At 66.3% G+C, this 56592-nt stretch carries 47 protein-coding genes and 5 pseudogenes (1 of these 52 only partly in view); 17 read left to right on the top strand and 35 right to left on the bottom strand.

The features are described from left to right. Nucleotides 1-1346, top strand: the 3' portion of a protein-coding gene (locus ACZYZ4_RS11410) for a catalase (RefSeq protein WP_463860925.1). 142 nt of this gene lie to the left of the window's left edge; the window shows 1346 of its 1488 coding nt (coding positions 143-1488); its start codon lies beyond the left edge, outside the window; the stop codon is at nucleotides 1344-1346. Nucleotides 1347-1466: 120 nt separating this feature from the next. Beyond that, a pseudogene (locus ACZYZ4_RS11405) lies at nucleotides 1467-2100 on the top strand (DUF2461 domain-containing protein). Nucleotides 2101-2578: 478 nt separating this feature from the next. Here the strand turns inward: ACZYZ4_RS11405 and ACZYZ4_RS11400 are convergent. The 7 genes and pseudogenes from ACZYZ4_RS11400 to ACZYZ4_RS11370 form a co-directional block, all read right to left on the bottom strand. Beyond that, nucleotides 2579-4159: an amino acid permease gene (locus tag ACZYZ4_RS11400; protein ID WP_463860923.1), complete on the bottom strand. Its 1581-nt coding sequence runs from the start codon at nucleotides 4157-4159 to the stop codon at nucleotides 2579-2581. A gap of 226 nt (nucleotides 4160-4385) precedes the next feature. Next, nucleotides 4386-4793 carry a DUF779 domain-containing protein gene (locus ACZYZ4_RS11395; RefSeq protein WP_463860921.1) on the bottom strand — a complete coding sequence of 136 codons (408 nt, stop codon included), beginning with the start codon at nucleotides 4791-4793 and terminating at the stop codon, nucleotides 4386-4388. Next, a pseudogene (gene adhP / locus ACZYZ4_RS11390) lies at nucleotides 4793-5813 on the bottom strand (alcohol dehydrogenase AdhP). The gene ACZYZ4_RS11395 and the pseudogene adhP overlap by 1 nt, the downstream one beginning before the upstream one ends. A 58-nt stretch (nucleotides 5814-5871) precedes the next feature. Continuing rightward, a complete protein-coding gene (exaC, locus tag ACZYZ4_RS11385; RefSeq protein ID WP_463860919.1) occupies nucleotides 5872-7395 on the bottom strand; it encodes an acetaldehyde dehydrogenase ExaC in 1524 nt (507 codons plus the stop codon). Nucleotides 7396-7622: 227 nt separating this feature from the next. After that, nucleotides 7623-9007, bottom strand: a pseudogene (locus tag ACZYZ4_RS11380) (helix-turn-helix domain-containing protein). 71 nt (nucleotides 9008-9078) lie between these two features. Next, complete coding sequence (locus ACZYZ4_RS11375) at nucleotides 9079-10533, bottom strand: FAD-dependent oxidoreductase (RefSeq protein WP_463860918.1); 1455 nt, start codon at nucleotides 10531-10533, stop codon at nucleotides 9079-9081. A 69-nt stretch (nucleotides 10534-10602) separates the two neighbouring features. Beyond that, nucleotides 10603-11238 (bottom strand): annotated as a pseudogene (locus ACZYZ4_RS11370) (DNA topoisomerase IB-related protein). Between the two features lie 138 nt (nucleotides 11239-11376). Between ACZYZ4_RS11370 and rarD the strand changes: the two are divergent. Beyond that, on the top strand, nucleotides 11377-12363 hold the full coding sequence (gene rarD, locus ACZYZ4_RS11365) for an EamA family transporter RarD (RefSeq protein WP_463860916.1): 987 nt from the start codon (nucleotides 11377-11379) through the stop codon (nucleotides 12361-12363). 107 nt (nucleotides 12364-12470) lie between these two features. On the opposite strand, the gene gabT is transcribed toward rarD, so the two are convergent. Both gabT and ACZYZ4_RS11355 read right to left on the bottom strand, forming a co-directional pair. Then, nucleotides 12471-13841, bottom strand: a complete 1371-nt coding sequence (gene gabT / locus ACZYZ4_RS11360; protein ID WP_463860915.1) for a 4-aminobutyrate--2-oxoglutarate transaminase — start codon at nucleotides 13839-13841, stop codon at nucleotides 12471-12473. Between the two features lie 106 nt (nucleotides 13842-13947). After that, nucleotides 13948-15378, bottom strand: coding sequence for a gamma-aminobutyraldehyde dehydrogenase (locus ACZYZ4_RS11355; RefSeq protein WP_463860913.1), 1431 nt, complete (start codon nucleotides 15376-15378; stop codon nucleotides 13948-13950). Between the two features lie 156 nt (nucleotides 15379-15534). On the opposite strand from ACZYZ4_RS11355, the gene ACZYZ4_RS11350 reads away from it, so the two are divergent. Beyond that, nucleotides 15535-16971 (top strand): PucR family transcriptional regulator, encoded by a 1437-nt coding sequence (locus tag ACZYZ4_RS11350; protein ID WP_463860911.1) that lies wholly within the window; start codon nucleotides 15535-15537, stop codon nucleotides 16969-16971. An 11-nt stretch (nucleotides 16972-16982) separates the two neighbouring features. Here the strand turns inward: ACZYZ4_RS11350 and ACZYZ4_RS11345 are convergent, their stop codons facing one another. Further along, a complete protein-coding gene (locus tag ACZYZ4_RS11345; protein ID WP_463860909.1) occupies nucleotides 16983-18614 on the bottom strand; it encodes a CYTH and CHAD domain-containing protein in 1632 nt (543 codons plus the stop codon). Nucleotides 18615-18780: 166 nt separating this feature from the next. Here ACZYZ4_RS11345 and ACZYZ4_RS11340 point away from each other — a divergent pair, with 166 nt between their 5' ends. From ACZYZ4_RS11340 to ACZYZ4_RS11330, 3 genes are all read left to right on the top strand, one after another. Beyond that, a complete protein-coding gene (locus ACZYZ4_RS11340; RefSeq protein WP_463860907.1) occupies nucleotides 18781-20004 on the top strand; it encodes an MFS transporter in 1224 nt (407 codons plus the stop codon). A gap of 6 nt (nucleotides 20005-20010) precedes the next feature. After that, the gene (locus tag ACZYZ4_RS11335; RefSeq protein WP_463860905.1) at nucleotides 20011-20691 is read left to right on the top strand and encodes a FadR/GntR family transcriptional regulator; all 681 of its coding nucleotides are present in this window, start codon (nucleotides 20011-20013) and stop codon (nucleotides 20689-20691) included. Between the two features lie 178 nt (nucleotides 20692-20869). After that, on the top strand, nucleotides 20870-22069 hold the full coding sequence (locus tag ACZYZ4_RS11330) for an AI-2E family transporter (RefSeq protein WP_463860903.1): 1200 nt from the start codon (nucleotides 20870-20872) through the stop codon (nucleotides 22067-22069). Between the two features lie 195 nt (nucleotides 22070-22264). Here ACZYZ4_RS11330 and ACZYZ4_RS11325 read toward each other — a convergent pair whose 3' ends face one another. Further along, a complete protein-coding gene (locus ACZYZ4_RS11325) occupies nucleotides 22265-22801 on the bottom strand; it encodes a hypothetical protein (RefSeq protein ID WP_463860901.1) in 537 nt (178 codons plus the stop codon). A gap of 155 nt (nucleotides 22802-22956) precedes the next feature. Here ACZYZ4_RS11325 and ACZYZ4_RS11320 point away from each other — a divergent pair, with 155 nt between their 5' ends. From ACZYZ4_RS11320 to ACZYZ4_RS11310, 3 genes are read left to right on the top strand one after another with little or no spacing between them, the layout of a single operon-like run. Then, nucleotides 22957-23244, top strand: a complete 288-nt coding sequence (locus ACZYZ4_RS11320; RefSeq protein WP_463860899.1) for a hypothetical protein — start codon at nucleotides 22957-22959, stop codon at nucleotides 23242-23244. Nucleotides 23245-23247: 3 nt separating this feature from the next. Beyond that, entirely contained in the window at nucleotides 23248-24075 is an 828-nt protein-coding gene (locus ACZYZ4_RS11315; RefSeq protein WP_463860898.1) for a DUF1206 domain-containing protein, read from the top strand. A 19-nt stretch (nucleotides 24076-24094) separates the two neighbouring features. Beyond that, nucleotides 24095-24535: an SRPBCC family protein gene (locus ACZYZ4_RS11310; RefSeq protein WP_463860896.1), complete on the top strand. Its 441-nt coding sequence runs from the start codon at nucleotides 24095-24097 to the stop codon at nucleotides 24533-24535. 108 nt (nucleotides 24536-24643) lie between these two features. Here the strand turns inward: ACZYZ4_RS11310 and ACZYZ4_RS11305 are convergent, their stop codons facing one another. The 6 genes and pseudogenes from ACZYZ4_RS11305 to ACZYZ4_RS11280 form a co-directional block, all read right to left on the bottom strand. Next, nucleotides 24644-26110: an FAD-dependent oxidoreductase gene (locus ACZYZ4_RS11305; RefSeq protein ID WP_463860894.1), complete on the bottom strand. Its 1467-nt coding sequence runs from the start codon at nucleotides 26108-26110 to the stop codon at nucleotides 24644-24646. A 114-nt stretch (nucleotides 26111-26224) separates the two neighbouring features. Further along, complete coding sequence (gene cobA / locus ACZYZ4_RS11300) at nucleotides 26225-27493, bottom strand: uroporphyrinogen-III C-methyltransferase (RefSeq protein WP_463860892.1); 1269 nt, start codon at nucleotides 27491-27493, stop codon at nucleotides 26225-26227. A gap of 102 nt (nucleotides 27494-27595) precedes the next feature. Further along, on the bottom strand, nucleotides 27596-27892 hold the full coding sequence (locus tag ACZYZ4_RS11295; RefSeq protein ID WP_463860890.1) for a putative quinol monooxygenase: 297 nt from the start codon (nucleotides 27890-27892) through the stop codon (nucleotides 27596-27598). 137 nt (nucleotides 27893-28029) lie between these two features. After that, nucleotides 28030-28704, bottom strand: coding sequence for a PLP-dependent cysteine synthase family protein (locus ACZYZ4_RS11290; protein WP_463861023.1), 675 nt, complete (start codon nucleotides 28702-28704; stop codon nucleotides 28030-28032). Beyond that, nucleotides 28689-28829: pseudogene (locus tag ACZYZ4_RS11285) on the bottom strand (pyridoxal-phosphate dependent enzyme); the annotation flags it as partial. The pseudogene ACZYZ4_RS11285 and the gene ACZYZ4_RS11290, both read right to left, overlap by 16 nt. Nucleotides 28830-28964: 135 nt before the next feature. Then, nucleotides 28965-29579 carry a TetR/AcrR family transcriptional regulator gene (locus ACZYZ4_RS11280; RefSeq protein ID WP_463860888.1) on the bottom strand — a complete coding sequence of 205 codons (615 nt, stop codon included), beginning with the start codon at nucleotides 29577-29579 and terminating at the stop codon, nucleotides 28965-28967. Between the two features lie 75 nt (nucleotides 29580-29654). Between ACZYZ4_RS11280 and ACZYZ4_RS11275 the strand changes: the two genes are divergently transcribed. Next, on the top strand, nucleotides 29655-30149 hold the full coding sequence (locus ACZYZ4_RS11275; protein WP_463860886.1) for a cupin domain-containing protein: 495 nt from the start codon (nucleotides 29655-29657) through the stop codon (nucleotides 30147-30149). Nucleotides 30150-30160: 11 nt separating this feature from the next. Here the strand turns inward: ACZYZ4_RS11275 and ACZYZ4_RS11270 are convergent, their stop codons facing one another. From ACZYZ4_RS11270 to ACZYZ4_RS11225, 10 genes are all read right to left on the bottom strand, one after another. Then, nucleotides 30161-30610 carry an SRPBCC family protein gene (locus ACZYZ4_RS11270; protein ID WP_463860884.1) on the bottom strand — a complete coding sequence of 150 codons (450 nt, stop codon included), beginning with the start codon at nucleotides 30608-30610 and terminating at the stop codon, nucleotides 30161-30163. Nucleotides 30611-30749: 139 nt separating this feature from the next. After that, on the bottom strand, nucleotides 30750-31748 hold the full coding sequence (locus tag ACZYZ4_RS11265; RefSeq protein WP_463860883.1) for an ABC transporter permease: 999 nt from the start codon (nucleotides 31746-31748) through the stop codon (nucleotides 30750-30752). Further along, a complete protein-coding gene (locus ACZYZ4_RS11260; protein WP_463860882.1) occupies nucleotides 31738-32463 on the bottom strand; it encodes an ABC transporter ATP-binding protein in 726 nt (241 codons plus the stop codon). The genes ACZYZ4_RS11265 and ACZYZ4_RS11260 overlap by 11 nt, the downstream gene beginning before the upstream one ends. A gap of 38 nt (nucleotides 32464-32501) precedes the next feature. Next, nucleotides 32502-33638 (bottom strand): ABC transporter substrate-binding protein, encoded by a 1137-nt coding sequence (locus ACZYZ4_RS11255; RefSeq protein ID WP_463861021.1) that lies wholly within the window; start codon nucleotides 33636-33638, stop codon nucleotides 32502-32504. 112 nt (nucleotides 33639-33750) lie between these two features. Further along, the gene (locus ACZYZ4_RS11250; RefSeq protein WP_463860880.1) at nucleotides 33751-34917 is read right to left on the bottom strand and encodes an RtcB family protein; all 1167 of its coding nucleotides are present in this window, start codon (nucleotides 34915-34917) and stop codon (nucleotides 33751-33753) included. A 159-nt stretch (nucleotides 34918-35076) separates the two neighbouring features. Further along, the gene (locus tag ACZYZ4_RS11245) at nucleotides 35077-36522 is read right to left on the bottom strand and encodes a sulfate adenylyltransferase subunit 1 (RefSeq protein WP_463860878.1); all 1446 of its coding nucleotides are present in this window, start codon (nucleotides 36520-36522) and stop codon (nucleotides 35077-35079) included. Further along, a complete protein-coding gene (gene cysD, locus ACZYZ4_RS11240; protein WP_463860876.1) occupies nucleotides 36523-37470 on the bottom strand; it encodes a sulfate adenylyltransferase subunit CysD in 948 nt (315 codons plus the stop codon). It lies immediately after the preceding gene. After that, nucleotides 37467-38216, bottom strand: coding sequence for a phosphoadenylyl-sulfate reductase (locus ACZYZ4_RS11235; RefSeq protein ID WP_463860874.1), 750 nt, complete (start codon nucleotides 38214-38216; stop codon nucleotides 37467-37469). Before ACZYZ4_RS11235 ends, cysD begins: the two co-directional genes overlap by 4 nt. Next, a complete protein-coding gene (locus ACZYZ4_RS11230; protein ID WP_463860872.1) occupies nucleotides 38213-39958 on the bottom strand; it encodes a nitrite/sulfite reductase in 1746 nt (581 codons plus the stop codon). Before ACZYZ4_RS11230 ends, ACZYZ4_RS11235 begins: the two co-directional genes overlap by 4 nt. Before the next feature lie 141 nt (nucleotides 39959-40099). Then, nucleotides 40100-40834 (bottom strand): sirohydrochlorin chelatase, encoded by a 735-nt coding sequence (locus ACZYZ4_RS11225; protein ID WP_463860870.1) that lies wholly within the window; start codon nucleotides 40832-40834, stop codon nucleotides 40100-40102. A gap of 61 nt (nucleotides 40835-40895) precedes the next feature. On the opposite strand from ACZYZ4_RS11225, the gene ACZYZ4_RS11220 reads away from it, so the two are divergent. Then, nucleotides 40896-41648: a trimeric intracellular cation channel family protein gene (locus tag ACZYZ4_RS11220; protein WP_463860868.1), complete on the top strand. Its 753-nt coding sequence runs from the start codon at nucleotides 40896-40898 to the stop codon at nucleotides 41646-41648. Between the two features lie 13 nt (nucleotides 41649-41661). Beyond that, the gene (locus tag ACZYZ4_RS11215; protein WP_463860866.1) at nucleotides 41662-42090 is read left to right on the top strand and encodes a hypothetical protein; all 429 of its coding nucleotides are present in this window, start codon (nucleotides 41662-41664) and stop codon (nucleotides 42088-42090) included. A gap of 125 nt (nucleotides 42091-42215) precedes the next feature. Here ACZYZ4_RS11215 and ACZYZ4_RS11210 read toward each other — a convergent pair whose 3' ends face one another. From ACZYZ4_RS11210 to ACZYZ4_RS11195, 4 genes are all read right to left on the bottom strand, one after another. Next, nucleotides 42216-43037, bottom strand: a complete 822-nt coding sequence (locus ACZYZ4_RS11210; RefSeq protein ID WP_463860865.1) for a DUF559 domain-containing protein — start codon at nucleotides 43035-43037, stop codon at nucleotides 42216-42218. 414 nt (nucleotides 43038-43451) lie between these two features. Continuing rightward, a complete protein-coding gene (locus ACZYZ4_RS11205) occupies nucleotides 43452-44552 on the bottom strand; it encodes a polyprenyl synthetase family protein (protein WP_463860863.1) in 1101 nt (366 codons plus the stop codon). Further along, nucleotides 44549-45877, bottom strand: coding sequence for a geranylgeranyl reductase family protein (locus ACZYZ4_RS11200; protein ID WP_463860861.1), 1329 nt, complete (start codon nucleotides 45875-45877; stop codon nucleotides 44549-44551). The genes ACZYZ4_RS11205 and ACZYZ4_RS11200 overlap by 4 nt, the downstream gene beginning before the upstream one ends. A gap of 3 nt (nucleotides 45878-45880) precedes the next feature. After that, complete coding sequence (locus ACZYZ4_RS11195; RefSeq protein WP_463860859.1) at nucleotides 45881-46657, bottom strand: demethylmenaquinone methyltransferase; 777 nt, start codon at nucleotides 46655-46657, stop codon at nucleotides 45881-45883. A gap of 441 nt (nucleotides 46658-47098) precedes the next feature. Between ACZYZ4_RS11195 and ACZYZ4_RS11190 the strand changes: the two genes are divergently transcribed. The 4 genes from ACZYZ4_RS11190 to ACZYZ4_RS11175 all read left to right on the top strand — a co-directional run bounded on the left by ACZYZ4_RS11190 (nucleotide 47099) and on the right by ACZYZ4_RS11175 (nucleotide 51267). Continuing rightward, nucleotides 47099-48490 carry an isochorismate synthase gene (locus ACZYZ4_RS11190; protein WP_463860857.1) on the top strand — a complete coding sequence of 464 codons (1392 nt, stop codon included), beginning with the start codon at nucleotides 47099-47101 and terminating at the stop codon, nucleotides 48488-48490. Between the two features lie 252 nt (nucleotides 48491-48742). Then, complete coding sequence (locus ACZYZ4_RS11185) at nucleotides 48743-49543, top strand: ABC transporter substrate-binding protein (protein ID WP_463860855.1); 801 nt, start codon at nucleotides 48743-48745, stop codon at nucleotides 49541-49543. 117 nt (nucleotides 49544-49660) lie between these two features. Beyond that, nucleotides 49661-50452: an amino acid ABC transporter permease gene (locus ACZYZ4_RS11180; protein WP_463860853.1), complete on the top strand. Its 792-nt coding sequence runs from the start codon at nucleotides 49661-49663 to the stop codon at nucleotides 50450-50452. 11 nt (nucleotides 50453-50463) lie between these two features. After that, on the top strand, nucleotides 50464-51267 hold the full coding sequence (locus ACZYZ4_RS11175) for an amino acid ABC transporter ATP-binding protein (protein ID WP_463860851.1): 804 nt from the start codon (nucleotides 50464-50466) through the stop codon (nucleotides 51265-51267). A gap of 195 nt (nucleotides 51268-51462) precedes the next feature. On the opposite strand, the gene ACZYZ4_RS11170 is transcribed toward ACZYZ4_RS11175, so the two are convergent. The 4 genes from ACZYZ4_RS11170 to ACZYZ4_RS11155 form a co-directional block, all read right to left on the bottom strand. Then, nucleotides 51463-51951 carry a hypothetical protein gene (locus ACZYZ4_RS11170; RefSeq protein ID WP_463860849.1) on the bottom strand — a complete coding sequence of 163 codons (489 nt, stop codon included), beginning with the start codon at nucleotides 51949-51951 and terminating at the stop codon, nucleotides 51463-51465. Nucleotides 51952-51953: 2 nt separating this feature from the next. Continuing rightward, nucleotides 51954-52214 carry a type IV toxin-antitoxin system AbiEi family antitoxin domain-containing protein gene (locus tag ACZYZ4_RS11165; protein WP_463860848.1) on the bottom strand — a complete coding sequence of 87 codons (261 nt, stop codon included), beginning with the start codon at nucleotides 52212-52214 and terminating at the stop codon, nucleotides 51954-51956. A gap of 206 nt (nucleotides 52215-52420) precedes the next feature. Further along, a complete protein-coding gene (gene menD, locus ACZYZ4_RS11160; protein WP_463860846.1) occupies nucleotides 52421-54118 on the bottom strand; it encodes a 2-succinyl-5-enolpyruvyl-6-hydroxy-3-cyclohexene-1-carboxylic-acid synthase in 1698 nt (565 codons plus the stop codon). Between the two features lie 156 nt (nucleotides 54119-54274). Beyond that, the gene (locus tag ACZYZ4_RS11155; RefSeq protein WP_463860844.1) at nucleotides 54275-56350 is read right to left on the bottom strand and encodes a PhoX family protein; all 2076 of its coding nucleotides are present in this window, start codon (nucleotides 56348-56350) and stop codon (nucleotides 54275-54277) included. Between the last annotated feature and the right edge of the window lie 242 nt (nucleotides 56351-56592).

Raw genomic sequence — 56592 nt, 5'->3', positions numbered from 1 at the left:
TGCCGGAGCGCGTAGTGCACGCCAAGGGCGGCGGCGCGTTCGGTACGTTCAAGGCCACCTCGGACATCTCCAAGTACACCAAAGCCGCGTTCCTGCAGCCGGGCGTTGAGACCGAGATGCTGATCCGTTTCTCCTCCGTCGCCGGCGAGAACGGCTCCCCGGACACCTGGCGCGACCCCCGCGGTTTCGCCGTCAAGTTCTACACCTCCGAGGGCAACTACGACCTCGTGGGCAACAACACCCCCGTCTTCTTCATCCGCGACGGCATCAAGTTCCCGGACTTCATCCACTCCCAGAAGCGCCTCCCGGGCACCCACCTGCGCGACGCCGACATGCAGTGGGACTTCTGGACCCTGTCCCCCGAGTCCGCACACCAGGTCACCTGGCTCATGGGCGACCGTGGCCTGCCGGCATCCTGGCGTGAAATGCAGGGCTACGGCTCGCACACGTACCAGTGGATCAACGCCGAGGGCGAGCGCTTCTGGGTCAAGTACCACTTCAAGTCCAACCAAGGCGTCAAGACCATCTCCGGTGACCAGGCCGAAGAGCTGGCCGGCTCGGACGCGGACTTCTACATCCGCGACCTGCAGGACAACATCGCCGAGGGCAACTTCCCGTCCTGGGAACTGCACGTCCAGGTCATGCCGTACGCAGACGCCAAGACCTACCGCTTCAACCCGTTCGACCTCACCAAGGTGTGGCCGCACTCGGACTACCCGCTGATCCACGTGGGCACCATGGAGCTGAACAAGAACCCGGAGAACTACTTCGCGCAGATCGAGCAGGCCACCTTTGCGCCGTCGAACTTCGTGCCGGGCATCGCCGCTTCGCCGGACAAGATGCTGCAGGCCCGCATCTTCTCCTACGCCGACGCACACCGTTACCGCGTGGGCACCAACCACGCGCAGATCCCGGTGAACCAGCCGAAGAACCAGGTCAACAACTACAGCCAGGACGGCGCCGGTCGTTACCACTTCAACGCTCCCTCCGTTCCGGTCTACGCCCCCAACTCCGTGGGCGGCCCGGCAGCCATCGAGCCGCAGAACCCGGCCGGCGGCTGGGAGAACGACGGCGAGCTGACGCTCTCCGCACACTCCCTGCACGCCGAGGACGGCGACTTCGGCCAGGCCGGCACGCTGTACCGCGAAGTGTTCGACGACGGCGCCAAGGCCCGTCTGCTGGACACCATCACCGGTGCCGTGGGCGGCGTGAAGAGCCCGGGAATCAAGGAACGCGCCATCCAGTACTGGACGAATGTTGACGCCGAACTCGGCGCCAAGCTGCGCGCCAACCTGGGTGCGGGCTCCACTGATTCCGACGCCGAGGCTGCCAACAAGATCGGCTAGTCCTTCTGCCCCTGTGGTGCAACGTCCGCCCCGTCACGGTTTCCGTGGCGGGGCGGCCTTGTTTCCACATAGGGGGCGTTCCCTCTGGCTGGAGCTGTTGGCTGTCCCTAGGATCACTGCATGAGCACATTCCAGGGCATCCCTGCAGGGGCATTCGCGTTCTATGCCGAACTTGAGCACAACAACAACCGGGAGTGGTGGCTGGAGCACAAGGACAGTTACAACACCCTGGTGCGCGATCCGGTCACCGCGTTGCTGGCGGAGCTGGAGCCGCGGTTCGGTCCGGGGAAGATCTTCCGGCAACCGGGATATCAGGTTCCCCCAGGACAAATCGCCCGACAAGACTGCCCAGGGAGCCTTCGCGTCGGCCCAGGAAGGCGTGGGGTATTACCTTCAGGTGAGCGCCGACGGACTATTGGTGGGCGGCGGCTACCATTCCCATACGCCGGCGCAGCTGACCCGCTTCCGGAACTCTGTGGATGCGTCCGGGACCGGCGAATCGTTGCGGCACATCGTGGACGCCGTGGCTGCTGCGGGCTTTGCGGTGGAGGGCGAAAAGCTCAAAACAGTGCCTCGCGGTTTCGACAAGGACCATCCCCGGGCGGAGCCGCTCAAACACAAGTCGTTGTCCGCCGGCATGGAACTGGGCCAGCCGGACTGGGTGGACTCACCGGCTGCGGCGCAGGAAATCGGGGCGCTGTGGGACCAGCTGCGTCCCTTGGTGGACTGGGTGGGCCGTCACGCGGCGCCCTGACGCCGGACTTCCTGTAGATGGGATATCTCTACCTATACCACCGGGGCACCGGCCAGCAGGTCCGAAATGTAGCCTGCCACAAAAGCGTCGCCGGCCCCCCACGTCTGCCTGGGCGATGAAGTTCCGGAAAACGTCACCGGCTTCGTCGGCGGACCACAGCGCGGCGCAGTAGCTGAGGTCGAACGAGACCAGGATGCCGGCCTCTCGGGCAACCTCCAGCGTATATTGCGCCGATTGGGCTGCCTCCGGCGAAAGCGCGGAAGTGATGCCCGTGAGGTGCAGCAGCCGGGCAAAGTTGCTCCGAGCCGCCCATGCCAAGGCTGAGCGAGGACACCTGGGCCAGCGGACCAGGTTCAAGCACAATGGCTTATCGGCAAGATCACAACAGAGCAATATCGCGGACGCACGAAAGAGGCACCCGGCCACCAAAGGGTGCCCGGGTGCCTCCGTCTTGTGCGCAATTTTGCAGCCGCCCAGCCTAGGTGCGGGTGAGTGCCTCGTCGTCGGCTGCGGCATCACTGCCGGCAAGGCCGGCGTCCGCGCTGGAATCTGCGCTTGAATCCGTGGCGTCCACGGCGGACTTTGCTTCGGCGAACTTTTCGTTCAGGCGGGAATGCCGCTGGCCGTAGGCGAAGTAGATCACGATGCCGATGACCAGCCAGCCGGCGAAGAAGATCCACGTCTCCACGGCGAGGTTCGTCATCAGGTACAGGCACAGGACGGCGGAAACCACCGGGAGAACCTTGCCGAACGGGACGCGGAACGACGGTTTCAGGTCCGGGCGCTTCTTGCGCAGCACCAGGATGCCCAGGCTCACCACGACAAACGCCGACAATGTGCCGATGTTGATCATTTCTTCCAGCAGGTCAACTTTGGTCAGGCCGGCCACAAGTGCTACTGCGGCCCCGCAGATAATCTGGAGGCGGACCGGCGTCGAACGTTTTTCGCTGGTCTTGGACAGCGCACGCGGCAGCAAACCGTCGCGGCTCATGGCCAGCACCACGCGGGACAGTCCCATCAGCAGCACCATGATGACCGTGGTGAGGCCGATCAGGGAGCCGAAGGCGATGACCTTGGCCGCGGTGGTGTTGCCGACGGCCTCGAACGCGGTGGTGAGGGTGGGCGTTTCTGCTGCCGCGAGGTCCGTGTAGGACACCATGCCGGTGAGCGCGAGGGACACCAGGATGTAGAGCAGCGTCACCACGGCCAGGCCGCCGAAGATGCCGCGCGGCAGGGTCTTCTGCGGGTTCTTGACTTCCTCCGCGGACGTGGCCACGACGTCAAAGCCGATGAAGGCGAAGAACACCAGGGCCGCACCGGCGAAGATACCCAGCGTGCCGTACTGGGCGGGCGCGGCGCCGGTGAGGAAGCCGAAGAATGACTGCTTCAGGACGTCCGCGGTGCCCCCGGCGGTGGGTTCCGCGGCGGGCACGAACGGCGTGTAGTTCTCGAACTTCACATACGTGAAGCCCACTACGATCACAAACAGCACAACGGCGATCTTAATCAGGGTGAAGACGTTGCCCACACGGGCGGAGAGCTTGGTGCCCAGCACCAGGAGCACGGTGAAGACGGCAACGATCAGGAAGGCGCCCCAGTAGAGGTCCACGCCGCCGAGCGACAGCGCGGGCGGAACGTCGGCCCCCATCAGCGCAAACACCTTGCTGAGGTAGATGCCCCAGTACTTGGCGATCACTGCCGCGGCGGTGAACAGTTCCAGGATCAGGTTCCAGCCGATGATCCACGCAAGCAGTTCGCCCATGGTGGCGTATGTAAAGACGTAGGCCGACCCGGCGACCGGAATGGCGGTGGCGAACTCGGCGTAGCACATGATGGCCAGGGCACATGTCACGGCGGCAATGGCGAAGGACAACGTCACAGCCGGGCCGGAGAAGTTGGCCGCGGCCTTGGCGCCCACCGAGAAAATGCCGGCGCCGACAGCGACGGCGATACCCATGATCATCAGGTCCCAGCTGCTGAGCGACCGCTTGAGCTTGCGTCCGGGTTCATCGGCGTCGGCGATGGACTGCTCGATGGATTTGGTCCGGAGAAGGTTCATAAGGAGTTCCACAATCTTGATTTGTGTTGGAAACAGACCCAACAACGATACTTGTCCAGACACTGGACGTTCACACCTGTCCCGCATGGTGAGACTCCCTGCCCGCCCCGGTTAAGCGCGAAGGGCCACTTGAGGCCCTCGCCGGGAGGGCCTCAGGTGTCCGTTCGCGCTGGTGTTTGGTGCTGGTGTTTGGTGCTGGCTGATGGCGCCTGTTGGACGGGCCTGCCTAGTCGGGCCAGTCCATCAGCTTTGACCGGATCAGGAACCGCTTGCCTTCGGGCGACTCGACCGAGAACCCGCTCCCCCGGCCCTGGACCACGTCCACGGTCAGATGGGTGTGGCTCCAGTAGTTGAACTGCTCCCTGGACATCCAGAACTCGAGGGGCTGCGGCTGCTTGCCGTCGGCGATGTCGAACAGCCCCAGGAGGACGTCCGCTTCCGCGGTGATGAACTCCCCGGCCGGATAACACATAGGCGAGGAGCCGTCGCAGCAGCCGCCGGACTGGTGGAACATGAGGGGTCCGTGCTGGCCCCACAGCTTCCTGAGCAGTTCCACGGCCTCGGCCGTGAGCGCCACGCGGGAGATGTCCTCCCCGGGCAGCGTTACTGCGGCGTCAAGCCTCGCCTCCATCATCAGTACTTGATGACGACGCGGCCGTCGATCTTGGCGTGTTTCATCTCGTCAAGAACGGCGTTGACCTCGGAGAGCTCCCGGGTGGACACCGTGGGGTGGATCTTGCCCTCGGCGTAGAACTCGAGGGCTTCCTCCAGGTCCTGCCGGGTACCCACGATCGAGCCGCGGACTGTCAGGCCCTTAAGCACAATCTCGAAGATCGGTGCCGGGAAGTCGCCCGGCGGCAGGCCGTTGAACACAATCGTCCCGCCCCGGCGGGCCATGCCGATCGCCTGGCCGAAAGCAGACGGGTGTACTGCGGTGACCAGGACTCCATGACAACCTCCGGTTTCACGTTGGATGACTTCGGCGGGATCTTCGTGCAGCGCATTGACGGTAAGCTCCGCACCGTGCTTCTTGGCCAGGGCGAGTTTGTCGTCCGCGATATCCACGGCGGCTACCCGCAGGCCCATCGCCACGGCGTACTGGACGGCAATGTGCCCGAGTCCGCCGATGCCGGAAATGGTGACCCACTGTCCGGGCTTGGCTTCGGTCATTTTCAGGCCCTTGTAGACCGTGACGCCGGCGCAAAGCACCGGGGCGACTTCAACGGGGTCCGAGCCCGCCGGGATGCGTGCGGCAAAGCGCGTGTCCACAAGCATGTACTGCCCGAAGGAACCGTCCACACTGTAGCCGGCGTTCTTCTGTGCTTCACACAGTGTCTCAGCCGGTGCGGCAGTACTGGCAGTCGCCGCAGGCGGACCAGAGCCAGGCGTTGCCGACGAAGTCTCCGATAGCCAGGTCAGTTACACCCTCACCCAAGGCAACCACTTCGCCTACGCCTTCGTGGCCGGGGATGAACGGCGGTGTCGGCTTGACCGGCCAGTCGCCCTCCGCCGCGTGGAGGTCTGTGTGGCAGACGCCGGTGGTGATGACCTTGACGAGCGCCTCGCCCCGGCCCGGGGTGGGAATGGGGAGGGTCTGGATCTGAAGATCCTTGCCGAACTCGGTTACTACTGCTGCTTGCATCGTCGTCGTCATTGGCGAAATCCCTTGCGTAGTTTGGAGCGGTTGTTATGCGGTGGGACGTAAACCAGGCTTAGAAGAAGCCGAGCTTGTTCTCGTTGTAGCTGACCAGGAGGTTCTTGGTCTGCTGGTAGTGGTCCAGCATCATGGAGTGGTTTTCACGTCCGATGCCGGAGGACTTGTACCCGCCGAACGCGGCGCCGGCAGGGTAGGCGTGGTAGTTGTTGACCCAGACGCGGCCGGCCTGGATTTCACGGCCCGCACGGTAAGCGACGTTGCCGTTCCGCGACCAGACGCCGGCGCCGAGCCCGTAGAGGGTGTCGTTGGCGATTTCCATCGCGTCGTTGTAGTCACTGAACCGGGAGACAGACACGACAGGTCCGAAGATCTCCTCCTGGAAGATCCGCATCTTGTTGTGGCCCTCGAAGACGGTGGGCTGGACGTAATAGCCGCCGGCCAGATCGCCTTCCAGCTGGGCGCGGGCGCCGCCGGTGAGCACCTTGGCGCCTTCCTGCTTGCCGATGTCGATGTAGGAAAGAATCTTTTCCAGCTGGTCGTTGGAGGCCTGTGCACCGAGCTGGGTGTTGGTGTCCAGCGGGTTGCCCTGGATGATCTTCTCCACCCGGGCCACGGCGTCTGCCATGAAGGAATCGTAGATGTCCTCCTGGACCAGGGCGCGGGACGGGCAGGTGCAGACCTCGCCCTGGTTGAAGGCAAAGAGCGTGAAGCCCTCCTGCGCCTTGTCATAGAACGCGTCGTTGGACTCGGCAACGTCGTTGAAGAAGATGTTCGGGCTCTTGCCGCCGAGCTCCAGGGTGACGGGGATCAGGTTCTGGCTCGCGTACTGGCTGATCAGGCGCCCGGTGGAAGTCTCGCCGGTGAAGGCGATCTTGCGGATCCGCGGGCTGGACGCGAGCGGTTTGCCGGCCTCGACGCCGAAGCCGTTGACCACGTTGAGCACACCGGCCGGTAACAGGTCACCGATGAGTTCCATCAGGACCAGAATGGACGACGGCGTTTGCTCGGCGGGCTTGAGGACCACGGCGTTGCCTGCGGCGAGAGCCGGGGCGAGCTTCCAGACGGCCATCAGGATGGGGAAGTTCCACGGGATGATCTGGCCGACGACGCCGAGGGGCTCGTGGTAGTGGTAGGCGGTCGTGTCGTCGTCGAGCTGGGAGAGCCGGCCTTCCTGGGCGCGGACGGCCGAGGCGAAGTAGCGGAAGTGGTCCGCCGCGAGCGGGATGTCCGCGTTGAGGGTTTCACGGATGGGCTTTCCGTTGTCCCAGGATTCGGCGACGGCCAGCATTTCAAGGTTTTCGTCGATGCGGTCGGCGATCTTGTTCAGGATGGCGGCACGTTCCGCGACGGAGGTCTTGCCCCAGGAGGGTGCAATCTTGTGGGCGGCGTCCAGGGCGAGTTCAATATCCTCGGCGGTTCCGCGGGCCACTTCGCAGAAGACCTTGCCGGTGACGGGTGTGATGTTCTCGAAGTACTGGCCCTTGACGGGGGCAACCCACTCGCCGCCGATCCAGTTCTCGTAGCGCTCCTTGAAGGTGACCTTCGAACCCTCGGTACCGGGCTGTGCGTAAACAGTCATTGCTAGCTCCTTTGCTGTGCATGAAGGCGGCGCCTGATGCTGGCGGCCGCCGTTGGTTTCAGCGTAGGAGGGTGAGAGTTGCAGTCAGGTTGCGCGGGTGTGAGCCAGCTCACGACCAGGGATTGAGTCTGGGGCCACGACTGCCGGGTTCCCTGGCCGTAGAGCCGCGCCGGCGAGGGCCCCGGCCCGAGCTTGCGAGGGCAGGGAGCCGGGACGGACTTGCGAGGTTAGGGGGCAGGTGGGGAGGCGCTCAGTTCAGCTTCCAGCCGCTCAAGGTCCGCGACGACAGCGGCCCGCTTGGGCGAGCGCGGCGGCAGCAGCTTCAGGGCGGCAGTCCGGACGTCGACGTCGTCCCGCGCCTCCGGAAGTGCCGCGTACTTGAGCAGCGTCTCGGCACTGCCGTCCGTCAGCACCGCTTCGCGCATGAGTGAGGAGACCCTGTCGCGGAGGTCGATGATGCCCGGCGCTTCGGAGCGCGGGAGCATCGCGCCACGGTAGATTTCCAGCGCAATGCGGTGGGCGCCGCGCTGCAGGCAGTTCAGCACCTGCCCGCTGTCCGGGACCAGATCCATGGTGAGTTTGTACGGCCGGGATTCCGGAACGGCGGCCGGGTTGAGCTGCTGGAGGATCTTGCGCAGCCGGACCATTTCCGCACGGAGAGTCATGGTTGGGCCGTCGCCTGGGTAGAGCAGGACACTGAGCTCCTCGGCGCTCAGCCCGTCCGGGTGGGTGCTGAGCAAGGCGAGGATTTCACTGTGCCGGGCAGACAGCGCCACCGTTCTGCCTTCGATGCTGAGCAACGCCTGGTCGCGGCCCAGAAGCTGGAGGCTGTTGCGGTACAGGCTGCCTTCCTTCACGCCGCCGGCTCCCCCGGCCCGCGCCGAATCCGACCTGGCCGCCGAACTGGCGTTCCGCCGTCGGGCCGGCCGGCTGGCAAGGGTCGCCGCCAGCTGCAGCCGCTCAACACGAAGCTGCGCCTGAGCGGCAGCGACGGTCGCCTCGACGAGCGACAGGGTGTGGGGCGCCACCGCGGTGGCCTTGCCCGTGATGTCCACAACGCCCAGCAGCGCGCCGGAATCCGGATCATGGAACGGGACGGCCGTGCAGCTCCACGCGTGCACGGACCGCTGGTAATGCTCCGCCCCGGAAATCTGGATCCCGCGGCCCAGGGCCAGGGCAGTTCCCGGCGCGCTGACCAGTCGGCACCCGGGACGAACATCATGCCTTCGGCACGGCGTTGCAGGGCGGGATCCCCTTCCACCCAGAGCAGCCGGCCCACCTCATCACCCACGGCAACGAGCAGGCCGCTGTCGTGGCTGGGCTGGACCAGGAGTTTGTGGATCACGGGCATGATGCTGGCCAGCGGGTGCTGCCGCCGGTATTCCTCGAGCTCGTCAGTGTCCAGGGCAAGGGGCGCTTCGGGGTTGTCAGGGTTGGCTTTCAAGCGGGCGGACCGCTGCCAGGATTCCCGAATCAGCCGGCGCAGCCCGGGGATTTCCTGGGTGCCCAGAAACGCTTGGGCGTCGAGCTGCTCGTGGGCTGCCAGGGCATGACGCTGGGCCAGCGCAGTCGCTTCGCCGCCGGACGCCGGCGGCAGGATCAGGTTCCTCATCGAACTCCCCTCGGTCCTGCAAAGTCTAATGGCCGCTGTCGCTAACCCTCCAGCGGCAACCCTCTTGCGCGTCAGGCGCGGGAGATGCTGATCATTTCCTCGCGCGGGACCACTTTGATGCGTTCACGCACGACGGCGGCGGTCCCATCGGCGCCGTCCTCGCCTTCCGTCCACGCGGCGCCGAGGGCTGCTTCGTGCGCGTCCAGCTTGATCCAGCCCTCCCACGTGGTGAACTCGATGCCGCGCTCCTGCAGGAGATCGATGATGGCCTGCGGGTCCGGGTTCTGCGCCGGAGGAAGCGTCAGCCGGTCCTCCAGCAGGAAGCCGATGGTCTCCAGGGCGTCACCCTTGGTGTGCCCGATCAGGCCAACCGGTCCACGCTTGATCCAGCCGGTGGCGTAGATTCCGGGGACGGGGTTGCCGGCGGCGTCCAGCACGCGGCCGCCCTCGTTCGGGACCACTCCGCGCCTGGCATCGTATTCCAGCTCATCCAGGGGCGAGCCGTGGTAGCCGACGGCGCGGTACACGGCCTGGACGGGGTAATCCACAAACTCGCCCGTGCCCTTGACGTTGCCGGTGCCGTCGAGCTCCATGCGCTCAAACTTGATGCCGGCCACCTGGCCGGACCCTCCGTCGTCGGGGTTTCCGTAGACCTCAACCGGGCTGTGCAGGAAGTGCAGGTGCAGGCGGCGTGAAGACGGTTCTTCCGATTCGGCGTGCTCCTCCACGAGCCAGTTGGTCAGCGTGTTCACCATGGTTTTGATCTGGTTGTTGCTCCGGATGGCGTCGTCGGAGGCTTCGTCGAACTCGAAGTCCTCCGGGTACAGGACAATGTCCACGTCCTTCATGTGGCTCAGCTCGCGCAGCTCCAGCGGTGTGAACTTGACCTGCGCCGGGCCACGGCGGCCGAAAACGTGGACGTCGGTGACCGGCGAGTTCTTCAGGCCTTGGTAGACGTTGTCCGGGATTTCGGTGGTGAGCAGCTCGTCGGCGTGCTTGACCAGCATCCGGGCCACGTCCAGCGCCACGTTCCCGTTGCCGATCACCGCGATTTCCTTGGCATCGAGCGGCCAGTCGCGGGGCACATCGGGGTGGCCGTCGTACCAGGACACAAAGTCGGCGCCGCCGAACGACCCGGCCAGGTCGATGCCCGGGACAGGCAGATCGGCGTCCTTGACGGCGCCCGTGGAGAAAATGACGGCGTCGTAGAAGGCGCGGAAGTCATGGAGGGTGAGGTCACGGCCGTAGGTGACGTTGCCCAGGAAGCGGATGTCGCCCCGGTCCAGGACCTTGTGCAGCGCGTTCACGATCCCCTTGATGCGCGGGTGGTCAGGCGCGACGCCGTAGCGGATCAGGCCGTACGGGGCGGGGTAGGCCTCAAAAAGGTCGATGCTGACCTCAAAATCGCCGTCCTTCACGCCGTTGGACTTGGTCAGGATGTCCGCCGCATAGACACCTGCCGGTCCCGCACCCACAATGGCGACGCGGAGTGGACGCTTGGAGGTGGTTTCGCCTGGGTTGGACACCGGGAGCCCTTCTGGAACGAGGAGATTGCGACGGAGGCGCACAGTGCAGTTGCGCACAATGTCCCCATTCTAAATGTGTTGCAGCGGCACCACGTCGCTTTCCCGGTACAGCAGCGCCCGCAGTTCGGCTTCCGCGGAGTCCAGGCGTTTGGGGTCGATGGTCTCCCCGGTCCCGTGCAGCGTCCGCAAGTCCTTGGCGGTGAAGTCGAGGCCCGTCCGCTCCTTGACGTAGGCATTGATGTCCGCGCTGGGTGACCGGCCGCCAGGTCCGGCCGTCCTTGAACGCCAGCAGCCTGGCATTTCCACCGCGGCGCTTGAGCGTCCACACAGGAGCGTGGCCAGGCCGCGGCTGCCGTTCTCGTTGGTGTACCGCTCTGATCCCACGCGGAGGGATCCGCTGTCCAGCATCCGGAAAGCCGCCGCAAGGACGCGTTCGCGGCTCAAACCGTCGCTGCGCAGGTCCAGGGTGACCAACCACCGGGTCGTGGGCAGCGACTCCGCCAGCTGCAGGGCGCGGTCGAATTCACCCGGTCCTTCCGCTCGCGCCATTCGGGGTGGTAGATGTACTGCCGCCGGCCCATCGCATCGAGGTCCGTTGCCTGGATGTGCCCGTTGTCGAAGGGCGCAATCCAGACGTCGGTCCAGGCCGGCGGGATGCCGATGCTTTCCAGCCTCCCGGTAGCTGAAGCCCGTCCCGGCGCGCACGCGACGGTAGCCGCGGCCGTTTCCGTTGCTGCGGCGGAGCCTCCCGCGGCGGCATCCTGCGGGTTCCTCGGTTCCATGGAGGAACGCGTACTCACTTTTGACTGGAATACGCGTCCATCAACTGGTGTTATTGGTTAGGTGCCTACTCCCCCTGAAACCACCTCCTTACCCAAGACCGCTGCCACCGCGCCAGCAGGCCTCAAGGCTGTAGACAAGGAGACGACGCCGGGAGTCCTGTTCGGCTTCGGCGCGTACGGGTTGTGGGGGCTGCTCCCCCTGTACTTCTTCGCGCTGATGCCCGCCGGTGCGGTGGAGATCGTGGCCAACCGCGTCGTGTGGTCGCTGCTCTTCTGCGTCCTCCTGATCACGGTCACCCGGTCCTGGCGTGCGCTAGCCGCAGCGTTTCGCGACCGTTCGGTGTTCGGCACCCTCGCCATCGCGGCCGCACTCATTGCCGTGAACTGGCTGACTTATACCTATGGCGTGACCACCGGCCAGGCCGTCGAAGCCGCGCTGGGCTACTTCATCAACCCCCTGATCTCGGTCCTCCTGGGTGTGTTCGTCCTGAAGGAGAAGCTGCGCCCCCTCCAGTGGGCCGCCGTCGGAATCGGTTTTGTAGCGGTGGGCGTACTCACGGTGAGCTACGGCAAACTGCCCTGGATCGCCCTGACGCTGGCCTTCAGCTTTGGCCTGTACGGGTTTGTGAAGAAGCGCGTTGGCCCGAAGGCGGATGCGGTGACCAGCCTCAGCGTGGAAACCATCGTGCTGGCACCGATCGCGGCCGCCACGATGGTGTTCCTTGGTGTCACCGGCTCGGCCACCCTGGCCAGCCAGGGCCCCGGGCACTTCTGGCTCCTGGTGGCCTCCGGCGTGATCACCGCGGTGCCGCTGTTGTTCTTCGGCGCGTCGGCCCGCCGGCTGCCCATGACCACCATCGGGCTGCTTCAGTACGTCGCCCCGGTGCTCCAGTTCATCGTGGCGCTGGTGGTGTTCCAGGAAGCCATGACCGCCAGCCGCTGGATCGGCTTCGGTGTGGTGTGGCTGGCCCTGCTGGTGCTGACCGTCGATATGCTCCGCGCCACCCGCAAGAACTCCGTGGCCAGGAAACTCGCACGCACCTCATAAAACGAGCGCGAACTGGCAGCTAATGACGTCAAATCCCGGATTTGAGGTCATCAGCTGCCAGTTCGCGCTGTGGTTTTACGTGGCGCTAACTACGTGGTGGGTGGGTCCTAGGCGTTGGCCTTGATGGCTACAGCCAGGACGTCCAGGCCGTCGTTCAGCAGGTCGTCGGTGATGACCAGCGGGGGGAGCAGGCGGATGACGTTGCCGTAGGTGCCGCAGGTGAGGATGATGACACCCTCCTTGAGGCAGGCAGCGGCCACAGCCTTGGTCAGCTCGGGGTTGGGTTCCGTGGAGCCGACCTGGACCAGTTCGACGGCCAGCATCGCGCCGCGGCCGCGGATGTCGCCGATCACGGACTTCCCGCTGCCGGCCAGTTCGGCCTGCAGTTCCTGCAGGCGTCCCGTAGCGAGCTGCTCGATGTGGCGCGCACGTCCGGCGAGGTTGTATTCCTCCATGGAGCCGATCGCGGCCAGCGCGGCGGCGCACGCAACCGGGTTGCCGCCGTAGGTGCCGCCGAGGCCGCCCGGGTGGACGGCGTCGAGCAGGTCCGCGCGGCCGGTGATCGCGGACAAGGGCATGCCGCCGGCGATGCCCTTGGCCATGGTGATGATGTCCGGGACAACACCCTCGTGGTCTACCGCGAACCATTCGCCGGTGCGGCAGAAGCCGGACTGGACCTCGTCGGCGATGAACACCACACCGTTGGCCTTGGCCCAGGCCGCCAGCGCGGGGAGGAAGCCCTCGGCGGGGACAATGAAGCCGCCCTCGCCCTGAATCGGTTCGATGATGATCGCGGCCACCTGGTCGCCGCCGATCTGCTTCTCGATCATGGTGATGGCACGCTTGGCAGCCTCGGCACCGGTGATCTCCGGGTTTTCCTCGCGGAACGGGTAGCTCATCGGCATGCGGTAGACCTCGGGCGCGAACGGGCCGAAGTTGGTCTTGTACGGCATCGCCTTCGCGGTCAGCGCCATGGTCAGGTTGGTGCGGCCGTGGTAGGCGTGGTCAAAGGCGACGACGGCGTCACGTCCCGTGGCGAGGCGGGCCACCTTGACGGCGTTCTCCACAGCCTCGGCGCCGGAGTTGAACAGCACCGTCCGCTTCTCGTGGTCGCCCGGGGTCAGGCGGTTGAGCTGCTCGGCCAGGGCCACGTAGCTTTCGTACGGGGTGACCATAAAGCAGGTGTGGGTGAAGTGCTCCACGGCTTCCTTCACGGCCCCGACGACGGCCGGATCCGAGGCGCCGACGCTGGTCACCGCGATGCCCGAGCCGAGGTCGATGAAGGAGTTGCCGTCGACGTCGTGGATGATGCCGCCGTCGGCGTCCGCAACGTAGACGGGAACGGCGGACGCGACACCGGCGGCTACCACTGCCTTGCGGCGCTCGGTCAGGGCGATGGACTTGGGGCCCGGGAAGTCGGCCTGGACGCGGCGCTTCTGTTCCAGGCGGAAGGTGATTTCACTTGCTGTGGTGCTCATGGGGGGCCTTTCTTTACTGAATGGGGCCACGCCGGCAGGGTTCCCTGGCCGAAGCGGAGCGAGGTTAGGGCGCGCCGGTGGGGAGGCTCGACCACCGGGAGAGTTGCTAGGCGTCGAGTGCGCTCATCACGTGCTTGATGCGCGTGTAGTCCTCGACGCCGTACATGGAGAGGTCCTTGCCGTAGCCGGACTGCTTGAAGCCGCCGTGGGGCATTTCGGCGGTAAGGAGGATGTGGGTGTTGATCCAGACCGCGCCGAAGTCCAGGTCGCGGCTGACGCGCATGGCCGTGCCGTGGTCGGTGGTCCAGACGCTCGAAGCGAGGGCAAAGTCGACGTCGTTGGCCAGCTCCACGGCCTCGTCCTCGGTGCTGAACTTCTGCACCGTGATGACGGGGCCGAAGGTTTCCTTCTGGACGATGTCGTCGCTCTGCTTGGCCCCGGTGACAATGGTGGGCTCGAAGAAGAAGCCCTTGTCCCCCGCGCGGTGCCCGCCGGTCTCGATCTTGCAGTTTGCCGGCAGGTGCTCAACAACCGAGGTCACCGCGTTGAAGTGGTTCACGTTGTTCAACGGCCCGAAGTAGTTGTCCTCGTCGTCCTGCGAGCCGGTATGCAGGGTCTTGGTGTGCTCCACCATGGCTGCCACTACGTCGTCGTGCACCTCGTCTTGGACCAGCACGCGGGTGATGGCTGTGCAGTCCTGGCCGGCGTTGAAGAAGGCGAATTCGGCGATGGCCGCGGCGCTCTTTTTGATGTCGGCGTCCTTGAACACGATGGCCGGGGCCTTGCCGCCGAGCTCCAGGTGGGCGCGCTTGAGGCCCCTCGCGGCGCCTGAGGCCACGGCGATGCCGGCGCGGACGGAGCCGGTGATGGAGACTAGTCCGGGGACCTTGTGCTCCACCATCATGGCGCCGGTTTCACCGGTTCCCAGCACCACGTTCAGCACGCCGGCGGGCAGGATATCGCCGGCCAGGCGGGCCAGCACCAGGGTGGACTCGGGGGTGGTGTCGGACGGCTTGAGGACCACGGTGTTGCCGGCCGCGAGCGCGGGGCCGATCTTCCAGATGGCCATCAGGAAGGGGTAGTTCCAGGGTGCCACCTGGGCCACCACACCGATGGGTTCGCGGCGCACGTAGGAGGTGTGGCCTTCGAAGTACTCGCCGGCTGACTTGCCTTCCAGGATGCGGGCGGCACCGGCGAAGAAGCGGAGCTGGTCGGCGCCGGCGGCAACTTCCTCGGACGCGATCAGGGAGCGGACCTGGCCGGTGTTGCGGTGCTGGGCTTCAACGAGTTCGTCGCTGTGGGCTTCGATGGCGTCGGCGAGCTTGAGCAGCATAAGCTGGCGCTGCCCGGGGGTGACGTGCTTCCACGTCTTGAAGGCATCCTTGGCCGCGGTCATGGCGGCATCAACATCGGCCTGGCCTGAGACGGGCGCCTGGGCCACCACCTCGCCGTTGGTGGGGTTGACGATGTCCAGCAGGCCGGTGCCGGCGGGCGTGACAAACTCACCGTTGATGAAGTTCTGCAAGGTTTGAACCACGGTGTACAACCTCTTTCATAGGGAACATCAGCTGCGAAGCGGATGGATGTGACTGCTTTGAGCCTATGCCAGCGCCCCTTCGCAGGGAATAGCCACCTGCACACCCTTGGATGAAATGTTTAGTGCGATTGACCAGCGTCTGCCTATGCTTGAACCATGGCCATTTCCCTCGCTGCGCTCCTTGGTGTGAAGACCCTGAATCTGTCCAAGGCAGGCCTCGCCGAGACCACGTGGCACCAGGACATCAACTGGGTTGCAGTGACGGAGCTTGAGGATCCGCAGCGGTTCATCAACGGCGGCGAACTGGTGCTCACCACCGGATTGCGCCTGAAATCCGCGCCGGAGCAGCGCCGGTTTGTCCGTCAGGTCCAGCGCGCCGGGGCGGTGGGCATCGGGTTCGGCATCGGCCTGTCGCACGAGGCAGTCCCGTCGGCCATGATCGCCGAGGCCAACCGGTGGGGGCTGCCGATGGTGCAGGTCCCATACGAGACCCCGTTCATCGCGATCGGCAAGCTCGTGGCGGACGCCCAGTCCGCGGACCACTACGCCAAGCTGGAACGGCTGATCGCCGGGCACCAGGTCCTGGCCCGTGCGCTGCTGACCGGCGGCGGCCTGGCCGAGCTCCTGAAGCACCTGGGCGGCATGCTGCGGACCGACATTGCCCTCACGCAGTTCGCCGCCCACCTGTACAACAGCGCCACAGACCACCCCGCTGCGGACACGTGGGCGTCCTACCCAATCCCCACTGGCCGCAGGGATGCCTGCACGCTGTGGGTCCGCCAGCCGTTCGAGGATTCCGGCATCATCGGCTACGCCCAGAATCTGATCAGCGTGGAGCTGAACAACATGGTCAAGCAGCGGCAGGCCCGGCGCGCCCTGTGCGGCCAGGTGCTCGAGGACGTCATCCACGGCTCCCTGGAGACCAGCGAGGCGCAGCGGCGGCTCGCCGGCGTGGGCCTGAACAGCACGCGCAAAAACGTGGTGCTGCTGGCCGTGTCGGCCGCCCATCACAAGGCACTGGTGAGCACCTCAGTACCGCAGTCGTTGGAGAACGCGGTGGCCGCCGTCGTCGGGAAGGACCTGGTGGTGGTGATTAACGACGACGGCGGCGCGGCACCTACGCTGGCCCGGAGCCTCAGCGACCACCTGGCTGAGGCCGGGATCCACGCGACGATCGGGATCGGCGGCGCGTACACCAAGCCGAACGGCCTGCGCTGGAGCTACTTCGAGGCGCGCGATGCGGCCAGCCACGGACTGCCAGTGAACGAACCGGAACGCCTGAGCCTGACCTCCCTGTTGCTGGCCAGCGAAGACGTTCCCCTGGCCGACATGGCCCACGAGTCGCTGAACCCGCTGCGCGCCTTCGACGCCGCCCACGGCGCGGAACTGGTGGCTACCCTGGAAAGCTACCTGAACAACAACGGTTCCGTGGCCGCCGTCGCCGAAGCCCGGACCCTGCACCGGAACACCGTGCGGTACCGGCTGGCGCAGATCACCGAGCTGACCGGCTACGATCCTTCGGTCACGGCGGACCGTGTGCAGCTGTGGTTGGCGCTCGCCGTGTCGCGGCTCGGAGCGCGGCAGGCCAGGTAGGCCCGGCCGCCCTAAAGGACCTTCCCCCGGAGGACCTTGCGGGACCTTTTGCGTTCCTTGCGGTACTCGGCCTCGGCGTCGGCCGCGAGCTGCACCTGCCGGGTATGGAGCGTGACATAGGCCGACGCGACGGTCTCGGACAGGTCCGGCGCCGGGGCCAGCTTGGCCAGCAGGTCCCGGGCCACAACGCCGTCGTGGAAATCGCCGAGGATCTTCTGCTGGCGATGGGCGGCCTTGGCAATTTTCGCAGCGGGTTTGCCGTGCACGGGTCCCACGGACTCCGCCACGTGCCGCAGCCGTTTGGCGGCCTTGCGCACCTCGTGCAGGGCTGTCTCGTGCTCCGCTCCCCGGCGTGAGCGCTTGGCCACCCGGGCTGCACGCTCCAGCCTTTTGGCGGCCTTGGCCACCAGCTTGGCGGCCACCTTGCGGGCCGGCGCTGCCCCTTCCGGCCGGACCGGCGGGTGGTCACGGAAGGCTTCCAGGTCATCCAGGAGCCTGAAGTACCGTTCGGAAAGCAGCGCCTTCTGGAGTTTCCGGTAGGCACTGTTCAGTCTCTTGCCGAGTTCATCGTCCAGCTGGCCCTTCACCGCCGAGGCCAGGCCGGGGGGTAGTTCGGCCGTGTGCCCGCGCAGGCGATCCAGCATGACTTCAGCGTCGCGCGGTCTTCCCAACACCCGGCCGAGCCACTTCAGTTCGTCCCGGAGGCGCCGCACGGCCACGGCGCTGTATTGGCGGCGGTACGCTGCGAGCGCGGACCGGGCCCTGCGGGTGGCCGAACGCAGATCGTGCACCGCCTCGGGTTCCTCCAGGCGGACGCCGGGATCGTGCGCCAGGATCTGGCGGATCTGTGCAGCCAGGTAGGCGGTCAGGAGGTCCGACACCGGCCCCTTCTTGCCAGGACTTTTTGGCCCGGCGGCGGCACCGGACTCCGCAACCGGCAGGGCCAAAACCTTTGCCAGCTTGGAGCCGTGCTTGGCCGGGCGGGCCCCGGCAGCGGCCAGGAATTCCGCCGCGGCCGAGATCAGGTCAGGACTCCCGTGCACCAGCTCGAGCTCCCATTCGCGCCACTGCTGTGTCCGGGCCTCCCCGTCGGGCGCGGCCCCGCCGTCGTGCGCGGCCCCGCCGCCGGCAGCGCCGAGCAGCTCTGCGCTGACAAGGTCATCCGCCAGGTCAGCCAGGTGGACACCGTCCTCGCCGTACAACGGATAAGTGGTGCGCCGGGTTTCCAGCCGGACCACCGGGGCGGCATCCTCGCCGCGGAGGTATACCAACACGTGCGCCAACAGGCTGTTAGGCACGACGCCGGACTGGCCCAGCGGGGCGCGCAGCTCGCGGCGCCGCTGGGGTTCCGAACCGGAGCTGCCGGACGGGGACCCCAGTGGGTCCGGCTTATGGCCCCCGGTCCGGGGACCCTCCGCGGTCAGCTTCAGGTGCCAGCCGGCGTCGACTCCGCCCGTGCGGCGGCGAAGGGTGATATCGCGGGAGGCGAGCGTGTGGCTTTCCGTGTCGAAGTACACCGCTTCCAGGGTGTCCACGTGAGGCTCCCCCACACGGGCCACCTCGGGGATCTCCGCAAGCGACGGCACCTCGGCGTGCTGACCGACGTCGTACTTCTTTTCGACCTCAACTGCCTGCGAAGCCATGTCCGGCCGTCCTTCCACATTGATGGGCGCCAGATCCTACTGGTCGAGTTCTTACGAGCCCGGGGCTGAACTCCTGTGGCCCGAGTCTATGCCCGCAATATTAATAGCCGGGAGAGGTTCACCACAGAACCCTAGACATCAAACGTCTAACGTCTAACGTAAAGACATGACTGTTGCCCCGTCCAAGGCCCCGACGCTGTCCGAAGCGCCGCCCAAGCCGCGCACCGCCGTCGTATTCGGAGTCATTGCGCTGGTGCTGATCGGGCTGAACCTGCGGGCGGGGATTGCAGCCGCGTCTGCCCTCCTCCATGATTTTCAGCAAGTCCTTGGCTTCGGGCCACTGGTGGCGGCGATCATCCCGTCCATCCCTACGCTCTGTTTTGCGGTGGCGGGGGCCGCGACGTCATGGCTGACCGGACGGCTGGGCGTTGAGAAGGCAATCCTGCTGGCGCTCGGATTCCTGGCCGGCGGACTGCTGCTCCGAGGGATCCCGGCAACCGGCATGCTGGTGGCGGGCACCGTGGTGGGGATGTCCGGCCTGGCGGTCTGCAATGTGGCCATGCCGTCGTTCATCCGCGAGCATTTTGCCCACCGCACCTCAGCGATGACGGCCCTCTACACCGTCACCATGACCACGGGCGCCACCGTCACCGCGGTCGCCGTCGTCCCGCTGGCGTTGACGCTCGGCTCACCGTCGGCCGCGGTCGGCGCGATCGGATTCCTGGCCGTGGCCGCCTTCCTGGGCTTCCTGCCCGTTGTTCTGCATGCGCACCGCAACAGCGTCCGGAACACTGCTGCCCGCATCTCCCCATGGCCTCTTCTCCGCACCCGGAAGGGCCAGCTACTCACGGCCATCTTCGCTCTCCAGGCGCTGCTCGCGTACTCGCTCATCAGCTGGTTCCCGTCGATGTTGATCAGCATGGGCATCAGCTCAGCTGACAGCGGCCTGATGTACGGGCTCATGCAGCTGGTCTCCGTACCGGCTGGCATGGTGCTCCTCGCCATCGGCTCTCGGCCCCGGATGCTCCGGCCAGCGCTGTATCTGGTCAGCATCACCATGGTGGCCGGCCTGGCGTCGCTGCTGTTCCTGCCGGTGGGCCTGGCCGTCATTCCAACCGTCCTGCTCGGCTTCGGCCTGGGAATTTTCCCGCTGGTAATGGTGATGATCAGCCGGAGCGGGACGAGCACCGCCGAGACCACTGCCCTGTCCACCCTGGCGCAGTCCACCGGCTACCTGCTGGCCACGGCCGGCCCCTTCGGTGCCGGGCTGCTGTTCAGCGGTACTGGCAGCTGGACTCTTCCCCTCGCACTGCTGCTCGGCCTCGCCGTGGTCCAAGTGGCGGTGGCTCATCTCATTTCGCGTGCCCCCTTGTCCGGCCTGAAGAAGTAGGACGCCATGACCCTAAGCACCTCATACCGCCAGCCACTCGCAGCCGAAGTCACCGCCAAGCTGCGGCAGATGATCCAGTCCGGCGAATGGCCGCTGGACCAGCGCATCCCCTCTGAACCGGAACTGATGCAGGGCCTGGGCGTCTCGCGGGGCACATTGCGCGAAGCCATCAAGGCCCTGGCCCACAGCGGGATGCTGGAGGTCCGGCGCGGCGACGGCACCTACGTCCGCGCCACCAGCGAGATGTCCGGCGCCGCCCGGCGCATGTACCAGGACCATACGGACGAACACATCCTCGAGGTCAGGCTGGGCCTGGACACGCAGGCGGCCCGCCTCGCCGCCCGAAATGCAACGGCCGACGACGTCGCCGCCCTGCGTGCCGTGCTCGCCACCCGGGAAGTCGCCTGGAACGCCGCAGACTTCGAAGGTTGGGCCCGGGCCGATTGGGACTTCCACGCGCGCGTTGCCCAGGCCACCGGGAACCCGCTGCTGCACGAGCTCTACGTTAGTTTCGGTGACGTGTTCCACCAGGACCTGCTCAAGCAGCAGCGCAAGGGCCGGCTGGACGGTCTTACGCACGAGGGTCACGGCGCCCTGGTGGACGCGATCGAGGCGCACGACGCCGCCGCCGCGGTGGCCAGCGTCAACCAGAACCTGAGCACCTGCGCGGAGTGGCTGCGGGCGTAGGGCGAGATTCCCCGTCCGGGGTTCCTGGGCAGGGGTTCCTTGTCCGAGGTTCCTGGGCCCTTCGCCCGTGATGGGGTTCGCCGCAGGCCAACCCCATCAGTAGGCTTACTATCCGACGTAGTAGTCAAGCCCGGGTGCCACCCCCATCCTGGGTGCCCGCCGATGACGAGGAGTTTCCATGTCACGAGCAACCCACCACGCCATGCACGACGAGACCCCGGGCAGTGAGGCACCGCGGGAAGAGGCCCTGAGCGAAGCAACCCCAGGGAAGCAGCGGGCGCGGAAGCCGCCCGCCGGACTCTGGACCGACGGACTGGGAAGGGTTGGAATCCGCTCTGCCCAGGTCCTGCTGATCCTGGCGGTGGCTGTGGTCTCTGTGTACGCGCTGATGCAGGTCAAGCTCCTGGTCGTCCCAGTCTTGATCGCGCTCATCCTTGCCGCGGCCATCAGCCCGTTCGTGAACCTGCTCCGACGCCGCGGGCTGCCGGGTGCCGCAGCGACGGGGGTGGCGTTCGTGGCCCTCCTGCTCCTGCTGGCCGGAGTCGGCACGGTCATCTACTTCTCCGTCCGGAGCCAGTGGGCCGAACTGGCGCAGCAGGCAGCCTCGGGACTGGACGAACTGGAGCAGTTCCTGCTCAACGGTCCCGTGCCCATCGATCAGGAGCAGCTGAACCAGGCGCGGGAGGGCATCATCCAGTTCGCGACCAGCAGCCAGGTCCGTTCCGGTGCCATCACCGGACTGTCCGTGGTGACGGAGTTCTTGGCCGGTAGCGCGCTGACGGTGGTCATCCTGTTCTTCTTCCTCAAGGACGGCGCCAAGATCTGGAACTTCTTCCTGCGGCCCTTCAGCGGACACCGGGAAGCAAAACTCCGCCGAGCGGGCAGCCGCACCCTCGAGGTCCTGGGCGGTTACGTCCGCGGCACCGCCATCGTGGCCCTGGTTGATGCCGTGGCCATCGGCGCGGCGCTCCTGATCCTCCAGGTTCCGCTCGCCTTCCCGCTGGCCATCATCATCTTTATGACCGCGTTTATCCCGCTGGTGGGCGCCACGGTTGCAGGCATCCTCGCGGCTCTGGTGGCCCTTGTGGCCAACGGTCCGGTGGTGGCGCTGATTGTCGTGGCCGTGGTAGTCGCCGTGAACCAGCTGGAGGGTGACCTCCTGCAGCCGATCGTGATGGGCAAATCACTCCAGCTCCACGCCTTGGTGATCCTGATGGCATTGACGGCAGGAACCATTCTGGCCGGCATCATCGGCGCAGTCCTGTCCGTCCCCATGGCGGCCGTTATCTGGGCTGTCCTCCAGGTGTGGACCGCTGAGGATCCACACCTCGAGGACATGAATCCGGACCTCCCGCCGCCCAACACCCAGCCCATCTGATCCGGACTGAGGACACGGAATCAGATTGGGGACACCGAACCGGCTTGGGGAGGCGCGAATTCGCGTGTCCCCAGACCGGTTCTGCGTGACTGTGCACAGGAGGTTTCCCCTCTCCCGCGCACGCGCGCGGCGACGGTCCGGAACCAAAGTGCCGGACCGTCGTCGTGCGTTTACTGCTGGTGCTCCGGCAAGGTGCTAGGAGCGGAGTCCTTGGAACACGTTCTTGGGTCGCTGCATCTCGCCGTGCTTGGCACCAAGGATGATCACGGCGCCAGCGAAGGCCGGAATGGCCCACTGCAGCAACTTGAGCTGCTGCTGCGCCGACTTCAGCTCGTCGGAGGCCCCCGCCCTGGGCTCGGTGGCACCCTCACCGCCCTGGTCCGCGAGCTTGTCCACCTTCTTGCCGAGGATGCCGGCGTACAGTGTCACGGCGGCGCCGGCCACGGTCACGGCCGTCTTGATCACCGTGTCCCGGGCCACGCCGTCCTGCTTGGCGACGCGCCCTTTGTTCTCCCAGGCAATGGCGAGATCGGCCACCAGGTGCGAGGCGAATGCCACGGTCTGGAGGGGCGCCCATTTCATCCAGCCCGCGCTGGAGAGCCGCGTACGTTCAGCCGGGTCTTTGGCTTCCGCAGCCGCGCCGTTCAGCCCTATTGCACCCATCAGCGAACCGCCGAACCAAGCCGCAGCGGTCAGGTCGTGAACGGACCGGGCAACAAGATTTCCTGCCATGATGTGTTTTCCTCACGTCGAAACTGGTACCGGAATGCCGCTGGTGCGGTCTTTGGTGTCCATGTCCCATCAGGATCACGGTCACACCATGGTAAGCACACTTACTACGTTACGGAACCCCGACTTGTACAGCCGAAACGCGTAATATCGACGGCATGGAAACAGGGACTATATTCGGCTGGGCATTCGGAGACCCCGCCCGTGAAGATGACGGTACGTACGTCGCAGACCTTGAGAAGGAAGCCTTGGATAACGCCAGGGAAGCGGCTGAGGCCAAGGGCGTTGCAGTGGTCAACGGCTCTGAGGTCTTCACATCACTGAGTGCGAATGACAGCCTCGTGGAGCTGGATCACGCTCCGGGCAAGCTGGTGGTCCGATGCACGGTCCACGTTGAAGGCCCGGGCGCGGGAAAGCTGCACGCAGAGGGACCGATGAACGGCTAAGCCATGGCACACGGGGAATCCAGCATCAGCGAGGCGGCGGATGCCGTCGAGGAAGCGTCAGACACCAAGGCGCTGGACGTTGTGGCGCGCTCCGGATTCGCCGTGATGGCCCTGCTCCACATCATTGTTGGCGCGATTGCCATCACCCTGGCCTTCGGTCAGCCGGGACAGGCGGAAGCCACCGGTGCCATCGAGCAGCTGGGCGCCAACCCCTGGGGACCGGCCGTGCTGTGGTCGTGTGTGGTGGCGTGCACCGGTCTGGCGTTGTGGCAGCTGAGTGAGGCCACCCTCCGCGCCCGGCATCTTCCCCGCGCCCAGCGCTTGGGAAAACTGATCTCGTCAGGATGCCTGACCATTGTCTATGGCAGCGTGGGGCTCAGCTTTGCCGGGTTCGCCGTGGGATTTCGCGGGGACTCGGGAGACACCACCCGGGATGTCAGCACCGCCCTCCTGGATACGCCGTTCGGGCTGCCCGTGCTGGTGGCGGTCGGCCTGACCACCATGGGCGTCGGCGTCTACTTTGTGGTGAAGGGGCTGCGGCGCGGGTTCAAAGAAGAACTCTTCCGGTTCGAGGGCACCCGCCGCGGCAGGCTCATCGACACCCTCGGCGTCTCCGGGCACGTGGCTAAGGGAATCGCCCTGAACCTGGCCGGGTTGCTGTTTGTTATCGCCGCCGGGAAGCAGAGTCCCGAAGAGTCCACCGGTCTGGACGGCAGCCTGAAGGCACTCCGCGACCATCCGTTCGGCCCGTACCTGCTTGTCGCGATCGGGGTGGGCTTCATCTGCTACGGCTTGTTCGCGCTGGTCCGTGCCCGCTTTGGCAGGATGTAACCATCAAGGGAAGGAAGCCATGTCAACCGTGAGCCAACTGTTCAATTCCTCAGCCGACGACGTCTGGAAGGTGATCGCCGACGGTTGGCTTTACTCCGGCTGGGTAGTGGGCGCCTCACGCATCCGCGCCGTCGACGCACACTGGCCTGAAGCCGGTTCGCGGCTTCATCACTCCGTGGGCGCCTGGCCGCTGGTGATCAACGACAGCACCCGGGTGTCCGCCGTCGAGCCCGGTCGCTCCCTGGAACTCGTGGCGCGCGGCTGGCCGCTGGGCGAGGCCAAAGTGGTGATCACGCTGGAGGATTTGGGAACACAGTGCCGGGTTTCAATCGCCGAGGACGCCATCCGCGGACCGGGCAAGCTGGTCCCCAAGGCGCTGCGCGATCCGCTGATCGGCGTGCGCAACCGTGAAACGCTCCAGCGCCTGGAGCTGATGGTCGCGGGCGGCGCGGGGAGCTAGGCTCGGCTGCTGAAAAAGGAAGCGCGAACCGGCAGCTAATGACCTCAAACTTGCGGTTTGCGGTCATTAGCTGCCAGTTCGCGCTGTAGTCCGGTGAACTGGTTCGGACTAGACGTTGGCTGCCACACCGTCGCGGGAGATGGCAACCATGTCCTCCCGCGGCACCACCTTGATGCGCTCACGCTTGACCTCAACTCCGTGCGATCCGCCGGCCTCCGTGGCCGCGGCACCGAGCGCGAGCTCGTGCGCATCCAGCGCCAGCCAGCCTTCCCAGCTAGTGAACTTCACGCCACGCGCGTCGAGGAGTTCGACGACAGCGTCCGCCGCGGGGACAGCGGCGACCGGAAGGTTTTCGCGGTCCTCCAGCAGGTACGTCACGGTCTCGAGGGCGTCGCCCTTGGTGTGGCCGATGAGGCCGACCGGTCCGCGCTTGATCCAGCCGGTGGCGTAGATACCCGGCACGTGGGTGCCGGCGGCATCCAGGACGCGGCCGCCGTCGTTCGGTACCACGCCCTTCTTGTGGTCGAACTCGATCTCCGGCAGCGCCGAGCCGAAGTAGCCGATCGAGCGGTATACGGCCTGGACCGGGTAGTCCACGAACTCGCCGGTGCCGCGGGCGTTGCCCGTGCCGTCCAGCTCGGTGCGCTCGAACTTCATGCCGGCGACCCTGCCCGGCGTCGCGGCGTCGTCATAGATCTCAACCGGGCTGTGCAGGAAGTGCAGGTGCAGGCGGCGGGATGCCGTGAGCTCGGAGAGGTCCTCAGGCTGCTCGGCGATCCAGTTGGTGAGCGTGCCCACCATGGTCTTGACTTGGTTGTTGCTCTGGATCAGGCGGTCCGATTCCTCATCGAACTCGAAGTCCTCGGCGTAGAGGATGATGTCCACGTCCTTGGAGTGGGACAGCTCGCGGAGCTCCAGCGGGGTGAACTTCACCTGGGCCGGGCCGCGGCGGCCGAAGACGTGCACGTCGGTGACGGGCGAGTTCTTCAGGCCGGCGTAGACGTTGTCCGGGATTTCGGAGACCAGCAGATCGTCGGCGTGCTTGGACAGGACACGGGCCACGTCCAGGGCCACATTGCCGTTGCCGATCACGGCGATTTCCGTGGCGTCCAGAGGCCATTCGCGGGAAACGTCGGGGTGGCCGTCATACCAGGAGACGAAGTCCGCGCCGCCGTAGGAGCCGTCCAGCTCGATGCCCGGGATGTTCAGGTCCGCGTCCTTGATGGCGCCGGTGGCGAAGATGACGGCGTCGTAGTGCGTGCGGAGGTCCTCGATGGAGATGTCGGTTCCGTAGTCCACGTTGCCGAAGAAGCGGATGTCGCCGCGGTCAAGGACCTTGTGCAGGGCATTGACGATGCCCTTGATGCGCGGGTGGTCCGGGGCCACGCCGTAGCGGATCAGGCCGTAGGGTGCCGGGTAACGGTCAAAGAGGTCGATGCTCACGGTCAGCTCGCCGCTCTTGACGGCTTCGCTCTTGGTGAGGATGTCCGCGGCGTAGACGCCGGCCGGGCCGGAGCCCACAACGGCAACGCGCAGCGGACGCTCGGCAGATCCTACGGAGGTGCTTGATGACACGGCTGTGTTCCTTTATCTTCTGCATCGATTGCTCCGTAGGTGCCCTTTTGAGCCTTCATAAGGGCAGTTGCGGAGCAATCGATGGGTTTCAGGGGGTTAGAACGTGGGGTGGGGCTAGGTGATGAGGGCTCTTGCGGTGGTGCGTGGGCTGTTCGGGGTGGTGGTGCTGTAGTCCGCTGTCTTGAGGTGCGACGGCGCGAACGGGCTGACGCGGACAACGTCGCCGATCACAATCACGGCAGGATTTGCGACGCCGGTGGCTTCCGCCTGGTCGGCGATGGAACCGAGCGTGCCGATGGTCACGCGCTGATTCGGCAGATAGCCGTTCTCAACGATGCCAACTGGAGTGTCCAGAGGCAAACCGGCGCCCGCCAGGGCCGCGGCGGAGTCGCGAAGTGCGGCCACGCCCATCAGCAGGACGATGGTGTGATCTGCCCGGGCGGGGACCTCGGACAGCTCCTCATGGCCGGTGACCACGCTGAAGCCCTTGGCCAGGCCGCGGTGGGTCACGGGGATGCCGGCGGCGGCGGGGACAGAGATCGCGGACGTGACGCCGGAGACCACTTCGACCTCGACGCCGTGCTGCCGGCAGTATTCGGCTTCTTCGCCGCCGCGGCCCAGGACGTACGGGTCGCCGCCCTTGAGCCGGACCACGCGGTGCCCGGCGAGCGCCTCGTCGACGAGGATACGGTTGATGTCGGCCTGCGGGACGGGATGGTGGCCGGGGGTCTTGCCGACCTCAATGACGCGGACGTCGGGGGCCAGTTCGTTGAGCAATTCGCGCGGGCCGAGGCGGTCGGCCACCACGACGTCGGCCTGGCCCAAGAGCCGGCGTCCGCGGACGGTGATGAGGCCGGTGTCGCCGGGCCCGCCGCCCACCAGGGCAACGGAGCCCGCAGACGCACGGCGGCGACGCAGCGGGAGGTCCCCGGTTTCCAGGGCTGTGGCCACGGCGTCACGCAGGGCCATGGCGCGGCGCGGGTCTCCCCCGGCGTTCACGGCGATCTGCACGTCATCCACCACGGCGACGGCGGGCGTCCACGCGGCTGAGGCTTCGTGGTCGGAGGCGTTGACACACCAGATGCGCTGCGCCTCGGCGTCGGCCGACACCTGGGTGTCCACGGCGGGATCGCCGGTGGCCGTCTGGACGAACCAGACGCCGTCGACGTCGGACGGAAAGTAAGGGCGCGGCTCCCAGGTGAGCAGGCCGGCGTCGGCCAGTTCGCGGAGCGCGGCGGAGGCAACGGGAGCGACGACGGTGACCTGCGCACCGGCGTCGAGCAGGCCCTTGGCGCGGCGGGCAGCCACGGGGCCGCCGCCCACCACCAACACGGGGCGGCCGAGCAGCCGCAGTGCCGTGGGGTATATATCCTGAATTGCCATGAATCAACGGTAGGGCCGCGCAGTTTCACCAACAACGGCAGCGGAAACACCAGTTCACGTAAGGTAACGGGGCGTCACATTCTGTGGAGTTCCGGCGCGGGTCTACTTCACGGCTATGAGCTCGATCAGCCGAATGTTGGGATCCTTCGCCAAGAGGCTTGGGCCGTGTTCGCCGAGCGCCGTCGGGATGGCACCGTTGAGATGGTCCTGCCGCGCTTCCTCGGTCTCGAAGGTGTCAAAGATGCCGAAGGTCTTTTCGTCGACGCGGAAGGCGTACCAGGTCTTAGTGCCCGGCTCGGTGGCCACGATGTCACGTCCTCCGCTGAGGAAGTCCCAGACGTCCTGCTCCTTCCCCGGCTTGGCCTCGACCAGTGCCAGTACTCCAAAGTTAAGCGCCATTGCAGTCTCCTCAAGAAAATCAGCGGAATCGGCCGCCTGCCGGCCTATTCCAGAGTTTAAGAAGATGTTCGGACCAGAACAAGGGTGCGCCGGAACGATGGGATTCCGGTGTTGCGGCCGCGTGATGCGAAGCCTGGCTACTGCCCGTAAAGACCGGTGCTGAGATAGCGAAAGCCGGAGTCGACCGTAACGGTGACAACGGTTGCGTCTGGACCGAGCTGTTCGGCCACGCGCAGCGCGGCAACGACATTTCCTCCGGAGGAGGTGCCGGCGAAGATGCCTTCCTCGCGCGCGAGCCGCCGGCTCATCGCCGTCGCTTCGTCGGATGAGACCCGTTCAATCGCGTCAACTTGCTCGGGCTCCCAAAGCGGGGGAATAAAGCCGATGCCGGTCCCCTCAATCCGGTGGGAGCCCGTCGGCCCCCGGAGAGTGCGGCAGACTCGGCGGGCTCGACGGCGACGACCCTCCAGCCCGGGAAGGTGGGCGCGAAGGGCACGCGCCGTGCCGATCGAGTGGGCGGTGCCGACGAACTGCACTAAAGCGTCGACCCGGCCGTACGACTGTTGCCAGATTTCCTGGCCCAATGCAAGGTAACCCGTGATGGCGTCGCGGTTGTTGAGCTGGTCGCAAGCCCAATGGCCTGGCTGCGCGCTCAGGTCACCCGCCCGGGCGATCATCGCCTTGATCAGCCGCTCCGTAATCCGTCCGTGGTCGCTGGGCACGTCCTCAACGGTTGCCCCCGGCGCCTCCATGGTGCGGCGTTTCTCGTCACTGAACGCGTCCGATGGAGCCCGTAGCCCTTGGCTGCGCAGACCAGGGCGAGCGAGATGCCAGTTGTCCCGGCGGTGTAATCGACGACCGTATCGCCGGGGGTGAGATCACCGCGGGCTTCGGCTCCTCTGATCGCCGCCACGGCCATCCGGTCCTTCATGCTCCCGGTGGGGTTTGCGAACTAAAGCTTGGCGAGCACCCTGGCCGGCCCCGCCGGGACCTTTGCCCAGTTCGATCAGCGGCGTGGAACCCCCTCATGACCAAGAGCCGCGTCATATTCCGGCGCAGTGGGGCGGACGTGTCAGCCGCCATCCGGAGATCCGTCCAGCAGCGCCTGCTTCAGGAGTGCATCGGCAGTCCACCGCATAGAAGCGACCGCCTCTTCCCTGCTCAGGCCGCCGATGTCCGTCAGCCAGACCAGCGATTCAATGCCGGTGGCGCTGCGGATAGCTAGGACCAGCCGGTGGATGTCCTTCTCCGCCATCAGCCCCTGGAGCGGCGACAGCGCCTCGGCGATCCACGCGATCGCCCTGCCTTGGCGCAGGGGCAGGCTTCGGCGTTCGTCGGTGGTCTGCTCCAGGGAGAGCCTCAACATGGTCCGCTGCTGCGCTTCGGTTTCGAGAATCATCCTGGTGAATTGGGCAACCACCGCGGCTAGCCGCTCCGCGACGTCGGCCGGCGGATTTTCGGGCAGCAACGACGTAGCGGCGGTTTCCGGATGGGCGGCAGCCAGCAGCTCCCGCCGCCCCGGGAAGTACCGGTACGCGGTGCTGCGGGCGACCCCGGCGACCAGCGCAGCATCGTCCACTGTAGGCGTGGCGCCATCCGCGACAAGCTGGCGCGCCGCAGCAACCAGCGCATCGAGGGTGCGGCGTTTCTGGCCGGTGCGGCCGACGTCTGCATAGGGTCTTGACATGCTCTTTATGGTACCCCAGTCTTGTTATAGGACATCAGTCCCATAAGCCTTCCGACCAGTATCGAGGCGACCACCATGAAGACGAAGAACTCAGCATCCGCAGTTGTCCTGCAGCCCGGCGAAGGGGCCAGGCGCTGGTTCTTCGGCGGCGGAGTGCAGACGTGGAAAGCCACGCAGGAAGACACCGCGGGGGCCTTCCTGCTCTTCGAAGTTGAGATGGCCCTGAACAAGGTGACGCCAATGCACACGCATCCGGACTCGGACGAAACGCTGTACATTCTGGCCGGAGAGATCCTGATGAACATGGACGGCACGGAGCACCAGGTCGCAGCGGGTGGCGTGACCATCGCGCCGAGGGGTGTCCCACACGCGTTCAAAGTCCTCCAGGATGGGACCCGTGTGCTGTGCCTGCACACCCCCGGCGGCGCCCAGGCCTTCTACTTCGGCGCGAGCGAACCGCTCATTGACAGCGGAGGAACAGGTCTTGTGGACTTTGACCGCATCCGTGAATCAGGGCAGCTGAACGGCGGTATCGAGATCCTGGGGCCGCCGCCCTTCCCTGAGGCTTAGTCGCGGGAACCCTAGTCCTCAAGGCCGGCGACGAACCGGCCGCGGTTGGTGATGAGCCGCTGCAAGTAGCGGCGCAGGACCAGGTCCTCCACCAGCCGGCCCAGGATCCCGAACGGCGCCGTGAACTCCACCCGGTCCGTCATGATGCTGCCGGTGGCCGTGGCCTCGAACTCGTGGACGTGGCGGAACGTTTTGAACGGGCCCCTGATCTGTTCGTCCGTGAAGCTCTCAGGGAAGTCCAGTGCGGTGATTCGGACGGTCATCCTCAGCAGAACGCCGAAATGCCGGGCCTGCCAGGTCACTTCTTGTCCCTCGCCGATCAGGCCGGACGTGACCCCGCCTACGGCCCGTTCCCCGGCGACCTGCTGGGAATCCAGGTGCGCCTCAATGCTGCGTGCGAGATCGAACAGGCGCTCCCGCGGGAGGGCGGACGCGGTGCGGCACACGAAGCTGACAGTCATGCCGCCAGTCTGCCAGACGTCATGGTGATGGGCTGCCGGCGTAGTTCGTCGCCTTCAAAACAGAACAGCAAAGCCCGACGGCGGGACTCGGCATCGGGCTCTGCTGACAGGTTTCTGCCGCTGGAGGGGTGCTGCCGCGTCAGCGCGTGCTGCCGGCGAGCAGGCCGCGGCTGCGGAGAAGACGCTTCTCGATCGGGGCGAACACCAGCAGCTCGATGAGGATGCCGACGGCCAGGATCAGCAGGATTGCGGACATCACGATGGTCATGTCGGACAGGACCCTGCCTTGGTCAAGCAGCGAACCGAGGCCGAAGCCGATGGTGCCGCCCACGGCGATGATTTCCGCAGCCATGAGCGACCGCCAGGAGAACGCCCAGCCCTGTTTGAGCCCGCTGAGGTAGCCGGGCAGCGCGGCAGGCAAGATGATCTGCACGGCCATCTGGAAACGGTTGGCGCCCAGGACCGTGCCGACGCGGCGGTACTGCGGCGGGATCTGGTCCACGCCGGAGATCAGCCCGTTGATGATGGACGGGATCGCACCCATAAACACTACGAAGTAGACCGTGGCGTCCGTGAGGCCGAACCAGATGATGGCAGCGGGCACCCAGGCAACGGACGGCAGCACCTGAAGGCCGGAAATCAGCGGCCCGAAGGCACGGCGCAGCGGCGCGACCTGGGCCAGCAGCAACCCCACCGGCGTGGCGATGGCAACGCTGATCAGGAACCCGACCAGCCCGCGCTGCAGCGAGGTCCACACCGCTTCCTGCAGTTTGGCCTCGCCCCAGAGGACGCCGATCTGGCCCAGGACGTCGAGCGGACCGGGTACCAGGTCGCGGCGCTTGAGGCCCAGGGATACGTAGAACTGCCAAATCAGGACAAGGACCACGAGGGCCGCGACGGGCAGGAGCACACGGCTCCAGTCGTTCCGGTGCTTGCGCGCGGCGTCGGACTGGAGCGAATCCAGCCCGGCCTCGAGCTCGCGCAGGTCCTCATGCCCGGTGGAAGAGCGTGTCAGGGCGGCGTGGACTTTGCGGGTTTCCGGCTTGGTCTCGCTCCCCCGCTCGACCACCGGGTTCGGCTCGACCACCGGGTTGCTCTCGGCGAGAGGCGCGGGGTCAGATAAGGATCTATTTGGCATGGCGGCGAATCTCCTCACGCAGCCGGGCGGTGATGACCCCGGTCAGCTGTCCGGCCAGGCCGGCGTCGGTTCGGTGTTCCTCGGAAACGGCCCATTCCTGGACCACGCGGCCGGGTCGGGACGACAGCAGCAACACACGCTGGCCCAGCCGCACGGCCTCGCGGACGTTGTGGGTTACAAAAACGATGGTCCGGCCGGTTTCCGTCCAGATGCGTTCCAGCTCGTCGTGCAGGAGGTCGCGGGTGATGGCGTCCAGGGCGGCAAACGGCTCATCCATCAGCAGCAGTTGCCGGTCCTGCGACAGTGCCCGGGCCAGTGCCACGCGCTGGCGCATACCGCCGGAAAGCTCGTGCGGACGCTTGTCCCCAGCCTCGCCGAGGTGCACCAGCTCCAGCAACTCATCGGCCTTGATCCGGCGTTCAGCTTTTCCCACACCGCGCAGCTTCAGGGCCAGCTCGATGTTCTCCCGCGCCGTCAGCCAGGGGAAGAGGGCAGCGTCCTGGAACATAAAGGCTGCTCCGTCGCTGGGTACTTCAAGGGCGCCCGACGTCGGGACCTCCAGTCCCGCCATGATGTTCAGCAGGGTGGATTTGCCGCAGCCGGACGCACCGAGGAGAGCAACGAATTCGCCCGCGCCGATATTGGCGTTGACGTCGTCCAGCACCGGGGCGCCGTCGCCGAAGCGTTTGCCCAGGTTTTCCAGTACGACTGGCATGGTCCCGTCCTTAAGTCGTTGGTGGGGAGTTTGTGAGGTCAGTCCTGGCCGAGGCCGGCTGCGGAGACGCGGCCGGCAGACCCTCTGACTTCGTTCAGGGCACGGAGGTCGAACAGTCCGGTGATGTCCGCCTGCTTAGTGGTGCTGGCTTTCACCCCGTCTTCGAGGAGCTTCGGGTAGGTTCCCGCGAGCGGATCCACCGTGAAAACCACGTTCTGCAGGGCGCGTTCAAGGACATCGGCGGGAAGCGCCGCACCTGCGGACTCCTGCAGGGCGCCGTTGATGACGCTCGTTTTCTCTGCGGCGGGCGTGTCATTCAGCCAGGCCACCGACTCGGCATGGCCCTTCAGCAGCGCCTTCACGGTGTTCGGATGCTCGGCGGCAAACTTCTTGCTGACGATCAGGATGGTCGTGGGAAACTCGCCGGCTTTGCCGGAGAGTGAGCCGTTCCAGAGGTCCTTTTCGTCCACCAGGACCTTGGCTCCGGCCTGGAGCACCAGACGGGACGCCCACGGCTCAGGCAACCATGCGCCGTCGAGCTTTCCATCCTGGAACAGTTTCAGCGTCTGGGCGTTCTCCGTGGGGTTGATGGCGACGTCGCCGCTGCCGTCAACGTTCGTTTCGAACCCGTGCGAGCCGAGCCAGGCGCGGAGCGCCACGTCCTGCGTTCCGCCGAGCTGCGGCGAGGCGAGAGTCTTGCCCTTCAGCTCGCCCGCGGAAGTGATCTCGGGACGCACAACCAACTGCGCGCCACCCGCGGCGGCACCGGCGATGATGCTCACAGACTCCCCCGCGCTCTTGACAAACGAGTTGATCGCGGGATTTGGTCCGATGTATGCCGCGTCGATGGCGCCGGCGTTCAGCGCCTCGATCGCGGCAGGCCCCGCGTTGAAAGTTTCGGTGCTGAGCTTGGTGTCGCCCAGGTTCCGGGCGAGGATCCCCTGCTTCACGCCCACCAAGGCGGGGGCATGGGTCAGGTTTCCGAAATAACCAAGCTTCAGTTGCGCAGCCGGAGTGGGCGACGGAATGGCTGCCTCTGCCGCCGAATTACGGGAAATGGACGACGCCACTACGGCACCGGCCGCGATCAGGAAGACGAGCCCGATGGCCAGGGCCGCCTCGATGGCGCGCTTACGCTTGGGTACTGCGCTTTCGCCTGCCACGATGCGGGTCATCCCGGGCTTGGAACTAGTCATTGTTTCACCATAGGGAGTGACACAAACCCATTCAATGAAGCAGAAACGGGGGGTCACGCGGGTTCATGCAGCGTCACATTCCGGGTCCCATTCAGTCCCCCTTGACGTTGATCAGCTGCCGCAGTTTGTGCCGCACCTTGACCAAGTCCGCCGCGTCCCTCATCACCACATCGATGGGTTTGTAGGCGGCCGGAATTTCGTCGATGAACGCTTCGGTGGCCCGGAACTCGATGCCCTGCATCGCCGTCTTCAGCTCAGCCAGCGAGAACGTCTTGCGAGCAGCCGTCCGGGAGTACTCGCGCCCGGCCCCGTGCGGGGATGAGTTCAGCGAGACGGGGTTCCCCAGCCCGTCCACTACGTACGACGCCGTCCCCATGGACCCGGGGATAAGTCCCGGATCGCCGTGCTCGGCTCTGATCGCCCCCTTCCGCGATACCCACACGGATTTGCCGTAATGGGTCTCCTGCTGGGTGAAGTTATGGTGGCAGTTAATCCGCTCGCGCTCCTTGACATGGCCGCCCACCCAGTGCCCGAACTGCATGATCACGCAGTCCATCATTTCCTCGCGGTTCAGGAGGGCGAAGTGTTGCGCCCAGCGAAGTTCTTTGATGTAGCGGGCGAACTCGCTGGTACCCTCCTCCAGGTAGGCGAGGTCCGGGTCGGGCAGCCTGGTCCCGCGTTTGCGGGTCACCTGCTGGGCGACGCCGATGTGGTGCTGCGCGATCTTGTTGCCCACGCCCCGCGAGCCGGAGTGCAGGAAGAGCCAGACGGCGTCGGTCTCGTCGGCGGAGACCTCGATGAAGTGGTTGCCCGATCCCAGCGAGCCCAGCTGAAGTTCCCACTTGGCCAGATACTGGGCAGGGTTGAAGCCAGCCTGCGCCGCCAGCTTCCGTAGCTCGGCAAGGCGCGGTCCGGCAGTGGCCATGACCCGCCGGTTGTTATGCCCGGCGGACAAGGGAATGGCCCGTTCGATGTCCTCGCGCAGCCCTTTGCGGTCCTTGGGCAGGTCCTTGACCGAGTACTGGGTCCGCACGGCGATCATGCCGCAGCCGATATCCACACCCACGGCGGCCGGGATGATCGCGCGCAAGGTGGGAATCACCGAACCGACGGTCGCGCCCTTGCCCAGGTGCGCGTCCGGCATCAGGGCAAGGTGCGGGTAGATGAACGGCAGCGTCGACGTGGCCAGCGCCTGCCCGCGGGTCTTGGCATCCAGGATCGAGGCCCAGTTGATGAGCCTGCTGTTGATGGTCTCCATGCCACGGCCTCCCACTCACGATCATGGTCTGGCGCCTGCCGGCCCGCAAGGACAACCACCTGTAGCCACAACCGACGAGGTCGTCGGAAGGCTGCGAGGTCGCCGCAAAATTGCGGCTACCTCGCAGCCTTCCGACGACTTCGGGCCGTTCGGGAGATGTTAGATGGAGTAGCGTTCGTCCTCGTGGTCGCCCGGGTGGTCCTTGACCAGGCCCGCGGCCAGCGTGTTGCCGTCCAGCGGGTCGATCACCAGGAACGCGCCGGTTCGGCGGTGATGCAGGTAGTTCTCCAGCGGCAGCGGCGCGGCGAGCCGGAGCTGCGCGTGGCCGATATCGTTCAGCTCCAGGCTGGACGCGCCTTCGAGCTTGAACGTGGCCAGGTCCAGCTTGCCGCTCACGCTGCGGACCAACGCCTGGACCGTGCGGGTACCGTGCTTCACCAGCACCTTGGACCCCTCGCGCAGCGGCTTGGGCGACAGCCAGCACAGGGCCGCGTACAGGTCGGCAGAAGATTCACGGACAGTACCGGCGGCCGCGATGGTGTCACCGCGGGCGACGTCGAATTCTTCGGCCAGGCGGATCGCGACGGACTGCGGGGCGAACGCTTCCTGCAGGGACTCACCGGCGAAGTCGATACCGGTCACCGTTGTGGTGCGGGGCGCCTGCCCGGGCGTGAGCACTGACACGGAATCCCCCACCTTCACGGAACCCTCAGTGATCTGGCCGGCGTACGCGCGGTAGTCGCGGAAGGCCTCCACGTCCAGGCCACCGGCCACGGCGTCCGGGGCAAGTGCACCCTGCGGCCGGATGACCAGCTGCACGGGGAAGCGGAAGCTCTCCAGCTCCGTATCGATCTCGTCCGCGGCGGGCAGGGTCTCGAGGACCTCCAGCAGGGCCGGACCGTCGTACCAGGGCGTTCGCTCGGACCGGTCCACCACGTTGTCGCCGTCGAGGGCGGACACCGGGATCACCAGCAGGTCATCGAAGTGGTCCGCGGTGCCCAGCTCGGCTGAGCCGATGCCCAGTTCGCGGGCCACCTGCTGCACGTCGGCCTGGATCTCACGGAACACGGACTCGCTGAAGTCCACCAGGTCGATCTTGTTCACAGCCACAATCACGTGGGCCACCCGCAGCAGCTGCAGCACGGACAGGTGCCGGCGCGTCTGCTCCAGCACACCCTTGCGGGCGTCAATGAGTACGACGACGGCATCCGCCGTGGACGCGCCGGTCACCGTGTTTTTGGTGTACTGAACGTGCCCGGGGCAGTCGGCCAGGATGAAGCTGCGCTGGTCGGTGGCGAAGTAGCGGTAGGCGACGTCGATGGTGATGCCCTGCTCCCGCTCGGCGCGCAGGCCGTCCGTCAGGAGCGCCAGGTCGATCGCCTGCGTGCCGGTGGCACCCGCGCCGCCGAATCCGCGGTCCGCGGAGGTGCGGGCAACGGCGTCGAGCGTGTCAGCAAGAATCGCCTTGGAGTCGTGCAGGAGGCGGCCCACCAAAGTGGACTTCCCGTCGTCGACCGATCCGGCGGTGGCGAAGCGGAACAGAGTGGTGGGCAGGGCCGTTTCCAGCTCGGCGGCGGTTCCGTGCAAAGTTGCGTTCGTGCTCATTTAGAAGTACCCATCCTTCTTGCGGTCTTCCATGGCTGCCTCGGAGATGCGGTCATCTGCACGGGTGGCGCCACGTTCGGTGATGGTGGAGGCGGCAACTTCGATCACAACGTCGCTCACGGTGGCCGCGTCGGACTCAACGGCACCGGTGCAGGACATGTCGCCCACGGTGCGGTAGCGGACGGTCTTGACGAGGACTTCCTCGTGCGGCAACGGCTGGGAAACTTCGCCCACCGCACGCCACATGCCATCGCGGGCAAACACTTCGCGGTCATGGGCGTAGTACAGGCCCGGCAGCTCGATGTTCTCGCGTTCGATGTAGCGCCAGATGTCCAGCTCGGTCCAGTTGCTGATGGGGAACGCGCGGACATGCTGGCCCACGGTGTGGCGGCCGTTGTAAAGGTTCCACAGTTCGGGGCGCTGGTTGCGCGGGTCCCACTGGCCGAACTCGTCGCGGAGGCTCAGGATGCGCTCCTTGGCGCGGGCCTTGTCCTCGTCGCGGCGGCCGCCGCCGAAGACGGCGTCGAACTTGTTCTGCTGGATGGCGTCCAGCAACGGGACGGTCTGCAGCGGGTTGCGGGTGCCGTCTGCACGCTCGGCCAGTTCGCCGCGGTCAATGAACTCCTGGACGCTTCCGACGACGAGCTTAAGGCCCAGCCGCTCCACAGTCCGGTCGCGGAAGTCAATGACCTCGGGGAAGTTGTGGCCGGTATCCACATGCAGCACGGGGAACGGGACCTTGCCCGGCCAGAACGCCTTGGTGGCTAGGTGCAGCATCACCACGGAGTCCTTGCCGCCGGAGAACAGCAGCGCAGGCTTCTCGAACTCGGCCACGACTTCGCGGATGATGTGGATGGCCTCGGACTCGAGCGCGTCCAGGCTGGAGAGGCGCGTGGATACGGCGGCTTCAGTCACCTGGGTGGTCTCCTCAGTTAGGAAAGTGCTCATACGTGTAGTCCGCATTCTGTCTTGTCGGTGCCTGCCCAGCGTCCGGCGCGGGGGTCATCGCCGGGCGCCACCTTGCGAGTGCAGGGCTGGCAGCCAATGGAGGGGTAACCCTGGGAAAGCAGCGGGTTGACGGGCAGGAGGTTGTCATCGGAGTACTGGACCAGCTGGTCGAACGTCCATGCGGCCACCGGGTTGACCTTGACCAGGCCGTTGATTTCGTCCCAGGTCACCAGCGGGGTGTTCGTCCGGGTAGGAGCCTCGTCGCGGCGGACACCGGTGAACCAAAGTTCGTAGCCGGCCAACGTGCGGCGCAGCGGGGCCACCTTGCGGAGGGCACAGCACTGGGCGGCGTCGCGGGCAAAGAGGTCCTTGCCCAGAAGCCGGTCCTGCTGTTCCACGGTGTTCTCCGGGAGCACGTCCACCACGTTGACGCGGAGGTTCGCGGCCACCTCGTCACGCGTGGCGTAGGTTTCCGGGAAGTGGTAGCCGGTCTCCAGGAACAGGACGTCAACCCCGGGCAGCTGGTCCGCGACCAGCGCCGGCAGGGCGGCGTCGGCCATGGAGCACGCGACGGCGACCGCTGAGAGGTCGAAGTTGCGCTCCACCCAGCCAATGACGTCCCGGGCCGGGGCATCCCAGCCGAGCTCGGCGGCACCGGACTCGGCAATGGCCTTGAGCTGGTCGTGGGTGCGGAGGGCAGCGGCAGGCGATGCCGCTGGATCTACCCCGAGGGCGTGCTTGCTCACTGGAGGGCCTCCTCGTCTGCTGCGTGGGCCCATTCGGCGAAGGTCTGGCCTTCGGCGCGCTTAGCCACGAAGGTGCGCACGACGCGTTCCACGTAGTCAGGCAGGTCCTCGACGTATACCTTCAGGCCGCGGACGGTGCGCCCCAGGCCTGCCTCTTCGCGGCTGTTGGAAGCCAGCCCGCCGCCCAGGTGGACCTGGAAACCCGGGGAGGGGTCGCCGTCGGGCGTTGGAAGCATCATGCCCTTCAGCCCGATGTCCGCCGTCTGGATGCGGGCGCAGGAGTTGGGGCAGCCGTTGATGTGCAGGGACAAGGCGTGCGGCAGCTCGCCGGACTCCGCGAGGTCCGCCAGCCGGCGTTCCAGGTCCGCGACGGCGGTGGCGGCCGTGACCTTGGTTTCCACGATGGCCAGCTTGCAGTATTCGATGCCGGTGCAGGCGATGGTGCCGCGACGGAACACGGACGGGCGTGCGGAGAGGCCCAGGGCATCGAGCTCGGCAACCAGCGGTTCCACGTGGTCCTTGGCAACGTCCAGGACCACCAGCTTCTGGTGCGGGGTGGTGCGCAGGCGGTAGGAGCCGCGGGCTTCGAGGGTGTCCGCGAGCTTGACCAACTGGGCGCCGGAGAGGCGGCCGGCCAGCGGGGTGGCGCCGATGAAGAACTTGCCGTCCTTCTGCTCGTGCACGCCGATGTGGTCGCCCGGGGTGGTGGGTTTGGGTGCGGCGGGACCGTCGGCCAGTTTGTAGCCCAGGTATTCGTCTTCCAGGATCTGGCGGAACTTCGCCGGACCCCAGTCGGCCATCAGGAACTTCAGGCGGGCTTTGGTGCGCATGCGGCGGTAGCCGTAGTCGCGGAAGATGCTGGTGACGCCGAGCCACACTTCGGCGGCTTCCTCGGGCTTCACGAAGGCACCGAGCCGCTTGCCGAGCATCGGGTTGGTGGACAGCGCGCCGCCGGCCCAGAGGTCGTAGCCGACGCCGAGGTCGGGGTGGCGGACGCCTACCAGGGCAAAGTCGTTGATCTCGTGGACCACGTCCTGGCTGGGGTGGCCCGTGATGGCGGTCTTGTACTTACGCGGGAGGTTGGACAGCAGCGGGTTGCCGATGAACCGCTCGCCCAGCTCCGCGATGAGCGGCGTGGGGTCGATGATCTCGTCCTTGGCGATGCCCGCCACCGGGGAGCCCAGGATGACTCGGGGAACGTCGCCGCAGGCCTCGGTGGTGGACAAGTTAACACCCTCAAGGCGCTTCCAGATCTCGGGGATATCCTCCACCCGGATCCAGTGCAACTGGATGTTTTGGCGGTCCGTGAGGTCGGCGGAATCCCGGCCGAAATCAACGGAAATCTGGCCGATGACGCGCAGCTGCTCGGTGGTGAGCGCACCGCCGTCGATCCTGACCCGGAGCATGAAGTACTTGTCTTCCAGCTCGTGCGGCTCCAGCGTCGCGGTCTTGCCGCCGTCGATCCCGGGCTTGCGCTGGGTGTACAGGCCCCACCAGCGGAAGCGTCCGTGGAGGTCCTGGCTGGGGATGGCGTCGAAGCCGTCCTTGGAATAGATGGTCTCGATACGCTCGCGCACGTTGAGGCCGTCGTCTTCCTGTTTCCAGGTTTCGTTGGCGTTCAGCGGGGTTTTGCCGTCCACTTTCCACTGCCCGTGCGGCTTTGCAGCGGGGCGGGAGGCGCGCGCGGGGCGCTTGGCGGCGGCGGGGTCCACGGACGCTCCGGCTAGAGCTGTATCAGTCATGCATCGACTGTAGGTGCCTGCCTAAGCGCGTCACAAAGGTCCGGAAACGCGAGGTCACCTAGGGAAACAATTCGTCACGAACCGCCGGAGACCCTTGAAGATGCCTGCCTGCTGTGCTTGGTTGCCGAGCCCCCCGGGCGGCTACTGACCGTGGGCGACGGCGGCGTCGAACCGTTCCAGCGCGATCTCGGCGAGCACCGGTGACGGCAGCAGTGGTTCCGTCACGAGATCGGCACCGGCTTTGGCCAGCTGGTCGTGGAAGAACCCCGGCGCGAGGAGGTAGGAGGCAATCACCACGCGGCCGCCGTCGTCCACGGCACCCGCGGACTCCCCCGCCCCGGCGCCCCCGGCCAGTTCCTGACGGAGGATGGCGACGGCGTCGGGCACCGACGGCTGGGCGGAGGCACCGTAGGCAGGCAGAATCCGGTTGTGCCGGAGCGCTCTGAGCTGGTCAGCGAGCTTTTCGACGCTGCCGGCGGCGTTGGGGTTGGAGGAGCCGGCGGCGGCGAGGACGATCGCGTCGCGCTCCGTGACGCCGGCCCCCCGGAGGCGCTGGTCCAGCAGGGCCGCGAGCCGCGGATCCGGGCCGAGCGGCGCTGCGGCCAGACTGCCCGGACGGCTTTTCACAGCGCGGGCGATGTCCACCTTGACGTGGTAGCCCACGCTTAGCAGCAGAGGCACCACGACGGCTTGTTGCTCTTCGGGCAGGCCCGCCACCACGTCCACGAGGTCCGGCTGCTGGACGTCCACGTAGGCTTCGCGAACGTCCAGGCCCGGGCGCAGGGCGGCGATGTCTGCGCGCAGCGCGTTGACCTCCGCGGCGCCCTGTGGGCTGGAAGTCCCGTGGGCACAGGCGATCATGATCGGGTTGTTCATAGGGGCTAGCGTAACGTTGGAGCCGCCCTGTCCGCCCACCTTGAAACCGCCGGGACGCCTCATGACATTGCCGTTCGACACATTGCCGTTCGACATCGACCTGGTATGGCTTGACCTGGCCGGGGTCTTCTTCTTCGCCGTCTCCGGATCTTTGCTGGCGGCACGGAAACAGTTCGATCTGGTGGGTTCGCTGCTGCTGGCGTCGCTGGTCTCCCTCGGCGGCGGCGTCATCCGCGACATCATCCTCAACAGCACGCCGGCAGCCTTCTCCAACCCCGCGTATCTGGTTCCCCCGGTCCTGGCCACCGTCCTGGTGTATTTCCTGTACTCCAGCGTGCAGCGGTACACCTCGCTGCTGGTGCTGTTCGACGCCGGCGGGCTGGCCCTCTTCTGCATCACCGGAACGCTGAAGGCCCTGGCCCTGGGGATGAACCCGGTGGCCGCCATGCTGCTCGGCGTGACCACTGCGGTGGGCGGCGGCCTGCTGCGGGACATCACCGCCAACGAGGTGCCCCAGCTTTTCAACCCCCGGGACCTCTACGCGCTGCCGGCCTTCAGCGGGGCAGCGTTGACCGCGCTTCTCTGGGTCACAGGGGCCTTCAACGCGCTGACGGCGTGCGCGGTAGCGGCCGTGGTGTTCGCTTTCCGCGTGGTTGCCTGGCGCCGGTCCTGGTATGTTCCCCTGGCAGTTCACGGCTGGCACCGGCGGGGTTCCGGCGGCGGGGACGGGGCAGGGGGCTTTGGTGGCCCGGGCGGCTTTGAGGGCGGTGGGGCTGATGGGGCTGGCGGCGGCTCGGGAGCACGCCGCAGTTAGCTAGGATATGAGCATGACTGACATGTTCCTCGAGAAGTTCCGCGCGCTTGTTCCTACGTATCTCGAGGACGAATGGCAGGCAGAAGATGGCCTGCCCGCGGACGAACTAGACGCAGCCCTCGCCGAACACCAGTTCCAGGTTCCCCTGGTCCTCCGCGAGTTCTACCTGGCGGTGGGCGGCTGCGAGGACATCATGGAGGCCTACCACTACTTCTGGGATCCCGAAGAGCTGGAAGTGGATGACGAAGGCTTCCTGATGTTCCTTGAGGACGAGGAAGAAAAGTTCACCTGGGGCTTCCGCGTAGGCGACCTCGGCATCCCGGACCCCATCGTGTACCGCCGCAATAACGCCCGCGGCCAGTGGAAGAGCGAAGAAGGCACCTTCTCCGAATTCGCCTTCGACATGTTCGAGTGGGCCTTCAACGACGAGGAAGAAATCTAGGGTCCTCCCCCGCCCACCTGCCTGCCGTACCGCCGCCGGAATTCCCCAGGTTTGGCCGGTCCGTCCGGCGAGTCTGCCCAACCTGCCGGAGTGTCGGCCCGGTCGTGAAGCAAAGCCGGGGAATCTCAGCGCATCACCCGGCCACGTAGCACCTGCCACACCTCGTCCACGACCTTCTGCGGGCGGTAGACCACATCCGCGTAGCCGTATCTGAGCACCGCGTAGCCATCCAGGGTGCTTGCATTGTTCCGCAGCCTGTCCTTCTTGACCTGCTTCGGCTCCAGATGAGTGCCGCCGTCGAGCTCCACAATGAGGAATCCCTCCAGCAGGAAGTCCACGATTCCGATCCCGGGAAGGTCCACCTGGGTCTGGACGAAGATGCCCTCGCTTCGGAAGAGGAGCCGGGCCACCACCTCGATGGGTGATCCGGCCGTGCCATCCACCAGGTCCAAGACCCTGCGGGCGGCTCCGTTTCGGTTGCCTGGCAGGTGGCCGCGCAGATAATCCAGGGTGGTCCTCCCTTGCAGCAGTGCACTCTCCACCATGATGGCTGCTTCCACCTCCGGCAAACACCGCAGGCCATGCAGCAGCACATCGGTCAGGCCGGCCACAGGCCAGGGCACGTCCTGGGGCACCACGGTTTCACGATGCACCACAAGACCCTTGGCCGCCCCATGCCGGCAGAGCAGGTGGAGCGCGGCAGGCTCACGCAGCCGCCACAGCCGGTGGTGTGTAGTGGCGGATCCGCAGCTGAGCAGGCCATTCGCCAGGACTGCACTCACCAGATCCGGGGCGGCCCCCGGCAATGCCACCACTCCGTGACGGAGTCGCCGAATCTGGCCGGAGCCAACGGCCAGGCGGATGTTCCGATCCGAGAATCCGGCCTTGCGCAACGTCGCCGCCCTGGCAACGGAGCCGGCGTACTTGAGGTAAGAGGTGACGTCCATAATCCCAGCAGAGCCGACCGTGGCTCCAACCGGCAGGTTCGAAATCGCCTATGTGCACAACTTTGCCGCTGGGTCTCCCCTGGTTTGAGCGGCCCACCCGGCGTGGCGTCAGGACTCGCCGGGCTGCCAGCGGCAACTCCCGGCAAAGGTGGGGAAGCCCAGCAGGGCGTGGACGGGAGAAGGTCTGTGACACGCGCAGTAACAGCAGCCTTGCATCATGTGACAAACCTGTCATAGACTGTTCACGGATCCGCTAAACGCCTCCGGCGGGTCTGATGCGAACGGAGACATAGCCCCGGTTCGACGCAACGTGTGATTCGTATCGTTGCCGAGAACCGGGGCCATCGCATTTAAGCCAAAGCGGGGCCCCGGGCAGATTGATCCGCCGAGGCCCCGCTCGCAGCTAAACAAGAATCAGCTGGCGCGGTCCACCACAGCCAGGGCGAAGTTGGCCAGCGAAGACTTCACAACACCCTCGGGAAGCGGCCCCAGCGCGGCAATGGCTTCGTCGGCCCAACGGCGGGCAATCACCCAGGACTCGGCGGTGACGGGGTGCTCGCGCAGCCCGGCCACGGCGGCAGCCAAGGCAGCGTCGGAGGTCAGGTCCCCATCAATGAGCTTTAAAAGTTCGACGGCGGACTGGTCACCGGCTGCAGCATCGCGCCGCAGGAACAGGACCGGCAGCGTGGGCACACCTTCGCGGAGGTCCGTGCCCGGTGACTTGCCGGACTTCACCTTGACGCCGGTGACATCAATGACGTCGTCGGCCAGCTGGAAGGCCACACCCACCTTCTCGCCGTACTCCACCAGGAGGTCCTCGTAGGCCTCGTCGGCACCGGCGAAGATGGCACCGAGCTGGCCGGAGGCGGCCACCAGGGAACCGGTCTTGTCCGCGATGACAGACAGGTAGTGCTCCACCGGATCCTCGTCCGGGCGCGGGCCTACCGTTTCGTGCAGCTGGCCCAGGCACAGGCGCTCGAAGGTCCGGGCCTGGATGCCCAGCGCGCGCGAGCCGAGCTCGGACACCAGGATGGAGGCGCGGGCAAAGATGAGGTCTCCGGTGAGGACTGCCACTGAGTTTCCCCAGACCTCGTGGGCCGTCGGGGCCCCGCGGCGGAACGGGGCCGAGTCCATCACGTCGTCGTGGTACAGCGTTGCCAGGTGAGTCAGCTCAACCACCACGGCCGCCTGCACCACGGCTGGAAGTGAGGCGTCGCCGAGGTGGGCGCACAGCAGCGTCAGCAGTGGCCGGATGCGCTTGCCGCCGGCTTCCACGAGGTGACGCGACGTTGCATCAGCCAGCGGATCGGAGTTGGCAATGGCCTCGCGGAGCTTCTTCTCCACGCGGGCCAGGTTATTGGTGATGGCGGGGCCCAGCTCGGCGTCCTCCGCGATGGCCGCAAAGCCGGCGGGCAGCTGCAGTCCCGTGGCAATGGCGGTGGTATTGAGGCTGGGTTCGGAGTCCGACAGGCCGTGCCCGGCGTGCGTCCAGCTGTGGTCTGCGGAGTTAGTCACTGGTTAACCCTAACTTTTTGTTGTGGATACCGCTGGTTCGATGCCGGTGGGGTGTTGGATGTGGCCGGAACCAGCGATTCCAGGACGCGGATGGCCCGGTCCTCGAAGCCTTTCGCGGCCGGGTCGGTCAGGTTTGCGAGCAGCCTCACCACAAAGCGCATCAGCACGGGAATGGGCATCCCGGTCCGCAGCGCGAGCTTCATGACGGCAGGTTTTCCGATCAGCACGGCAAATGCCCGGCCCAGCGTGAAGTGCGATCCCCACTGGCCCCGCACATAGTCCGCGTACCCCGCGAGGTGCGCGTCGGCGTCGTACGTTCCGTTGGACAAGGAACGAGCGGACGCATCGATGACGAACTCCGCTGCGAACCGTGCCGATTCCATCGCGTAGGAGATGCCCTCGCCGTTGAACGGGGAGACCATACCGCCGGCGTCGCCGAGGAGCAGGAGGCCGGGCGAGTAGTGCGGGGTGCGGTTGAAGCCCATGGGCAGCGCGGCGCCGCGGATCTCGCCCACCTGGTTGTCCGGGGTGAAGCCCCAGTCGGCGGGCATGGCGGCGGTCCATTCGCGCAGGACCTGCTTGTAGTCGAGCTTGCCGAATTCCTTGGACGAGTTCAGGATTCCGAGGCCCACGTTGGAGGTGCCGTCGCCCACGCCGAAAACCCAGCCGTAGCCGGGGAGCAGTTTTCCGTCGCGGCCGGGGAGCTCCAGCCAGCCTTCCATCCAGTCGTCGTTGTGCCGAGGCGACGTGAAATAGGTGCGGACGGCGACGCCGAGGGGGCGGTCGTCGCGCTTGTGGATGCCCAGCGACACGGCGGTTCGGGTGGAGTTGCCGTCTGCGGCGAGTACGACGTCGGCGCTGAAGTCGCGTGACTCCCCCGTCTTGCGTCCGGACTCGTCCAGGAGCGCTGCGCGGACACCGGTCACGCGGCCGCCTTCAGACCGCAGGGCTTCGGTGACGCTGTGCCGCTCGAGGATTTCGGCGCCGGCGGCCTGGGCGTGGCGGGCCAGTTCCTCGTCGAAGCCCAGGCGGGTGCGGATCAGGCCGTACTGCGGGAAGTCGGAGACCTCGGGCCAGGGCAGTTCGATGGTGCGGCCGCCGGCGATTAGGCGGAGCCCCTTGTTCCGGCGCCAGCCGTCCGCTTCAGGGTGCGGCAGGCCGAGCTTCTGGACTTCGCGGACTGCCCGAGGGGTGAGGCCGTCGCCGCAGACCTTCTCACGCGGGAAGCTGGTCTTTTCCAGTACGGTCACGCTGATGCCGGCCTTGGCAAGGTAATACGCGGCGGTGGAGCCGGCTGGCCCCGCGCCGACAATCAGGACATTCACTGGTCAGCGCTGGATGTTTCGTCGGAGTTTGGCCACGGGGCCCTTGTGCGCGGCGATGGCCTCCGTTGCGCCCTCTGGCGGGGATTCCAGGGGCTTGGTGGCACGGTGCACGGCCACGATCCCGCCGGTCAGGTTGCGGTACGTGACCTTTTCCCAGCCGGATTCCTGCAGCCAGGCGGCCAGGTGGTCCTGGTCCGGCCAGGCGCGGATGGACTCGGCAAGGTAGACGTAGGCGTCCGGGTTGGAGGCCACCTTTACGGCGATGGCCGGCAGGGCACGCATGAGGTATTCCGTATACATGGTGCGCCACAGCGGAACCACGGGCTGGGAGAACTCGGCGATGACCAGCTTGCCGCCGGGCTTGGTGACGCGGAGCATCTCGGCCAGCGCCTTCTTGGGCTCGTTGACATTGCGCAGCCCGAACGAAATGGTGCTGGCGTCGAAGCTGTTGTCCGCGAAAGGCAGGTTGGTGGCGTCGCCGGCAACGAAATTGATGTCCGGGCGGCGGCGCTTGCCGACTTTGAGCATACCGAGGGAGAAATCGCAGGCGATGACATCTATGCCTGCATCGGCATATGGCTCGCTGGAGGTGCCGGTTCCCGCGGCCAGATCCAGCACCCGCTGGCCCCGTTTCATGTCCATGGCGTCCACCACGATCCTGCGCCAGCGGCGGGTTTGCCCCATAGAGAGGACATCGTTGACGACGTCGTACTTAGGTGCGACGTCGTCAAACATCGTGGCTACTTCGTCCGGACGCTTTTCCAAGGATGCTCGGTTCACCACGCAATTGTCTCAGATAAACTTGAGAAGGACTTTCGACGAGCCCGTCCCCCGGTCTGAAGCCACACGGCGAACGCCTCGGCCGCGTCACCGGCGTCGAACGTGTGGGTCAGCAGCGGCTCCACGTCCAGCCCGTCCGCCAGGTACGCGAGGGCGTCATCCAGCTCGTCCGCGAAACGGAAAGTCCGCGGTAATCAATCTCCCGGAAAACAAGTGCGGCGAGCTCGGCCGTCACGGGCCCGGCCGGACCTGTTCTCCGCCTCTGCCGGGCCCGATCGCCGCACGGGCCGGCCGGCCCGGGTCTGAGTCCTGGGACTTCACGGCATCTGATCCGGGAGGCACATCCCGGGCACATCCCGGGCTCAACCCTGGCGCTTCCCCCGTGCGACCGGCACGGCCCAACGCGGCCGCACGCACGCGCGGGAGTAATGTTGTCTCATCATGACGAGAACGTTCCGCACCCTCACAGTCCCCCTGGATGGCAACGCATCTGCCGGCGGACTGCCGCAGTTTCTGGTCCGGGACGACGTCCTCTGCTGGACCCGCCGCGAAGCCGGCCTGGTGGGCTTCGGCGAGGTCGCCCGCTTCTGGGCCACTGGCCCTGAGCGCTTCCTCGAGGCCGACATCTGGTGGCGCCACCTTGTCCTCGAAGCGGACATCACCGACTCGGTGGAGCTGCCCGGCACTGGCCCGGTGGCTTTCGGCTCCTTCGCATTTTCCAAGAAGTCCACCCACGTATCGCGGCTGATCGTGCCGGAGATCGTGGTGGGCGTCCGGGACGGCCAGTACTGGCTCACCCAGCTGACGTTCGACGACGGCGAACTCACCGAAGCGGGCGCCCTCGCCGCGCTGGACGGCTGGCTGACCGATGGCAGCGCCGTTAGTGCGGCCGGCGCCGTCGGTGAGTCCGGCGCCGCCGGGGGCGGCACGTCCGGCGCCCTCGATGCGGCGGCTGGCGACGTCGTACGTCCTATGCCTTCCGCCGACGGAGCCACCCTGCACACGGGCTCGCTCAGCGAGGAAGACTGGATGGCTGCAGTCGCCGCGGGCGTGGCGGAGATCCGGACCGGTGCGCTGGAGAAACTGGTGCTGGCACGGGACATTGTGGCCACGGTGCCGTCGGGCGTGAACGCCGCGCAGGTGCTGCGCGAGCTGGCCGTGCGGTACCGCGAATGCTGGACCTATGGCGTGGACGGGCTGGTGGGCGCCACCCCGGAGATGCTGATCCAGGTGGAGGGCCGAACCGCCCAGGCACGCGTGCTGGCAGGGACGCTGGACCGCCGCGATGCGCACGGTGAAGCCGGAATTCCCATGGATTATGCCGAGCGGGTCCTGGCAGGGTCAGAGAAGCAGCGGCACGAGCACGAGATCGCGATCCAGTCGCTGACGTCGCAGCTGGCACCGTTTTCCGAGGCCATGAACGCGCACGACGAGCCTTTCATTTTGGAACTGCCGAACGTGTGGCACCTCGCGTCGGACGTAAAGGCGGAGCTCGCCGAGGTGGAGGGCCATGTGCCTACGTGCCTCGCGCTGATCAACGCCCTACACCCCACGGCGGCGGTTTGCGGCACGCCCACGCTGGTGGCCGGCGCCCTGATCCGCAAGCTTGAGCACCTGGACCGCGGCCCGTACGCAGGGCCGGTGGGCTGGCTCGACGCTGCCGGGAATGGCGAATGGGGCATCGCGCTGCGTGGCGCAGTGATTGAGGATCCTCATACAGCGCGGTTATATGCCGGCTGCGGAATCGTGGACGGCTCCCAGCCTGAGGCCGAGCTGGCGGAGACCTGGGCCAAGTTCCGGCCGATGCTGGAATCGCTGGGGATCAGCAGCTAGGCAGCCCCAACTGATCAGCACTTAACGTCGCGAAACCCCGGGCGCGAAACCCCGTGTTCGGGGACGTTATCCGCTGCCCGGTTAGGTGGGGTGTCTGGAACTGCAGCCACCTTGGCGGTCTCGGGACTTGATTTCGGCTGTGCTTTAGTTATCCAATAGTGAAACTAAGTTTCGTGTGATGCACATCTCTTATTTCGGCGCTACACTATAAACCGATTAGTACCGCATACTCCTGCAACAAAAGGTAAAAACATGCAGCCCAAGTCCCTGGCTACGGCCAAAATTGCCGCCAAGGCAGTAGCAATCCTCGCCGCCGGCGCCCTCACCCTTACGGCGTGCGGCGGCGGCTCCACACCGGCAGCGTCCGAGGGCGGCATCCAGCTCATCAACGCTGGCAAGCTCACCGTTTGCTCCGACGTCCCCTACGAGCCGTTCGAATTCCAGAAGGACGGCAAGACCGTCGGATTCGACATGGACATCGCGGCAGAAGTCGCCAAGGACCTGAAGGCAGAACTGAGCGTAGTGGACAGCTCGTTCGAGGCCATCGAGACCGGCACCGCGCTCACCCAGTGCGACGTCTCCATCTCCTCCATCTCCATCACGGACACGCGCAAGGCCGTCATGGACTTCTCCACCCCCTACTTGGACGACGATTTGGCCCTCGTAGCCAGCGACGGCTCCGGCATCAAGAGCCTGGACGATGCCAAGGGCAAGAAGGTGGGCGTCCAGCAGGCCACCACCGGCGCGGATTATGCCAAGGACAAGGGGATCGACGCCCAGCAGTTCGAGGACACGGGCCTCTTGGTCCAGGCACTCCAGGCCGGCACCATTGACGCCGCACTGGGCAACCAGTCCGTCTTGGGCTACGCCATCAAGGGCGATTCCAAGTTCAAGAGCGTCGAGAAGTACGCCACCGGAGAGCAGCTTGGCATCTCCATCAAAAAGGGCAACACCGCCATGGCAGAGAAGGTCAACGGCACTCTCAAGCGCCTTACCGACGACGGCACCCTGAAGAAGTTCGAGACCACCTGGTTCGGCGAGATCGCCAACTGACCAAGCCTTTCGGCCTGAGAACCACGCAGCCCTGAGAATTACGCCGCTGGGGCCCCGGACAAGCTGTACCGCAGTACGTCCGGGGCCTCAGCCGCGCACAACGAATGTGAGCACCCCATGGCAATGACCGCACGTCAACGGGCCAGAGTGAGCCTGTATGTCCAGGCCGGAATCTTCATCGTGGCCGTGGCCGCACTGATTCTGGCCACGGACTGGAGGACCATCGGCAACAGCGTCTTCAACTTCGGCAAGATCGGCCCGATCTTCCCGGACATCCTCCTGGTGGGCCTGAAAAATACCCTGATCTATACGTTCCTCGGCTTCGTTGTTGGCCTCTCCGGCGGACTCCTGCTGGCCTTAATGAAGCTCTCCACCTTCCCGCTCTACCGCTGGATCGCCACCGGCTACATCGAGTTCTTCCGCGGTATCCCGGCGCTGCTCGTGTTCATCGCGTTCGGCTACGGCGTCCCCCTGGCCTTCGGTGTCTCCTGGGACGTCACTGTGGTGGTGATGGTTTCGCTGGGCATGGTGGCCGCGGCCTACATCGCGGAAACGCTCCGCGCCGGCCTGCAGGCAGTTCCCAAGGGCCAGCTGGAAGCCGCACGCTCGCTGGGCATGCCCCAGTGGCGGGCCATGGTGTCCATCGTCATTCCGCAGGCGTTCAAGATTGTGCTTCCGCCGCTGACCAACGAGGTCATCCTGCTCACCAAGGACTCCTCGCTGATCTATGTGCTGGGCCTGACCGCGTCGCAGTACGAGCTCACCAAGTTCGGCCGTGACGGCATCTCCAGCCTGGGTGCGGGCCTCACGCCGCTCCTCGTTGCCGGTGCCTTCTATCTGGTGATCACCATCCCGCTGAGCCTCCTGGCCCGGAAGTTCGAAACCCGCTCCGCGCGGACCAAGCGATAGGCAGGGAAGTCATGAACGACGTCGAAAACAACTCCCGCGGTTCAGCGGCGACCGTGAACGCCGCCGGCGTGTCCATCAAGGACCTCCGCAAGTCCTACGGCAGCAACGAGGTCCTCAAGGGCATTAGCCTGGACGTGGCCCCGGGTGAAGTGGTGTGCCTGATCGGCCCCTCAGGGTCCGGCAAGTCCACCCTCCTGCGCTGCGTCAACCTGCTGGAGCAGCCCAACGAGGGCGCCATCCACGTGGGCGGCTTCGAGGCCACGGACCCAGATGTGGACATCGACAGGATGCGCCGCAAGGTGGGCATGGTGTTCCAGCAGTTCAACCTGTTCCCGCACCTGGATGCCAAACGGAACTGCACCATCGCCCAGACCAAGGTGCTGAAGCGGTCCCAGTCCGAAGCCGACAAGGTGGCGCAGCACAACCTGGACCGTGTGGGGCTGGGCCACCTGTCCGACCGTTTCCCGGACCAGCTTTCGGGCGGCCAGCAGCAGCGCGTGGCCATTGCCCGGGCGCTGAGCATGGACCCTGAGCTGATGCTCTTTGACGAGCCCACCTCCGCGCTGGACCCCGAGACCGTGGGCGATGTCCTCTCGGTCATGCGGAACCTGGCCAAGGAGGGCATGACCATGCTGGTGGTGACCCACGAAATGGGCTTCGCCCGCGAGGTGGCTGACCGCGTGGTGTTTATGGACGGCGGCGTGGTGGTGGAGGAAGGCGTGGCCGAGCAGGTCGTCAGCGCCCCCACCCAGGCCCGCACCAAAGAGTTCCTGCGCCGCGTCCTGGACCCGACGCACATCGAGATCGAGGAGTAGACGCCCGCGTTTCCGCGCCGCTGCTGACGCGGCCGTTGCGTGGCGACTCGCATATGCCCTGTCGCTATCGGAATTCCGGTAGTGGCAGGGCATATGCGCGTCATAGGGTCTTTCGCGCGTCGAATTCGGCGGAACGTGGACGACGGCGGGGTACGCCGGCCGCTGCCAGCATGCGTTCCAGCTTCCCAGGCTCCATCAGACGTACTTCTCCACGCCATCGCATTCGCCCACCACCTTGGCCAGCTTCCAATAGAAGTCGGCATAGCCCACAAGTCCGTCCTGGTCGTGGATGGCTTCGTGGATGGCTTGTTGCAGGACCGGGGTTTCGAAGCCGGCGACCTGGATCAGCGAACGGCTGTAGGACTCCCCCGCCGAACCGGACAAAGGATCCGCGAAAGCCAAGGCCGCCAGAATCCTTCGCCCGGCCGCCGCCGAGTAGTTCGCGCCGATGCCCGCTACTAACTCATCCTTGGTGAGGGCCGGCAGTCGCAGGGCCCGGTCCGATTTCAACACATGGTCCAGCGGCGCTGCCGCCTCCGTGAACGGGGTAAACGCGGCCAGATCCAGGACAGTCCGGACGCGGCCGGTGACGAGCAAGCCCTCCCGCCGGAGCACAGTCAAACCCGCGGGATCAGCGAAGTGGCGGACAACTCCGGCACGGGACCGGCCGCCGTCGTTCTTCATCGTCAGGGCGTGGACTGCATGTGCGCGCCAATGGTGGGGATGCTCCAAACGGATGCCGCGGAATGTGGGGCAAACACGGTCGTGCTTTCGAAGGTTTCCGCCGCCGCGCTGATCCGGAGCCTGTACTGTTCCCAAGGCTTAAGTCGCTTCCACGCGGGGCCGCCGGTGTAGACGCCGTGCCGGATCCGGACAAGCGAACCGGCCCTGACGCGTTTGGCGAGGTCCTTGGCGGTCAGTCCATGCTGGATGCGGTCACGGGCCAAGAGCAGCAGTGGAAGGTCGGCCGAAGATGCCAGGTGCGCGCACTGTGCGACAGATCAAGCTGCCGCATGTGGAAAACCAACTGCACCACGATCGACGCGCACGTTCGCAATCGACTCGCATACGATCTGACGCCCACGAAACGGGCCGCGTCAGGGCATATCCGAGCGACAAGGGATATGCGTGGCGCCAGATACTTACCGCGTCGCTAACCAGCCAGGACTCCCGCGACGGCGGCAGCCACTGCGGCCTTGGTGCGGGCGTGCAGGGCGCGGAGGCCAACCCGGTCCGTGCGGACTTCGACGATGCTGCGGCCCGTCACAGGCGTGGCGAGCGCTTCGGCGAGTCCCGCCGTCGTACTTACCGCGCAATGCCCGACGCCGTACGCTGCGGCGAGTGCCGCGATGTCCACGGTGTGGGGGGTGCCGAAGAGGCGCTCGACGGCGTCCGTGTAGCGTCCGGATTCACGCACAGCCCCGTGCTCCAGCAGATCGAAGATGGCACCGCCGGCGTCGTTCAGCACCACGATCCGCAGTCCGGGCTCGGCCTCTCCCGAGCCCAGGAGCAGGCCGCCGGCATCGTGCAGAAAGGTGACGTCGCCCAGCAGTACTGTGGTTTCCTGCCGGCCACCGAGGGCGATTCCGGTGGCGGTGGAGATGGTGCCGTCGATCCCGGCCAGGCCGCGGTTGGCGTAAACCGTGGCCGCAGGCTCGGCGGCGGGCAGGCCTGCAAGGTCAACGTCGCGGATGCCGTTGGAGGATCCCAGCATCAGCTGGCCGCGGGCGTGCTGCCAGACCAGGGCGCCCACGGACGGTCCGGTGGCGGCGGGCTCGGCGGCCAGGACGCCGTCGAGCGCGTGCTGCGCGGCGGCTCCGGCCAGCACCCAGGTGTCCAGCCAGTCGGACGGGCCGCGGCCAGCGAAATCAGCGAGGTCGGCCAGGTCCTCCAGCTGAAGTTCGGTGCGCCGGCCGGGCTGGTACCAGGCCACGGGAATCGGCTGGTACAGCGCGGACGGCACGTCGGCCCGCTCCAAGAGTGCTGCAACAGGCCGGGACAGGGTGGGCCGGCCGAACATCACCACCCGTTCGACGGGCTGTGCCGAGGACGGTCCGAAGTGCTCTAGCAGCAGCCGGTACGGGCCCACGGCGTTGGGACCGAAGCGGGCGTTGGAGGAGGGTTCCGCGAGCAGCGGCAGCCCGTTCGCGCGGGCGAACGCTTCGGCGACGGGCCCGGCGTCGTGCCCTGCCAGCACCACGGTGCGCCTCTCCTTCAACGAGGCAGGGGCGGGCGGCAGGTTCATGGTGAGCGGATCGGTACCGATCCGGAACCGGGGGTGCCCGGCCGCCGTCGGCATCTCTTCCCCCGGTGCGGGCACCAGCGGGTCGCGGAACGCGAGGTTGAGCTGGACGGGCCCTGGGGCGAGGTCGGAAAACGCGCCCGTGGCGGCGGCCAATGCCGTTTCCACCGCGCGGACCGGGCTGCTGCCGGCCGGGACATCGGCGGCGAAGCGCACGTGCTCGCCGAACAGGTCCAGCTGGATTGTGGTCTGGTTGGCGCCGGTGCCCTGCAGTTCCTCGGGCCGGTCCGCGGACACCACCACCAGCGGCACGGCGGCGTGGTTGGCCTCCATCACCGCGGGCATGAGGTTCCCGACGGCGGTGCCTGACGTGGTGAGGACGGCCGCCGGGGAGCCGGTGGACAGGGCCAGGCCAAGGGCGGTGAAACCTGCGCTGCGCTCGTCGATGCGGACCAGGAGTTCCACGCGGCCTGCCGCTTCGGCCTCGGCCAGGGCGTAAGCCATGGGGGCGGAACGCGATCCGGGCGAGACCACCACGTACTGGACGCCGCCGTCGGTCAGGGCGTCGACGGCGATCCGCGCGGCGGCGAGGGAGTTCAGGGAAGTCACCGAACCAGTTTGCCATCCCCTGAAACGCTCTCTCACCTTTTGCACCAAAACGGCAGACGCTCTCTCACTTTCCGCCCAGGGAGGGACAGAAAGTGAGAGAGCGTCGGCCAAAAACCCGCAGGAAGTGAGAGAGCGTCCGGGGGCGGGGAAACGGACTCAGCCGCGGAACACCTGGACCACGGACGGACGGGGCGCCCGCGCCTGGCCGGGTGCCGGCGTCGCGCCTTCCTTGACGTAGTCCGGGAAGAAGGACAGCTGCTTTTCAAACGTGCCGTCCTCACCTGGGTGCTGCACGGAAACGAAGACGGTGCGCTCTTCGTCGTGGATGATCGGTCCGCAGGTCTCGCCGTCACGCGGGACGGCGAGGAACTGCTCCACCTTGCCGCGCTCGGCGCCCTCGAGGGTGACCTTGAACAGCCCATCAGCCTTGCCGATGCCCGAGGGGGCGCCGTCGGTGGAGATCCAGAGGTTGCCCACGGAGTCGAACGCGAGGTTGTCCGGGCAGGAGATGGGCGAGACCTTGTCCACGGGGAAGCCGGAGAAGTAGGTCGCGTCGCCCTGGCCCGGATCGCCGCAGACCATCAGCAGGTTCCAGGTGAACCCTGTGGAGGTCTGGTCGCCGGTCTCAGTGATTTCCACGATGTGGCCGTCACGGTTCAGGTTGCGCGGGTTGACCTCGGTGGCGCCTTCCTTGCCGGCTTTGCCGCGGTCCGAGTTGTTGGTGCAGGCAACGTATACCTTGCCGGTGTGCAGGCTGGGCTGGACGTCCTCGGCGCGGTCCATCTTGGTGGGACCAACCTTGTCGGCGGCGAGGCGGGTGTACACCAGAACCTCTTCAACGGACATGCCTGCCACTGCGGACTTGCCGTCCACAACGAGCGGCAACCATTTGCCGGTGCCGTCGAAGGCTCCGTCGGCAGGTACGGTGCCAACCCCCGTGATCTCGGCAGCTGGCGAGTTGCCCGTGAACTTGGCCACGTAGAGGTTACCCGCGGAGAGCAGCGTCATGTTGTGCTTGCGGTCGCCCTCGATGTACTTGTCCGTGGAGACGAACTTGTACAGGTAATCGAAGCGCTCGTCGTCGCCGGAGTACGCCACAACATGCCCCGACTCGGCGATGATGACGTTTGCGCCCTCGTGCTTGAAGCGGCCCAGGGAGGAGTGTTTCTTGGGCGTGGAGTTGGGGTCGAACGGGTCAACTTCCACGATCCAGCCGAAGCGGTTGGCCTCGTTCTCGTAGCCGGCGTTGCGGGTGTCGAAGCGCGGATCGTCCAGTTCCCACTTGCGGGCGGTGGCTTTGGAGGTCAGGCCGTAGCGCTTGTCGCCAGCGGACGTGCCCGGGGAGACGAAGTAGCCGTTGAAGTTTTCCTCGCCGGAGAGGATGGTGCCCCACGGGGTGGTGCCGCCGGCGCAGTTGCCCAGGGTGCCCTTGATGAAGCGGCCTGCCTGGTCATCCTTGGTCTTGACCAGGGCGGAACCCGCGGCGGGGCCGGTCAGTTCGTAGACGGTGTTGTTCAGGTACCGGCGGTTCAGCGGCGCACCCTTGACGTAGGTCCACGGCTTGGTGAGGTTCTTGCGCTCGAGCTCGACGACGGTCAGCCCGTGCGCAGCCGCCCCCACCGCGCGGACGTCGGCGGCCGGCATGGTGGCCGGGAACATGATGCTCTCGTTGGTGTATTCGTGGTTGGCGAACAGCACGGCGCGGCGGCCCTTGGTGTTCGGAATCTCCAGGATGTCCGTGTAGTCGTTGTTGTAGCCGAACTGCTTCTCCTGCGCGGCGGCCGTCTGGTTGTTCAGATCGAAGTCCGGCGTGCCGTTGAAGATCGGGTCGCCCCAGCGGATGACGGGCTGCCAGGTGAAGCCTTCCGGCACGGTGAACGCGTCGACGGCGGCATCCACCGGAGCGATCGGCGTGAACTTCAGCTTCGACTTCGCGAAGCCTTCCTTCGCGGCGGGGGCCAGGCCGGGACCGCCGGCAACTGCCGGTTCCGCGGAGCTAATGGCGCTGCCGAGTACGACAGCGAGCGCACCGGCTGCGCCGAAGCCCAGGGCCGCGCGGCGGGACATGGTGGCGGACGCGATGTCCCGGAAGTAGCTGTTGGAGCTGGTGTTGCAGACATCGCCGGCGCAGGCGTTGTCGCACTTCAAGGCGCAGGTGACGGCACTGCGCTTGCCCTTGGTGTGGCCAAGCATGGGCAGCAGGGTGAACTTGCGGGCTGTCGTTTCAGACAAGGGGTGCCTCCAAATTTACGATCGGGTCCCGCCCACCCTGCCAGCCGGTTCCGACGCGCAGCCGTCAGCGAGGTGAAGTTCCAGTGAACTCCCCATCGGTTGTTCCGTAAGCGCCGTTTTGGGCCCCCACTAGGGCGTGTCTCCCAATTGGTTCGTGACGGCTTTGGCAGGCTGGAACTATGTCGCGCACTGCAGTCCTGACCGATGCCCAATGGGAGCGAATTGAATCGTTGATGCCCAGT

Source organism: Pseudarthrobacter adonitolis (genome assembly GCF_055412845.1).
The sequence above is the reverse complement of the archived record's forward strand: the minus strand, read 5'-3'. Positions and strand labels throughout refer to the sequence as shown.

Excerpts from the sequence above, each read along its gene's own strand:
- ACZYZ4_RS11180 (WP_463860853.1), top strand. The coding sequence starts at position 49,661 with ATGGCAATGACCGCACGTCAACGGGCCAGAGTGAGCCTGTATGTCCAG.
- ACZYZ4_RS11325 (WP_463860901.1), bottom strand. The coding sequence starts at position 22,801 with ATGGCAGGAAATCTTGTTGCCCGGTCCGTTCACGACCTGACCGCTGCG.
- ACZYZ4_RS11265 (WP_463860883.1), bottom strand. The coding sequence starts at position 31,748 with ATGCCAAATAGATCCTTATCTGACCCCGCGCCTCTCGCCGAGAGCAAC.
- ACZYZ4_RS11255 (WP_463861021.1), bottom strand. The coding sequence starts at position 33,638 with ATGACCCGCATCGTGGCAGGCGAAAGCGCAGTACCCAAGCGTAAGCGC.
- ACZYZ4_RS11245 (WP_463860878.1), bottom strand. The coding sequence starts at position 36,522 with ATGAGCACGAACGCAACTTTGCACGGAACCGCCGCCGAGCTGGAAACG.
- ACZYZ4_RS11295 (WP_463860890.1), bottom strand. The coding sequence starts at position 27,892 with ATGGCGCTTAACTTTGGAGTACTGGCACTGGTCGAGGCCAAGCCGGGG.
- ACZYZ4_RS11340 (WP_463860907.1), top strand. The coding sequence starts at position 18,781 with ATGACTGTTGCCCCGTCCAAGGCCCCGACGCTGTCCGAAGCGCCGCCC.
- ACZYZ4_RS11270 (WP_463860884.1), bottom strand. The coding sequence starts at position 30,610 with ATGACTGTCAGCTTCGTGTGCCGCACCGCGTCCGCCCTCCCGCGGGAG.
- ACZYZ4_RS11260 (WP_463860882.1), bottom strand. The coding sequence starts at position 32,463 with ATGCCAGTCGTACTGGAAAACCTGGGCAAACGCTTCGGCGACGGCGCC.
- ACZYZ4_RS11250 (WP_463860880.1), bottom strand. The coding sequence starts at position 34,917 with ATGGAGACCATCAACAGCAGGCTCATCAACTGGGCCTCGATCCTGGAT.
- ACZYZ4_RS11215 (WP_463860866.1), top strand. The coding sequence starts at position 41,662 with ATGACTGACATGTTCCTCGAGAAGTTCCGCGCGCTTGTTCCTACGTAT.
- ACZYZ4_RS11190 (WP_463860857.1), top strand. The coding sequence starts at position 47,099 with ATGACGAGAACGTTCCGCACCCTCACAGTCCCCCTGGATGGCAACGCA.
- exaC (WP_463860919.1), bottom strand. The coding sequence starts at position 7,395 with ATGACTGTTTACGCACAGCCCGGTACCGAGGGTTCGAAGGTCACCTTC.
- ACZYZ4_RS11275 (WP_463860886.1), top strand. The coding sequence starts at position 29,655 with ATGAAGACGAAGAACTCAGCATCCGCAGTTGTCCTGCAGCCCGGCGAA.
- ACZYZ4_RS11310 (WP_463860896.1), top strand. The coding sequence starts at position 24,095 with ATGTCAACCGTGAGCCAACTGTTCAATTCCTCAGCCGACGACGTCTGG.
- cysD (WP_463860876.1), bottom strand. The coding sequence starts at position 37,470 with ATGAGCACTTTCCTAACTGAGGAGACCACCCAGGTGACTGAAGCCGCC.
- ACZYZ4_RS11395 (WP_463860921.1), bottom strand. The coding sequence starts at position 4,793 with ATGATGGAGGCGAGGCTTGACGCCGCAGTAACGCTGCCCGGGGAGGAC.
- ACZYZ4_RS11335 (WP_463860905.1), top strand. The coding sequence starts at position 20,011 with ATGACCCTAAGCACCTCATACCGCCAGCCACTCGCAGCCGAAGTCACC.
- ACZYZ4_RS11345 (WP_463860909.1), bottom strand. The coding sequence starts at position 18,614 with ATGGCTTCGCAGGCAGTTGAGGTCGAAAAGAAGTACGACGTCGGTCAG.
- ACZYZ4_RS11350 (WP_463860911.1), top strand. The coding sequence starts at position 15,535 with ATGGCCATTTCCCTCGCTGCGCTCCTTGGTGTGAAGACCCTGAATCTG.
- ACZYZ4_RS11185 (WP_463860855.1), top strand. The coding sequence starts at position 48,743 with ATGCAGCCCAAGTCCCTGGCTACGGCCAAAATTGCCGCCAAGGCAGTA.
- ACZYZ4_RS11320 (WP_463860899.1), top strand. The coding sequence starts at position 22,957 with ATGGAAACAGGGACTATATTCGGCTGGGCATTCGGAGACCCCGCCCGT.
- ACZYZ4_RS11280 (WP_463860888.1), bottom strand. The coding sequence starts at position 29,579 with ATGTCAAGACCCTATGCAGACGTCGGCCGCACCGGCCAGAAACGCCGC.
- ACZYZ4_RS11400 (WP_463860923.1), bottom strand. The coding sequence starts at position 4,159 with ATGAACCTTCTCCGGACCAAATCCATCGAGCAGTCCATCGCCGACGCC.
- ACZYZ4_RS11175 (WP_463860851.1), top strand. The coding sequence starts at position 50,464 with ATGAACGACGTCGAAAACAACTCCCGCGGTTCAGCGGCGACCGTGAAC.
- ACZYZ4_RS11225 (WP_463860870.1), bottom strand. The coding sequence starts at position 40,834 with ATGAACAACCCGATCATGATCGCCTGTGCCCACGGGACTTCCAGCCCA.
- gabT (WP_463860915.1), bottom strand. The coding sequence starts at position 13,841 with ATGAGCACCACAGCAAGTGAAATCACCTTCCGCCTGGAACAGAAGCGC.
- ACZYZ4_RS11330 (WP_463860903.1), top strand. The coding sequence starts at position 20,870 with ATGTCACGAGCAACCCACCACGCCATGCACGACGAGACCCCGGGCAGT.
- ACZYZ4_RS11170 (WP_463860849.1), bottom strand. The coding sequence starts at position 51,951 with ATGAAGAACGACGGCGGCCGGTCCCGTGCCGGAGTTGTCCGCCACTTC.
- cobA (WP_463860892.1), bottom strand. The coding sequence starts at position 27,493 with ATGGCAATTCAGGATATATACCCCACGGCACTGCGGCTGCTCGGCCGC.
- ACZYZ4_RS11210 (WP_463860865.1), bottom strand. The coding sequence starts at position 43,037 with ATGGACGTCACCTCTTACCTCAAGTACGCCGGCTCCGTTGCCAGGGCG.
- ACZYZ4_RS11230 (WP_463860872.1), bottom strand. The coding sequence starts at position 39,958 with ATGACTGATACAGCTCTAGCCGGAGCGTCCGTGGACCCCGCCGCCGCC.
- ACZYZ4_RS11220 (WP_463860868.1), top strand. The coding sequence starts at position 40,896 with ATGACATTGCCGTTCGACACATTGCCGTTCGACATCGACCTGGTATGG.
- ACZYZ4_RS11315 (WP_463860898.1), top strand. The coding sequence starts at position 23,248 with ATGGCACACGGGGAATCCAGCATCAGCGAGGCGGCGGATGCCGTCGAG.